This window comes from Streptomyces sp. NPDC013157, from assembly GCF_042899865.1.
Taxonomy (GTDB): Bacteria; Actinomycetota; Actinomycetes; order Streptomycetales; family Streptomycetaceae; genus Streptomyces.
Genome location: NZ_JBIBAK010000006.1, coordinates 121,940 through 179,110, shown reverse-complemented (window position 1 = coordinate 179,110; position 57,171 = coordinate 121,940). Strand labels below are relative to the sequence as shown.

The following is a 57,171-nucleotide window of genomic DNA, read 5'->3' as shown; positions in this document are numbered from 1 at the left end:
TCTGGAGACGTCCAGCTCGCGGGCGAGGGCGTCGGCGGTCAGGCCGGGACTCGACTGGACGAGAAGCGCCATGCGGATCAGGCGGGCGGCACGCATGCCTCAAGGATCGTGGACCGGCGCCCCGAACGGTTTCCGGCCCCCGGCCGCCCGCCGCCGGGGACCGGTGCCGGGGCCGGGGGCCGGGGGCCGGGTCGTCGTCACGCCGTGGACGGGCCGTCCGTGTGCAGGGTGCGGAACAGCGCCCGTACCCGCTCCGAGGCCGTCAGCTCCTCCAGGGTCACGGGGCGGCCCTTCGTGTCGGCGATCGGGAGGCGCCAGTTCGGGTACTGGTCCCAGGTGCCGGGGAGGTTCTGGGGGCGGCGGTCGCCGACGGCGTCCGGGAGCCAGACGCCGATCATGCGGGCCGGGGTGCGGCGCAGGAAGCGGTGGACGGCCCGGATCTCGGCCTCCTCGTCGCCGGACTCGGACGCGGCGAGCAGGCCCAGGCGGGTCAGCAGGGCCAGCCACTCCGCGGTGTCGGCCGCCGCTTCGGCCCGTTCCTCCGCCAGCGGGCGGGTGAGCAGGCCGAGGCGGTCGCGGAGTTCGACGTGTTCGCCGGTGAGGCGGGCGGCGGTGGGCGGCAGGTCGTGGGTGGTGGCGGTGGCGAGGCAGTCGGCGCGCCAGCGTTCCGGGGGCAGCGGGCGGGCGTCGCCCGCCCAGTCCCGTTCGAACCAGAGCACGGACGTGCCGAGCACCCCGTGGCGCTGGAGCGTCTCGCGCACCCCCGGCTCCACCGTGCCCAGGTCCTCCCCGATCACCACCGCTCCGGCGCGGGTCGCCTCCAGGGCCAGCAGGGCGAGCATGGCCTCGGCGTCGTAGCGGACGTACGTGCCCTCCGTCGGCGGCCGGCCCTCGGGCACCCACCACAGCCGGAACAGGCCCATCACGTGGTCGATGCGCAGGGCGCCGGCGTAGCGGAAGAGGGCGCGCAGGAGTTCGCGGAAGGGGGCGTGGCCGGAGGCGGCGAGGCGGTCGGGGCGCCAGGGCGGCAGGCCCCAGTCCTGGCCGCGGGCGTTGAAGGCGTCGGGCGGGGCGCCGACGGACATCCCGGCGGCGAAGTGGTCTTGCTGGGCCCATGCGTCGGCGCCCGCGGGGTGCACGCCGACGGCGAGGTCGTGCACGATCCCGACGGGCATCCCGGCCTCGCGGGCGGCGCGCTGGGCGGCGGTGAGCTGGGTGACGGTGAGCCAGGCGAGGCGGGCGTGGAAGCCGACGCGGCCGGCCAGGTCGGCGCGGGCGCGGGCGGTCTCCGGCGAGCGGGGGTCGCGCAGGGCCTCGGGCCAGAGGTGCCAGTCGGAGCCGTGCCGCTCGGCGAGCGCGTACCAGGTGGCGTGGTCCTCCAGGGCCTGCCCCTCCTCGGCGCGGAAGGCGTCGTAGGCGGCCTGCCGGCCGGGGGTGAGCGGTGCGGCGGCCGCAGTCTCCAGCGCCTCCCGCTTCAGCTCCCACACGGCGTCCCGGTCGATGAGGGCGCCCTGGTCGAGGACGGCGGAGCGCAGGTGCCCGGCGCGGTCCGCGGCGGAAGGGCCGGCGGCGTACTCGGGGACGGCCTCCGGCCGCAGGTGCACCGGGTCGGGGAACCGGCGGGAGGAGGGCCGGTAGGGCGACGGGTCGGTAGGGGCTCCGGGTACGGCCGCGTGCAGGGGGTTGACCTGGACGAACCCCGCGCCGGCCGTGCGCCCGGCCCAGTCGGCCAGCTCGGCGAGGTCGCCGAGGTCGCCCATGCCCCAGGAGCGGCGGGACAGGAGCGAGTAGAGCTGGACGAGGATCCCGTACGAGCGGCCGGCCGGGGTGGGCAGCCGCACGGGGGCGACGACCAGGTGGGCGCGGGCGGTACGGCCGTCGGGGGCGGCGGCGGTCAGCAGGTGCACCCCGGGCGGCAGGCCCCGCACGTCGTCCCGGCTCTCCCCGTCCTCCGTCCGCACCTGAAGGCGGGTGCCGGCGGGCAGGCCGAGGGCGATCTCGCCGGTGCCCGACCAGTGGACGACCGTCGGCGGCAGCAGCCGCCCGGCGAGTTCCCGTTCCCGGTCGGCGAGGGCGGCGCGGACGGCCTCCGGGCCGCTCGCGTCGACGCCCAGGGCGCCCAGCGCGGCGGTCACGGCACCGGCGGAGGCGGCGACCGTGCGGTCCGGGGCGGGGCTGTAGGAGGTGGCGACGCCGTGCAGCTCCGCGAGCCGGCACAGCCCCGGGTCCAGGGCTTCGTTCATCTACAACCCCGGCTCGCTGGTCAGGGGCACCGCGTCGGCCAGCGGCGGCTCACTGGTGAGGGGCTCGGCGTCGGGCAGCGGCGGCTCACTGGTGAGCGGGGCCTCGGCGCAGGCGCTCTCGGCGCTGAACACGCACAGGTGGGGTTCCTCCTCGGTCCGCACCGGGGGTTTGAACTGGGCCGGGATCGGATGATGAACCGTTGCGGCCACGGCGGCCTCCTCGTCTGACGTCGGGTACGGCGGCGAATGCCGGGTCAGAGGAGCCCTACCCCGTCGTCGCGAGGGCACGCGTGACGGCCGGACCGCGCGCCGCGAACCGACCGCGTCCGGGTGATCGACAGGAGACGGTGTGGGGCCCCTCCGCCCCACGGGGGCCGCCGGGAGGACGACGCGCGGACGGCGACGCGACGCTGCGGCGGGCCGCCCCCGGTGAAACCTCCGGCGGCACTGAACGCCGTCCGCCGCACCGGCCTGCCCGCCGAGCCGGATCCCGACGGGCAGATCACGACTCGCGCGCCGCGCCCGGTGGGAGCGATCCCCGGCCGGTACGGGTCAGCTCCTGGAGGTCGGGCGGGACAGGCGGACCGCCGAGACAAGGAAGAAGATGCCGCCGAAAGCGGCGTAGCCGGCGAGGACGGTCAGCGACGGGTCGTCCTGTGCGGCGCTCCGGATGAAGGACGCGCCGGCGAGGACGGAGATGCCACCGCTGAGGATCATGGCCCACTGGCCCCCCAGCGGCCGGCGCGCGACGCCCACGAGGAGCTGGACGAGGCCGGAGACGACCGCCCACGCACCCCAGACACGCAGCACGTCGGCGACGCCCGAGGTGCCGGCGACCGCGAGGCCGACGGCGGCGAGCACGCTGACGGCGATGTTGGCATACAGGCCCTTGAGCGGCCCGGCGGCGCGCGCCGACCTCGCGTCGACGACGGCCGCGGCCACGTCGAAGGCGGGATAGACGACCAGCAGCAGCTTGGCCCCGGCGGTGAGCCCTGAGCCGGACACCAGCAGGAGCGCGGCCCACGCGGCGGCGAAGACGAAGCGGACGACGTACAGCCGGCGCAGGGCGGACGTGGCGGCGAGGGGCTCGGCGGAGGCGGTGGATGCCATGGGTTCTCCAGTGACTACAAGGCAGGTAGAACGCTCTTTCTCGTTTGACCCTGGCACAGGCTCTCCACGAAAACAAGAGAGAGCGTTCTATCCGCTACCATGGACGGCATGACGAAGACGGAAGCCGGCCCAGGCACCGGCAGGCGAGTCTCCGCGGCCCGGGAACGGCTCCTGAGGACCGCCGGGCAGCTCTTCTACGCGGAGGGCATCCACACGGTGGGCGTCGACCGCCTGGTCGCCGAGTCGAAGGTCACCAACGCCACCTTCTATCGCCACTTCCGCAGCAAAGAAGACCTCGCCGTCGCCTACCTCGACAGCGTCGACCAGGCGATCCGCACCCAGATCGGCACCCTGACGGCCGCGGACATGCCGCCCGACGGCATCCTGCGGGGCATAGGCGCGTCCCTGGTCGAGCAGATCCGCTCACCCGGTTACCGCGGATGCGCCTTCCTCAACGCGGCAGCGGAGTTCCCCGACCCCGACCACCCGGTCCACCGTGCCGTCGTGCGGCACCGGGCATGGTTCCTGCAGACGGTCACCGGACTGTTCGCCGGGATCACGGCCGCACAGGCCGAGCACGCCGGGCGGCACTTCGTCATGCTCCGCGACGGCGCGATGAGCGCCGGCTACCTCGGCGACCCCGTCCTGGCCGGCGAGACCCTGCTGCGCGGTATCGAAGGACTGCTGCGGGTCCACACCGCCCGCGGGCTCGACGAGCACGCTTCCCCCGCACCCGGCCAGGCCGCCCCGGCGGCCACGACGGCCTCCCGCATCGAGTGCTCGCCGCCCGGCGCGTGACGTACGAGGCGTGCGCGTCGCGATCGTCCAGGTGAGCCGGCCCGGTCGCGGGGCGCCCCGTGCACGACGAAGGGCCCCGTGGCCGAACGGGCAGCCACGGGGTGTGCGAAGGCCCGGATCGTCAGGCGGAGATGCCGTCGATCCGGGCCAGGGCGTCGTCCGCGCCGTACGGCTGCAAATAGGGCAGCCAGCGCGGATCCCTATGGCCGGTCCCGATGATGCGCCAGGCCAGGCCGGTGGGTGGGGCCGGTTTGTGACGCAGCCGCCAGCCGATCTCGAAGAGATGGCGGTCGGCCTTGACGTGGTTGCAGCGGCGGCAGGACGCCACCACGTTGTCCCAGACGTGCTGACCCCCGCGACTGCGCGGGATGACGTGGTCGACGCTGGTTGCGACGCCACCGCAGTACATGCACCGGCCCCCGTCGCGCGCGAAGAGCGCCCTTCGGGTGAGAGGAACGGGCCCCCGGTAGGGAACCCGCACGAATCGCTTGAGCCGGACCACGCTGGGTGCGGGGACTGTGACGGTTGCGCTGTGCATATAGGCGCCCGATTCCTCCAAGGCGACAGCCTTGTTCTCCAGGACGAGGACGAGCGCGCGGCGGAGCGGTACGACGCCGAGCGGCTCGTACGACGCGTTGAGGACCAGGACATGCGGCACGGGGGCCTCCTTGGGCGTCGGCGGCGCGTGGCTCGCGCCGGGACGATCTGTGGCCAGTCTCCCCTCCTGCCAGGTGGACGCGCCACCATCTCCCGGTAACGGGCTGGGAGTGTTTTCGACCACACCGCATTCATCCCCCGCTCGCACCCCGTTTCAAGCGGGCCTGTTCAAGCGGTGGCGAGAAGCGGGCGTGAGCGCGGTCTCTCCTTCTCGTTTCGGCAGGGCCCACACACAATGCCCCGTTAGTGTGGTGTTCCTGTCCGTCCGGTGACCTTTCCGTGACCTTGAACGCCGTACCCGACCCTGATCGCCGTACCGGAGGGCAGCACCGCACCGCCTGGAGGTACCCGCCGTGTCCTTGCCCGCCGTCCTACTGGCCGCCGGTTCGTCGCCGTCGCCGACCCCCTCGGGTTCGTCGACCCCGGCGGTGCCCACGCTCCAGGACGCCCAGGAGAGCGCCACCAACGCCGCGAGCTGGGTCGAGCAGAACTGGTCGACCTGGCTGGCGATAGGTCTGAAGGTGCTGCTGATCCTGGTGATCGCGGTGGTGCTCAGAAGGGTCGTGCTCCGGGCCATAACCAAGCTCATCGACCGGATGAACCGGACCGCCGAGTCCGCGGAGGGCACGACCCTCGGGGGGCTGCTGGTCAACGCCGAGCGGCGGCGGCAGCGGTCACAGGCGATCGGGTCCGTGCTGCGCTCGGTGGCGAGCTTCGTGATCCTGGGCACGGCCGCGCTGACGGTGCTGTCCGCGTTCCAGATCAACCTCGCCCCGCTGCTGGCCTCCGCCGGTGTCGCCGGTGTCGCGATCGGCTTCGGCGCCCGGAACCTGGTCACGGACTTCCTGTCCGGCGTGTTCATGATCCTGGAGGACCAGTACGGCGTCGGCGACTCGATCGACTCGGGCGTCGCCTCCGGCGAGGTGGTCGAGGTCGGCCTGCGCGTGACCAAGCTGCGCGGGGCCAGCGGCGAGATCTGGTACGTCCGCAACGGCGAGATCAAGCGCATCGGGAACCTCTCGCAGGGCTGGGCCACGGCGGGCGTCGACGTCACCGTCCGGGCCAACGAGGACCTGGACAGGGTCCGCGCCACCCTGGACGAGGTCGCCGAGAAGATGTCCAAGGAAGAGCCCTGGAACGAGGTCCTGTGGAGCCCGATCGAGGTGCTCGGCCTGGACTCCGTGCTCATCGACTCGATGGTGGTCCGCGTCTCCGCGAAGACCATGCCGGGCAAGGCGCTGACCGTCGAGCGCGAGCTGCGCTGGCGGATCAAGCGGGCGTTCGACGCGGCGCACATCCGCATCGTGGGCGGCGAGACGGCCGTACTCCTGGACGAGGAGACCCCCGACCGCGCGGCGGGGGTGGCGGCGCCGTCGGTGTTCGCCGACTCGGACTCGCCGCAGGTGGCGGCGACGACCCCGATCGCTTCACCGCGGTCGGCGTCTGCGGGGAGGTAGAGGGAGCGGAACGGTTCAGCACGCTCGTTCGAGTGAACGGTGGGGCATTCCGGCGTCTTACGACGCCCGGGGTGCCCCATCGTTCTGCCGGGGCGCCCGGCGCGGGCTCAGCCTGGCACCGGCGCGACAAGGAGAACCAGGGATGAGCGCCGAACCGATCATGGAGAAGGTCATGACGGAGCAGGACCCCATCGATCTGTTGATCGCGATCGAGGAGGCGTCGGTAGCGCCGATTCGACCCGAGTACGTCGAGGGGACGGTCATCGTGCCGCCGCGACCGAACGACCAGCACAACGCCGGCGCCTTCAAGCTCGCCGTCCAGTTCTTCACGGCAGGGCTCGACCTGGCGGGCATGGGCAATGGCCATCGAAGCGCGTACCAGGACGGCAGCACCATGGCCCTCGTGATCCCGGACTTCTATGTCCTGCGACGCTCTCCGACGGAACTCGACGAGGCCTACCGCAAAGCCCACAGAGGCTGGTATCCCATCGACATGATCGCCTTGGTCGGCGAGGTCACGTCGACCGATCACGCGGTCGGCACCGGCGCCAGGCCGGCCACCTATGCCGCGGTCGGCATCCCCGTCTACGTCCTCACCGACCGCCACGCCAGGACCGCCCACTGCCACACCGACCCCGTCCTCCCCGGCGACGACCCCACCGAGGCGTACTACAAGACCGACGAGAAGGTGAACCTCGGCGACCCGCTCCCCCTCCCGGCGCCCTACCCCACCCTCGACACGGCCCCCTTCCGCGGCGACTGAGCAGCCCTCCTCGGCTCAACGGCCTTCCAGCGTGCGCACTATCTGGCAGAGCACGGTGAACCCCGCGCCCCGGAAGAAGCCGTTCTCCAGGTTTCCGGAGGTGCGGACCTCCACGTGGGCCTCGCCCGCGGTGGCGTCGTAGGCGACCGAGCCCTGGACGGACACCCGGGTGCGGTACGGGTGCCAGCGGAAGCGGAGCGGGTTGCCGCCGGTGAGGTCCGTGGCCCGCCGGGCCGCCTCCAGCCGGGCGCGGACGCGGTCGAACGGGACGCCGGTGACGGTGTGGGTCTGGGTGTCGTCCAGGACCTTCTCGGTGACCTCGATACCCAGGCCGTGCGCGCGCCGCGCCAGCGAACGGATCCGCCAGACCGCCCAGAGCAGGGAGGCCAGGGTCCACACCACCGCGACCCCGGTGGCCTCGCGCACGGCCGACCAGGCGAGGCCGTGGTGGATGAAGGCGATGACGTACATCCCCAGCATCAGGGGCACGAAGTCGGCGAGGCTGCGCCGCAGCAGGCGGGCGAACAGCCGTCTCCGGTGGGCCATGCGCGTCTTCCTCCACTGGTCGGTGCCCGGACCACAAGGCAGGAAACTGCGAGGAGGGCCGTCCCCACCAGCGCGGACGAAGATCGTGACGCAGCCGTGATCACGAAGCGTCCCACGGACGGATTCAGACGATCTTCACAGGTCCCCCGGATTCTCCCCGCAACCGCGATGATCTATGGTCAGCCCACTACGGGCCCTTGTTCTGGAGCGCGACGTCGCCCGGGGGCCCGTCTCGAATGTGGGGAAACATGAGAAAGCTCGCCATAGGCACCGCCCTGTCCGGCGCCCTGGCCCTGGCCGGCATCGCGGCCCCCGCCGCCTCCGCGGCCACTCCGAACCTGGTCTTCTCCGACGTGACCGTGAACAAGGGCAAGGCGATCGTCGTCGGCACCACCAAGACGGTGAACGTGCCGGTGACGTACACCCTGACCCGGCCCGCCGACCTGGTCATCGACAACAAGAAGACGTTCGCGGCGGTGATGCTCTACCGCGGCACGCTGAAGTCGCTCGCCAACGAGCTGGACCCGGAGGTCATGCCCGTCTGCACGACGACCGCCACCACGGACACCACGGTCACCGAGAGCTGCACCGAGACCATCCCGGTCGACCCGGGCGACTACCTGTACGAGGCCGCGGACGCCACCACGTGGAAGGCCGGGGGCCTGTACGCCCACTTCGACGCCACCGCCTCGGACGACTTCCTCAGCACCGAGTCCGACGTGGCCATCTGGGGCAACCTGACCACGGCCAAGGTGCAGCGCGCCGCCAGGCTGACCGCCGACGCCTCGCCGGAGCCGGTGGCCAAGGGGAAGACGGTCACCGTCAAGGGCAAGCTGACGCGGGCCGACTGGGACGCCATGGCGTACAAGGGTTACTCGGGGCAGAAGGCGGTCCTGCAGTTCCGTGCCGAGGGCAGCAGGACCTACACGAACGTCAAGGGCATCACCTCCGGCACCGGCGGCGCCCTGTCCACCACGGTGAAGGCGTCGAAGAGCGGCTACTACCGGTACGTCTTCGCGGGTACGACGACCACCGCGGCGGCGAAGGCCACCGGGGACTACATCAAGGTGAAGTGACGCTCCTGCTCCTGGGACGTATACACAGCAGGGCCCGTCCGGATCACTCCGGGCGGGCCCTTCGCATGTCCAAGCCCAGGTAACGACTGGGTTGCCGCCCCGGCGGACTATTGACGCCCCCCTTCCGGCGGCCTACGTTTTCCAGCCAACAGGAAACTTTCCTAACAGTGATCAACGGATGGACGGCCGAAGCCGGTCACCCGGCTGGACCGAAGGTCCGGGTCACTGGGAAACTGAGCGGCTGGAAAGGCAGGTGTCGAACCCCATGGCAGGAACCGCCGGTACGCCGGGCACCCCGCGCGTTCTGCGCGCCATGAACGACCGCGCCGCACTGGACCTGCTGCTGGAGCACGGCCCGCTCTCGCGCACCCGGATCGGCAAGCTCACCGGCCTCTCCAAGCCGACCGCCTCCCAGCTGCTGGCCCGCCTGGAGGCGGCCGGGCTGGTGCTGGCGACCGGCACCAGCGAGGGCCGGCCGGGCCCCAACGCCCAGCTGTACTCGGTGAACCCGGGCGCGGCCCACGCCGCCGGACTGGACGTCAACCCGGGCCGGATCCGGGCGGCCGTCGCCGACGTCACCGGCCGTACCGTCGGCGAGTACGAGCTGCCGACCCCCGGCCGGCGCTCCGCGCAGTCCGTCGTACGGCAGGTCACCGACGCCCTCGACGGCGCCGTGAAGGCGGCCGGGCTGGCCCGGGACGACGTCCACCGGGTCGTCGTCGGCACCCCGGGCGCCTTCGACCCCAACACCGGCCGGCTGCGGTACGCCTCGCACCTGCCCGGCTGGCACTCCCCCGCGCTGCTCGACGAGCTCGCCGCCGCGCTGCCGATGCCGGTCGAGTACGAGAACGACGTCAACCTCGCCGCCATCGCCGAGCAGCGGCTCGGCGCGGCCCGCGGCCATGGCGACTTCGTGCTGCTGTGGAACCAGGAGGGCCTCGGCGCCGCCCTGGTCCTCGGCGGCCGGCTGCATCGCGGCTGGACCGGCGGCGCCGGCGAGGTCGGCTTCCTGCCGGTGCCGGGCACCCCGCTGGTCCGCCAGGTCACCAAGGCCAACAGCGGTGGCTACCAGGAACTCGCCGGTTCGCAGGCCGTGCCCCGGCTGGCGCGCGAGCTGGGCATCGAGGACCTGCCGGCCGGGCCGTACGACGAGGTGGCCGCCGAGCTCGTCGCGCGCGCCGCCGACCACGCCACCGGGCCCTACCACCAGCTGCTGCGGACCTACGCGACCCGGCTCGCCACCGGTCTCGCCTCCCTCGTCTCCGTCCTCGACCCCGAACTCGTCGTCCTCAGCGGCACCGCCCTGACCGCCGGCGGCGAGGTGCTGCGCGCCCTCGTCCAGGCCGAACTGGAGGAGCTGGCGGCCGCCCGGCCACGGCTCGTCGTCGGCGACGTCCGTCAACACCCCGTGCTGCGCGGCGCGCTGGAGAGCGCGCTCGCGACCACCCGCGACGAGGTCTTCGACACCTCGCGCTGAGCCCCCTCAGACCCCCGCACAGCCAGTCCTTCCCACGCTCACCGCCCGCCCCGGGAGATCTCGCCATGCCCATACCCTCCGCTGCCCGAAAGACGGCTTTTGCCCTGACCGCGGCGGCCAGTTCACTGGCCCTGCTCACCGCCTGTACCGGCCAGTCCTCCTCCGGAGCCGACGACGACGCCTCCGCGAACACCACCATCAACTTCTGGCACGCCTGGAGCGCCCCGAACGAAGTGAAGGCGGTCAACGCGCTGATCGCCGGCTTCGAGAAGGCGCACCCCAACATCCACGTCAACGTCGTCAGCAACATGACCGACGACAAGATCAACCAGGCGCTGCGCAGCGGCGGCGACAAGGCCCCGGACGTCATCTCGTCGTTCACCACCAACAACGTGGGCAAGTTCTGCTCCTCGGGCGCACTGGTCGACCTGAACCCGTTCTTCAAGAAGTCCGGGATCGACCCGACGACGACGTTCCCGAAGGCGATGAACGAGTACACCCAGTACGACGGCAACCGCTGCTCGGCGCCGCTGCTCGGTGACGCGTACGGCCTCTACTACAACAAGACGGCGTTCAAGAAGGCCGGCATCACCAGCCCGCCGAAGACCTGGACCGAATTCCAGTCGGACGCCAAGAAACTGACGATCAACCAGGGTGACAGCTACAAGCAGCTCGGTTTCATGCCGGACTACCACGGCTGGGAGACCACGACCGAGCACTACGCGGCGCAGTTCTCGCCGGCGTACTTCACCTCCGACGGCAAGTCGAACATCGCCAAGGACCCCGCCTTCACCGAGGCGTTCACGCTGCAGAAGAACCTGGTCGACGAACTCGGCGGATTCCAGAAGCTGGAGAAGTACCGGGCGACGCTCGGCGACGAGTGGGGCGACAAGCACCCCTTCCAGACCGGTCAGGTCGCCATGCAGCTCGACGGCGAGTGGCGGCTCGGCATGGCGCTCGCGACCAAGCCGAAGTTCGACATCGGCGTCGCCCCGCTGCCCGTACCGGACGACCAGGTCGCGCAGTACGGCAAGGGCTACATCACCGGCACGATCGCCGGTATCGCCGCGAACAGCAAGAAGCAGAACGCGGCCTGGGAGTTCGTCAAGTACATCACCACGGACACGGACGCGGTGGTGAACTTCTCCAACGCCATCCACAACGTGCCGTCCACGCTGGCGGCACTGAAGTCCCCGAAGCTGAAGTACGACCCGCGCTTCAAGACCTTCCTGGACATCGCCGCCAACCCGAACTCCACGACATCTCCCGCCTCCATCAACGGCGGTGTGTACCTGGCGACGATCCAGAACTTCGGATACGACTACGAGAGCGGCAAGGTCAAGGACCTGAAGTCCGGTCTGGCGGCCACGGCCAAGCAGATCGACACGGACATCGCGCAGGCCAAGTAGCGATGAGCACCATCACGTTGGCGTCGAAGCGCCGCCGGTCGGCGCTTCGCACGGTCGCTTTCATGTCGCCCTGGCTGATCGGGTTCGCGGTCTTCTTCGCGTACCCGCTGATCTCCACGGTCTATTTCTCCTTCATGCACTACGACGGCTTCAAGGCGCCGACGTGGACCGGCACGAAGAACTGGACGTACGTCTTCGAGCACTACCCGTACTTCTGGCCCGCGCTGCGCAACACCCTGTGGCTGGTCATCGTGATGGTGTCGCTCCGGGTCGTCTTCGGACTCGGCGTCGGCATGCTCATCACGAAGATCAAGACGGGCACGGGGGTCTTCCGGACCCTCTTCTACCTGCCCTACCTGGCCCCGCCGGTCGCGGCGACCATGGCGTTCGCGTTCCTGCTCAACCCCGGTACCGGACCGGTCAACTCGATCCTGGAGAAGGTCGGCATCCCGGCCCCGGGCTGGTTCAACGACCCGTCCTGGTCCAAGCCGGCCCTGACCCTGCTCGCGCTCTGGGGCGTCGGCGACCTGATGGTCATCTTCATGGCCGCACTGCTCGACGTGCCGAAGGAGCAGTACGAGGCGGCGGAACTGGACGGCGCGTCGGCCTGGCAGCGCTTCCGCTTCGTCACGCTGCCCAACATCTCGCCGATCGTGATGTTCGCGGTCGTGACGGGTGTCATCCAGACGATGCAGTACTACACACAGCCGCTCATCGCCGGAAAGGTCGCCTCGGGTGTCATCCAGGGCGCGGGCACGCAGTTCGAGCCCGGCTATCCCGAGAAGTCGACGCTGACGCTCCCGCAACTGGTCTACAACCTCGGCTTCCAGCGCTTCGACTACGGCTCCGCGTGTGTCGTCGCCCTCGTGCTCTTCGCCCTGTCCATGGTGTTCACCGCGTTCCTGATGCGGCGCCGGGGCGGTCTCATCCAGGCAGGTGACTGACGATGACCCAAGTGCTGGACCGGCCGACGGAACTGAAGGCCCCGGTGTCCGAGGCCGAACGCACCGCCCGCCGCAAGGCGTTGCTGAACTGGGTGGCGGTCCACTCCCTCGGCGTCGCCGCCGCCCTGTTCTTCACCCTCCCCTTCGTGTTCGTGTTCCTGACCTCGCTGATGAGCGACAGCCAGGCACTGAGCCGGGACCTGATCCCGCACACCTGGGAGTGGGGCAACTACAAGAAGGTGTTCGACACCCCGGGCTTCCTGACCTGGTGGAAGAACACCCTGATCTACGCGGGCCTCGGCACCGTCCTGACCGTCGTGTCCTCGCTCCCGGTGGCGTACGCGCTCGCCAAGTTCCGCTTCCGGGGCCGCAATCTGTCGCTCATGCTGGTGATCTCGATGATGATGCTGCCGCCGCAGGTCGTCATCATCCCGATGTACCTGTTCTGGGCGAAGCAGCTGGACCTCTCCGGCACCCTGTGGCCGCTGATCGTGCCGATGGCGTTCGGCGACGCGTTCTCCATCTTCCTGCTGCGCCAGTTCCTGATGACGATCCCGAACGAGTACCTGGACGCGGCGAAGGTGGACGGCTGCGGCGACCTCAGGACGCTGCTCAGGGTGGTCATCCCGATGGCGAAGCCGGGCATCGCCGCCGTCGCTCTCTTCCAGTTCTTCTACGCATGGAACGACTACTTCGGCCCCCAGATCTACGCCTCGGAGAACCCGGGCGCCTGGACCCTCTCCTACGGCCTGGAGTCGTTCAAGGGCATGCACCACACCGACTGGAACCTGACCATGGCCGCGACCGTGCTGGTCATGGCCCCCGTGATCCTCGTCTTCTTCTTCGCCCAGAAGGCGTTCGTCGAGGGCGTCACGCTCACCGGAGTGAAGGGTTAACCAAGCATGAAACTCACTGTGGTCGGCGGAGGCTCGACCTACACCCCCGAACTCATCGACGGCTTCGCGCGGCTGCGGGACACCCTGCCCATCGAGGAACTGGTGCTGGTCGACCCGGCTGCCGAACGCCTGGAACTGGTGGGCGGACTGGCCCGCCGGATCTTCGCCAAGCAGGGCCACGACGGCCGTATCGTCACCACCTCGGACCTGGACGCGGGCGTCGAGGGCGCCGACGCGGTGCTGCTCCAGCTGCGCGTCGGCGGCCAGGCCGCCAGGCAGCAGGACGAGACCTGGCCGCTGGAGTGCGGCTGCATCGGTCAGGAGACCACCGGCGCCGGCGGTCTCGCCAAGGCCCTGCGCACGGTGCCCGTGGTCCTGGACATCGCCGAACGCGTCCGCCGTGCCAACCCGAACGCCTGGATCATCGACTTCACCAACCCGGTGGGGATCGTGACCCGTGCCCTGCTCCAGGCCGGTCACAAGGCGGTCGGGCTGTGCAACGTGGCGATCGGCTTCCAGCGGAAGTTCGCGAACCTGCTCGGTGTCACGCCGTCCGAGATCCACCTGGACCACCTCGGCCTCAACCACCTCACCTGGGAGACGGCGGTCCGCCTCGGCGGCCCCGAGGGCGAGAACGTCCTGCCCAAGCTGCTCGGGGAACACGGCGACACCATCGCCGCCGACCTCAAGCTGCCGACGTCCCTCCTCGACCGCCTGGGCGGCGTCATCCCGTCCTACTACCTGCGCTACTACTACGCGCACGACGAGGTGGTGCGGGAGCTGCGCACCAAGCCGTCCCGGGCCGCCGAAGTCGCGGCGATGGAGAAGCAGTTGCTGGAGATGTACGGCGACCCGGCCCTGGACGAGAAGCCGGAGCTGCTCGCCAGACGGGGCGGCGCCTACTACTCGGAGGCGGCGGTCGACCTGGCCGCGGCACTGCTCGGCGGCGCCGGGAACCCCTACCAGGTGGTCAACACCTACAACGGCGGCACACTGCCGTTCCTCCCCGACGACGCGGTGATCGAGGTCCAGGCGGCGGTGGGCCCGGCCGGCCCGAGGCCGCTGCCCGTCCCGGACGTCGACCCGCTGTTCGCCGGGCTCGTCGCGAACGTGACGGCCTACGAGGAGCTGGCCCTGGAGGCGGCCCTGCGCGGCGGCCGGGACCGCGTCTTCCGGACGCTGCTCGCCCACCCCCTGGTCGGCCAGTACGAGTACGCCGACGCCCTGACCGACCGACTGATCGCGCACAACCGGGAGCACCTGGCGTGGGCCTGACCGCAAGTGTCCTCGCCATCGACGCGGGCAACAGCAAGACCGACGTCGCGGTGGTGGCGGCGGACGGCGAGGTCCTCGCCACGGCCCGGGCCGGCGGCTTCCGGCCGCCGGTGGTGGGAGTGGAGCAGGCCGTGGACGAGGTGGCCGGGGCGGTCGCCGAGGCGTACGCCGCCGCCGGGGTCACCTCGGCCGCCCACGTCTCGGCGTGCCTGGCCAACGCCGACTTCCCCTTCGAGGAGGAGCAGTTGGCCGCCGCGCTGGCCACGCGCGCGTGGGGGGCGACGGTGGAGGTCCGCAACGACACCTTCGCGATCCTCCGGGCCGGTGTCACCGAGCCGCGCGGGGTCGCCGTCGTCTGCGGCGCCGGCATCAACTGCGTCGGCATGCGCCCCGACGGCCGCACCGCCCGCTTCCCCGCGCTGGGCCGCATCTCCGGTGACTGGGGTGGCGGTTGGGGGCTGGCGGAGGAGGCCCTGTGGCACGCGGCCCGCGCGGAGGACGGCCGCGGGGAGGGTACGGCCCTGGCCCGCGCGCTCCCGGCGTACTTCGGGTACGACAGCATGCTCGCGCTGATCGAGGCGCTGCACCGGGAGGAGGTCGAGCCCGCCCGGCGCCACGAGCTGACGCCGGTGCTGTTCGCGACGGCGGCCGACGGCGACCCGGTGGCCCGGGCGGTCGTGGACCGGCTGGCGCAGGAGGTGGTGGCCATGGCGGTGGTCGCGCTGACGCGCCTGGATCTGCTGGACGAGGAGACGCCGGTGCTGCTGGGAGGCGGTGTGCTCGCGGGCGGGCATCCGCAACTCGACGACGGAGTGCGGGAGTCGCTGGCGGCGCGGGCACCGAAGGCGGTACCGAGGGTGGTGACGGCACGGCCGGTGCTGGGCGCTGCGCTGCTGGGGCTGGACGTGGTCGGGGCGGGGGTGGCTGTGCAGGAGAGGGTGCGGGCGTACTTCGAGGGGTGACCCGGGGCGGGGGCCGGGGGGACGCTTACCGGCTCTTGCAGGGTGCCCCCCCCCCAGCCGAAGGCTGGGGGAGGAACTGCGCGAGCAACCCCCACCCGCCCGCACCCCGCGACGATCCAACACCACCCCCTAGGAACCGAACCGATGCCCCCGGCGTATTCATGGGCAGGGGTTCCGCTGCGATCCGATCAAGATCCAGTGAAGGCCGGTGCCGAATGTCAGTCCGGGCGGCGATACTGGGCGGCGACCGGATGACCATGGGGGAGGTCACGTGACACACCCGCCGACGAAGAGCGCGGCACCGCCAGGCGCGGGCGCAGCCCTGCCCGCGCAGCGGACCGGCTCCCCCACGCCCGAGGCGGCGCCCCCACGCCGCCGCTCCGCGTTCGCGGAGGGCGCCGAGCAGCTGCGCGCCGCCGCCACCACCGAGCCCGGCCGGCTCCGTGTCATCGGCGCCGTCCTCGCCGTGCTGATCGTCGCCTTCGGGGCCGTCACCGCCTGGCAGATGACCGACCGCGCGGCCGCCGCCGACGACGTGCTGCACCGCAGCCAGCCGCTGAGTTCGGGCGCCGCCGACATCTACCGTTCGCTGGCGGACGCCAACACCACGGCTTCCAGCGGCTTCCTGGCGGGTGGTCAGGAGACGACCGCCTCCCGCGCGCGGTACGAGAAGGACATCCGGACCGCCGCCGCCAAGCTGGTCACCGCCGCCGCCAACTCCGAGCCCGGCTCGCCCTCCGAGGCGGCCATCGCGAAGCTGAACACGCTGCTGCCGGAGTACAAGGGGCTGGTCGAGCGGGCCCGGGTGTACAACCGGCAGGGCTACCCGGTCGGCGGCGCGTACCTGCGGTACGCGAACGAGAAGATGCAGCAGGAGATGCTCCCGGCGGCGCAGGACCTCTACACGAAGGAGAACGCGCGCCTCGCCTCCGACTACTCGGACGCGACCCCGTACCCCTGGGCGGCGATCGTCCTCGGCCTCCTCGCGCTCGCCGCGCTCGCCTGGGCCCAGCTGCGCCACTACCGCCGGACCAACCGCCTGCTGAACCACGGCCTGGTCGCGGCCTCGGCGGCCACGGTCGTCACGCTGCTGTGGCTGGTCGTCGGCCACACCCTCGCCCGCGCCGGCCTGGACGGCTCCTACGACCACGGCGTCCGCTCGCTGAACGTGCTGCACGACGCCCGGATCGCCTCCCTGAAGGCGCGCGGGAACGAGAACCTGAGCCTGGTGGCACGCGGCGCCGAGACGGTCATGGTCGGCGGGCAGACGTACGACGCGTACTACTACGACTTCGACAAGGACATGACCGCGCTCGGCAAGGGCCTCACCGAGGCCGCGGCGCTCGCGGACGACAAGGCCGGCAGCAAGCCCGTCGTGGCGGCCGAGGGGAACATGAAGGTGTGGAAGGAGCGGCACGCCGACGCCCGCACCGAGGACGAGAACGGCGACTACCAGGCGGCGCTGGACAAGGTGATAGGCACGAAGGACGCGACCGCCGAGTGCTTCGACAGCGTCGACACGAACCTGAAGAACGCGCTGGCGTACGAGGAGACCCAGTTCAGGGAGCGGGCCACCGACGGGCGGGACGCGATGTCCGGACTGCCCATCGGAGCCGCCATGCTGGGGGTCGCGGCGGCGGCCGGCGCGCTGTTCGGCATCGGGCGCAGGCTTTCGGAGTACCGGTGAGAGGGGGCGTGACGATGTTCGTGCGGCGGATGAGGGCCTCCCTGCGCGGCTGGGGCGGAGTGGGCGCGATGGCGGTCGGCTGCGTCCTGGCGCTGGCGTTCGTCCTGCTGCTGCCGCTCACCCAGTCCCGCGGTGCGGGCGGCCAGGGCGAGGGGCTCGGCGGTCCGGGACTGGCGACCGGCAGCCCGGCGAAGGCCGACGACTGCGTGGACTCCGAGGCACAGAACGAGACCTGGTCGCCGTCGGGCGCGGACGGGTCCACCATCGACGCCATCAAGGCCCGTACCGGCGCCAAGCGGAAGCTGATCGTCGGCGTCGACCAGAACAGCTACCGCTGGGGCTACCGCAACCCGAACAACTCGGACGCGGAGCTGGAGGGTTTCGACATCGACCTGGTGCACCGGATCGCCCAGGACATCCTCGGCGACCCGAACGCCGTGCAGTTCAAGGCGATTCCGACGAGCCAGCGGATACCGGCGATCCAGGACGGCCGCGTCGACATGGTGGTGCGCACGATGACCATCAACTGCGACCGCCTGAAGGACGTCGCGTTCTCCGCGCCGTACTTCAAGACCGGTCAGCAGGTCCTCGCCCCCAAGTCGTCGCCGATCACGGGGTACAACGACACGCTGGCGCACAAGAGGATCTGCACGGCGGCCGGTTCGACGGCGTACACCAAGCTGGCCGCCGACCGGAAGTCCGGCAAGCTGGTCTCCTCGGCGGACATCTCCACCACCGTCCCCAACCAGCTCGACTGCCTGGTGCGGCTGCAGCTCGGTGAGGTCGACGCGGTGGTCACCGACGGCGCGCTGGCCGCCAGCCAGGCCGCCCAGGACCCGACGGTCGAGCTCAAGGGTGCCGCCTTCACGACCGAGTACTACGGGGTGGCGATGAAGAAGGACGCGACCGATCTGGTCCGCCGGGTCAACCAGATCCTGGTGGAGTACCGGTCCGACGGCTGGCAGGCGTCGTACGACAAGTGGTTGTCGGCGACACTGGGAGCGGACTCGGCGGCGTCGAAGCCACCCGCGCCGCAGTACCTGCGCACCAGCTGACCCGCATCCGCGAGGCCCAGCCCCGACGAGCAAGCGAGAGGTGATCGATGGGCGTCACGGACCCCGCCGGGCCGGTGATGGACCGGGACGAGGTGGACCGTGCGCTGGCGCGGCTCGGCGCGGAGCACGAGGCGATCGAGACCTCACTGCTCGCCCTGCAGGACCACGCGGGCCGCAGGCTCCTCGAAGGCGCCGAACTGACCGGGACGACCCGGGAGCGGTGGACGGCCGCCGACGCCTCGATCACCCTGCTGTGGGCCTATTTCGACGCCTACACGGACGCGTTGCGCTCCGCCCGGGAGATCAGGGCCCGGCGCCGCTGGTCCAGCCGCGAGGACCTGGTGGAGCTGACCGAGCTGCTGCGCGGCGAGTCCGTGACGGTGGCGGGCAGCGCGACCGCGACGGCGAACGCGCCCACCCTGCTGTCCGCGGCCGGCCGGCTCAGCGAGCGCTTCTCGCTGACCGGTCTGGTCGACCGGATGAACGAGCTGTACGCGACCTCGCTGGACATGGTCGTCACCGCCGACGCGGTGTGGTCGGCGCTGCCCGCGCGGATCGATTTACTCGCCGCCGAGCTGCAGCGCACCCGCAAGCTGGCGCACTCCGTCGGCGTGCGCCCCGGCGAGCACCCGGCGGGCGACGACCTGGAGCGGATCACCCGCACGCTGACGAAGCTCCGCGAGGACGTGGTCTCCGATCCGCTGGCGTTCTGGGTGCCGGCGCCGGGGAGTTCGGCGCCCGGCGGCGGCCGGCCCGACACCACGGTGTACGACCGGGAGGCGCGGGCACTGGAGGAGGTGCGGCGGGAGATCGACGCCGTGCTGACGGTACGGCAGGACGCCGAGGCCCGGCTGATCAAGCTGCGGGACGTGCTCTCCCGCGCGGACCGCACCCTCGCCGAGGCGCGCACCGCGCGCGGTGAGGTGCTGGCGAAGATCGCGGCGACCGAGGTGCCGGTGGTCAGCGGCCCGCCGACCGCGCTGCAGGAGCAGCTGGCGACGGCCGCCGAGTACCGCAGAGGGGCCCAGTGGCACCGCCTGTCACCGCTGCTCGAATCGCTGGAGCAGAAGGCGGAGGACGAACTGCTGCGCGCCCGCGAGTCATTGACGGCGGTCACCGCCCCGCTCGCAGTGCGCGCGGAGCTGCGCGGTCGGCTGGACGCGTACAAGGCGAAGGTGGCCCGGCACGGGCTGGCGGAGGACCCGTTCCTGATCGAGCGGTACGACGCGGCCCGGCGGATGCTGTGGAGCGCGCCCTGCGACCTGCGGGTCGCGGAGCAGGCGGTGCTGCGCTACCAGCACGCGGCCGCCGAGGCGCTGGGGGCGCCGCGGGTGCCGCAGCAGAGCGGACCCGAGGACCGGAGGGGGGAGTAGCCGTGAGTCAGGCGGGAGACACCTGCCAGCGGCCGGACTGCGAGGGGTCGTACGAGGACGTCGGCGGCGGTGAGCTGTACTGCGACACCTGCGGTCTGGCCCCGGTCGTCTCGGTTGGGGGTCCCCCCTCTGGGGGAGGGATGGTCGGCTCGCCGCCCACCGGGATCACCGCGGGCGGCAGGGGCTCGACAGGCAGCGGGAGTTCACGCTCCAGCAGCCGCACCTCGCGTACGTCGTCGCAGTCGTCGAAGTCGCGGCGCTCGGTCTCCGGGCGGCTCTCGCGGTCCCTGTCGGGCAAGTCGACGGGCCGTTCGGTGTCGGTGCGCAGCTCCGGTTCGTCGAGCAGTGCGTCGGCGCGCAGCCGGCTGGGCGCGGGCCTGGTCACGGTGCCGCAGGTGCCGAAGCCCGACCCGCGCGAGATGGTCCTGGAGAACCCCGAGGTACCCGAGCGGAAGCGGTTCTGCTCGCGGTCGGACTGCGGGGCGCCGGTCGGGCGCGGGCGCGGCGACCATCCGGGACGGACCGAGGGGTTCTGCACCAAGTGCGGCAACCCGTATTCGTTCGTGCCCAAGCTCAAGGGCGGCGACGTGGTGCACGGCCAGTACGAGGTCGCGGGCTGCATCGCGCACGGCGGCCTGGGCTGGATCTACCTCGCCGTGGACCGGGCCGTCGCCGACCGCTGGGTGGTCCTCAAGGGCCTCCTGGACACCGGCGACCAGGACGCGATGGCCGCGGCGATCTCCGAGCGGCGGTTCCTCGCGGAGATCGAGCACGCCAACATCGTGCGGATCTACAACTTCGTCGAGCACCTCGACCAGCGCACCGGCTCCCTCGACGGCTACATCGTCATGGAGTACGTCGGCGGCAAGTCCCTCAAGGAGATCGCCAACGCCCGCCGCACCCCGGAGGGCCGCCGCGACCCGCTGCCGGTGGAGCAGGCCTGTGCTTATGGCATCGAGGCCCTTGAGGCCCTCGGCCACCTGCACAGCCGCAACCTCCTCTACTGCGACTTCAAGGTCGACAACGCCATCCAGACCGAGGACCAGCTCAAGCTGATCGACATGGGCGCGGTGCGCCGGATGGACGACGAGGAGTCGGCCATCTACGGCACGGTCGGCTACCAGGCACCCGAGGTCGCCGAGGTCGGCCCGTCCGTCGCCTCCGACCTGTACACGGTGGGCCGGACCCTCGCGGTCCTCACCTTCGACTTCCAGGGCTACACGACCGTCTTCGTGGACTCGCTGCCCGACCCGGACAACATCGAGGTGTTCCGGCAGTACGAGTCGTTCTACCGGCTGCTGGTCCGGGCCACCGACCCCGACCCGGCGCGCCGGTTCGCCTCCGCGCAGGAGATGGCGGAGCAGCTGACCGGTGTGCTGCGCGAGGTCGTCTCGGTGCAGACCGGCACGGCCCGGCCCGCGCTGTCGACGCTGTTCGGGCCCGAGGTGAAGGTCACGGACACCGAGCTGTTCCCGAAGCTGGACGGGGACGTGTCCCGGCTGGGCGCGCGGACAGTGGCCTCCCGGACGCTCGCCCTGGAGCCGTCGGGAGGGGCCGCGGCCCCCGCCGACCCCGCCCTCGTCAGGCCCATCGCCACCCCGGCCGCCGCGCTCGCCCTGCCGGTCCCGCTGGTCGACCAGAGCGACCCGAACGCCGGTTTCCTGGCCGGCCTGTCGACCTCGCTGGTGGGCGAGGTCAGTCTGCTCAGCGCGCTGGCCGCGGCCCCGACGCAGACGGTGGAGACCGAGCTGCGGCAGGTCCGCGCGCGGCTGGAGAACGGCGACTTCGAGGCCGCGCAGGTGAGCCTCGGCCGGCTGGAGGACGAGCGGCCCGACGACTGGCGGGTGGTCTGGTGCCGGGGCGTGGCCGGCCTGGTCACCGGCGACTTCGAGGGCGCGGCGCTCGCCTTCGACGCGATCTACGACGCCTTCCCCGGCGAGACCGCGCCCAAGCTGGCGCTCGGCCTGTGCGCGGAGGTGCTCGGCCAGCTGGACAACGCGGCCGAGTACTACCGGCTGGTGTGGGCGACCGACCCGGGCTTCGTCAGCGCCGCGTTCGGCCTGGGCCGGGTGCAGCTGGCGGCCGGGGACCGGCGGGGTGCCGTACGGACGCTGGAGTCGGTGCCGGAGGCCTCGATCCACTACACGGCGGCCCGGGTGGCGGCCGTACGGGCGCGGCTGCGGCACCGGACCGCGGCGGCCGACGACACACCGTTCCTGGACGACCTGACGGCCGCCGCCGGGCAGATCGAGGCGCTGGACGCGTACGGTCTGGATCCGGCCCGGCGCGAGCAGTTGTCGGCGGAAGTCCTCGGCTGCGCGCTGGACTGGATACTCTCCGGGGGCCAGGACTCCCAGCCCACTGTCGGCGGCCGGGTGCTGCTGGGCAGCGGTCTGGACGAGCGGGGCCTCCGCTTCGGCCTGGAACGCTCGTACCGCACGCTGGCCAGACTGGCGACCGGCGGTGAGGAGAGGATCGACCTGGTGGAACGGGCCAACCGTTACCGCCCCCGGACGTGGGTGTAGTTGATGTCGCAGATGCCCCAGCAGGTAGCACCGGCGAAGTGCCCGAGCTGCGCGGAGCCGCTCGAATCGGGTGACCTGTTCTGCGGTGCGTGCGGGTACGACCTGTCGGCCGTGCTCGCCGCGCCGCAGGACCACCCGACCCTCACCATGGGCGCCGCCGGTGTGGGATCCTCGGGCGTGGACTGGCCCCCGCCCGAGCCGGAGAGCTCCGGTACGCCCGCGGCACCGCATCTGCCGACCGACCTGCCCGGCACCGACTCGGGCGGCACGTCGCTGCCGGTGTCGCCGGCCCCGCACGGCTCGCCGGCCTCCCCGCCGCCGCACGGCTCGCCCCCGCACGGCTCGCCGGTTTCACCGGCCTCCGGGGTGCGGTTCGACCGGCCGCCGGAGCCGGACGAGTACCCGCTGCAGGCGCCGGACCCGCGGGTGGCCGCCTCCGCCGCCGAGACGGCCGAATCGGCCGGGACGGCCGACACCACCGAGCTGTCGAAGGTCTGCGTGGCCTGCCGCGCGGGCCGGGTCGACGACGACGGCTACTGCGAGAACTGCGGGCACGCCCAGCCGCGCGAGCGCGACCACATGGAGCAGGAGTCGGGGCCGGTGGCCGCGGTCAGCGACCGCGGCCTGCGCCACCACCGCAACGAGGACGCGTTCGCCGTCGGCCACACCGCGCTGCCCGACGGCACCCCGGCCGCGCTGGCGGTCGTCTGCGACGGCGTCTCCTCGGCGACCCGTCCCGACGAGGCCTCGATGGCCGCCTCCCGGGCCGCCATCGAGGCGCTGCTGGCCGCGCTGCCGCAGGGCACCCATCCGCAGGCCGCGCTGCACGACGCGATCGTCGCGGCCTCCCAGGCCGTCAACGCCCTCGCGGAGGAGCCCCCCTCGGCCCGTGAGCACGCCCCGCACCAGAACGCTCCGGCGTGCACGATCGTCGCCTCGATCGTGGCCTCGGGCCTGCTGGTGGTCGGCTGGGTCGGCGACAGCCGCGTCTACTGGGTGCCGGTGGACCGCGGCGCCCCGGCCGCCCGGCTCACCGAGGACGACTCCTGGGCCGCCCAGATGGTCGCCGCGGGCCTGATGAGCGAGGCGGAGGCGTACGCCGACGAGCGCGCCCACGCGATCACCGGCTGGCTCGGCGCGGATGCCTACGAGGTGGAGCCGCACACCGCTTCCTTCAAGCCGGACCGGCCCGGTGTGGTGGTGGTGTGCACCGACGGCCTGTGGAACTACGCGGAGACGGCCGAGGAGATGGCCGAGATCGTCCCCGCCGACGCGGACGTACGGCCGCTGCACGCGGCCCGGGTGCTGGTCGGCCACGCCCTGGACGGCGGGGGCCACGACAACGTAACAGTGGCGCTGCTCCCGTTCCCGGAACCGCCGCAGGGGGCAGGATCCGCCTGAGGCCGCCGCAAACGGCCGCAAACGGGAGCGAGACGCACGGGGAAAGAGGCGTACGGCGGAAGACGTACGGGGAAGCAGCGGCGGACCGGAGGGGACCGGTCCGCACACCGTCAGCACCCACGCGTGGGGTGGAGGGGGACCAGAGCAGTCATGGCCAATTTCTCGAAATCGAGCGTGCCGCAGTTCTCGGTGGACGTGTACCAGAACGAGTACCTGCCGGAGGGCGGCCGCGAGGTCAACGCGATCGTCACGGTGACGGCGACCGGCGGCGGCACCGTCGGGACCGCGGTCGGGGCGTCGTACGCCGCTGGGCAGGGGCCCGCCGCCGGGGTCGCGATCATGGTCGACTGCTCGGGGTCGATGGACTACCCGCCCACCAAGATGCGCAACGCCCGGGACGCCACCGCGGCCGCGATCGACACCCTGCGCGACGGCACCCACTTCGCGGTGATCGGCGGCACGCACGTGGCCAAGGAGGTCTACCCGGGCGGCGGCCGGCTCGCGGTGGCCGACCGTACCTCGCGCGAGCAGGCCAAGCAGGCGCTGCGCAGGCTCAGCGCGGGCGGCGGGACGGCGATCGGCACCTGGCTCCGGCTCGCCGACCGGCTGCTGTCCTCCGCGGACGTCACCATCCGGCACGGCATCCTGCTCACCGACGGCCGCAACGAGCACGAGTCGCCGGAGGACCTCAAGGCCGCCCTGGACTCCTGCGCCGGGCGGTTCACCTGTGACGCGCGCGGTGTCGGTACCGACTGGGAAGTGAAAGAAGTCACAGGGATCGCCTCCGCGCTCCTCGGCACCGCCGACATAGTCGCCGACCCCACGGGCCTGGCCGCCGACTTCACGCAGATGATGGAGACGGCGATGGGCAAGGAGGTCGCCGACGTCGCGCTGCGGCTGTGGACCCCGGTCGGCACGACCATCAGGTTCGTCAAGCAAGTGGCGCCCACGGTGGAGCAGTTGACCGACCGCCGCACCGAGGCCGGGCCGCGGGCCGGGGACTACCCCACCGGCTCGTGGGGCGACGAGTCCCGTGACTACCACGTCTGCGTGGAGGTCCCGACAGCCGGCCTCGGCCAGGAAATGCTCGCCGCGCGCGTGTCGTTGGTCGTCCCGCAGCCCGACGGCAGCGTCCAGAACCTGGGCGCACAGGGCCTGATCAGGGCGGTATGGACGGACGACATGGTCGCCTCGACCTCCATCAACCCCCAAGTCGCCCACTACACCGGCCAGGCCGAACTGGCACAAGCCATCCAACAGGGGCTGGATCTCCGCAAAGCGGGCGATATGGACGGGGCAACGGCCAAACTGGGTCGGGCCGTTCAGTTGGCAAGCGCTTCCGGGAACGCGGATACTGCGAAACTGCTTGCGAAGGTGGTGGACGTGGTCGATGCCACGACAGGTACTGTGCGATTGAAGGCGAAGGTCGAGGAGGCCGACGAGATGACTCTCGAGACAAGGTCCACAAAGACTGTTCGTGTAAAGAAGTGACCTGACAGTCCACACGCAGGACCACCCAGACAGGCTCAGGACGATCCTGACAGAGAGGGAAGCCCGCCATGCCGACCTGCCCGAACGGACACCAGTCGGGTTCCGACGACTGGTGCGAGGTGTGCGGTCACCGCATGGCCGGTGCCGTACCTCCGCCGCCCCCGCCGACCGCCGGCGGCTACGGCTTCCCGCCGCCGTCGCCCGGCGCCCCGGCCGGTGGTCCCATGGGCGGCGGCCGCCATCTGTCCGCCGTGCCGAACAACTCGCCCGAGCCCGAGCTCTGCCCGCAGTGCCGTACGCCCCGTGAGGGCGGTGCGCCGTTCTGCGAGGAGTGCCGCTGGAACTTCCTGACCAACACGGCCACCTCGTACACCCCGGCCGCCCCGCGCCCGCCTGCGGGCGGCGGTCCGGCCGCGCCGAACTTCCGGCCGCCGGCCCCGCCGTCGTACGGCGGCGGCGACTCGTTCGAGTACCAGGGCTCGCGCCCCTCACAGGTGAACCGTCCGGCCGAGCCGATCCCGTCCTTCGGCAGCGAGCCCTCGGGCCCGACGCCGTTCGCGGGCGAGCGCGGCGGCCCGTCCGCCTTCGGCGCCGACCGCGGCCCCTCGGCACCGCCGTCGGGTCCCCCGGCGTTCGGCGGCGGCGACCGCGGTCAGTCCGGCCCGTCGGGTTTCGGTGGTGACGACCGAGGCCAGTCCGGCCCCCCGGCGTTCGGCGGCGGCGACCGAGGCCAGTCCGGCCCGCCCGCGTTCGGCGGCGGCGACCGAGGCCAGTCCGGCCCGCCCGCGTTCGGCGGCGGCGACCGAGGCCAGTCCGCTCCCCCGCCCTACGGCGGCGGCGACCGAGGCCAGTCCGCTCCCCCGCCCTACGGCGGCGAACGCGGTCCCTCTTCTCCGCCGCCCCCGCAGTTCGGCGGCGGCCCGGGCCAGAACGCCGGCGGCGCGTCCGCCTTCGGTGCTCCTCCCGGCGCCGGTCAGGCCTCCGGCCCGTACACCCGCGATCCCGCCGGCGGACCCTTCGGTGGCTCGGACCCGTCCCGGCCGCCGGGCGGCCCCGGTGCCACCACCGGCGGCGCTCCCGGCGCCTTCCAGCAGTCGGCCCCGCCCGCCCCGCCCGGCTTCCCGCAGGAGACCAGGCAGCCGGCCGGCGGCCCGTCCTTCGGCGGCGGTGACGACGACTGGGTGATCTCCCCGCCCGGACCGGCCGGCGGTCCTGCCGGCCCCGGCGCGCCCGCCCGTCCCGGCGGCTACGGCTACCCGCAGCCCGGCGCCACCCAGGCCCCACCCGGCCCCGGCTTCCCGCAGGCCCCGCAGGCTCCGGCGACCTGGACGGCGACGATCGGTCCGGACCGCGAGTACTTCATGGCGATGATGCAGCGCTCGGGCCCGGAGGCGGCCGGTCTCAACCTGCCCGCGTACTCCCCCGAGCAGCAGCGCACGCTCACCGGCAACCAGGTCACCATCGGCCGCCGTCGGCACTCCACCGGCGACACCCCCGACATCGACCTGTCGGTACCGCCGGAGGACCCGGGCGTCTCGCACCAGCACGCGGTCCTGGTCCAGCAGCCGGACGGCAGCTGGGCGGTCGTCGACCAGAACTCGACGAACGGCACCACGGTGAACGGCGGCGAGGAGCCCATCCAGCCCTTCGTCCCGGTACCGCTGCAGGACGGGGACCGGGTACACGTGGGGGCGTGGACAACGATCACTGTCAGGCGGGGCTAGGGAACCCTGCCCAGGGGCGCTGGGGGTACCCCCGGCCGAAGGCTGGGGGAGGAACTGCGCGACCAGCCCCCACCGGCCCGCAGCCGGAGTACTGCACTCAGACCGGGAGCGGCCAGACGAACGGCCCCTCCCGGTCGTCCAGCCACGCCCACTCCCTGTCCTTCTCGACACACACCCCGTACCGCTCGCGCCCGGGCCTTCCCTCCCCCACCCACACCTCATACGCCTCCCGCGGACTGAGCACCCCCTGGGTCAGCTCGACCAGGAACTGGAACAGCTCGTCCTCGAGAGCCTGGGACGGCACCCCGGCCGTATCCCCCACCCCCGCCCTCGCCACGCCCCGCAACGGCACGAAGAACGCCGCCGACGGCAGAAACCTCCCCTCCGCACCCCCTCCCCGCACGGTCAGCGCCAGCAACCCGGTGGCCACCGGCGTGAGGATCCGCGCCCCCTCCGCGCACTGTTCGACCCACGCCCGCGGCACACCCGGCAGCGCACAGGTCCCGATGATCCGGTCGTACGGCGCCCGCTCCGGCACCCCCCGTGCCCCGTCCCCCGTGACGACGGCCGGCCGGTACCCGGCCGCGGCCAGATGACGCCGCGCGGACTCGGTGATCTCCGGATCCACGTCGACGGTCGTGACGAGACCGTCGTCGCCCAGCCGGTGCGCCAGCAGCGCCGCGTTGTACCCGGTCCCCGCGCCGATCTCCAGGACCCGGTCGCCGTCCGTGACCTCCAGCGCGACCAGCATCCGCGCCATCAGCGAGGGCTGGCTGCTGGAGGAGAGCAGTTCGCCGTCGCGCAGCCGGGTGGCCAGCGGTACGTCCTCGTAGGCGCCGCGCACCCACCGCTCCCGGGCCGCCGGATCCGGGCTCTCGCCCCACCGGCGCTCGTAGCCGCGCGTCCCGGCGACGTAGTAGTAGGGCACGAACAGATGCCGGGGCACCGCCGCGAAGGCCTCCCGCCACACCGGGTCCCCGGCCCAGACCCCCTCCGCGTCGATCTCCCGCACCAGCCCGGCCCTCGCCACGGCGGCCGGCCCCTCGGTCTGCGAGTCGTAGGCGCCCATGCGTCCACCCTAGATCCGCGCCCCCGCTCCCGGTCCTAAGCCTTGAGTCCTCGGTCACCCCGTCTGAGACCATGTACGGGTGAGAGAGATTCGGCGCGGCACGCTTCAGGAGAAGACCTTCTACGAGCAGGTCGGCGGGGAGGAGACGTTCCGCCGGCTGGTCCACCGTTTCTACGAGGGCGTCGCCGAGGACGAGCTCCTGCGGCCGATGTACCCGGAGGAGGACCTGGGCCCGGCCGAGGAGCGGCTCACGCTGTTCCTGATCCAGTACTGGGGCGGCCCGACGACGTACAGCGACAACCGCGGCCATCCGCGGCTGCGGATGCGGCACGCCCCGTTCACCGTGGACCGGGCGGCGCACGACGCCTGGCTGCGGCACATGCGGGTGGCGGTGGACGAGCTCGGCCTCTCCGAGGAGCACCGGGAACAGCTCTGGAACTACCTCACCTACGCGGCCGCCTCGATGGTCAACACCCCCGACTGAGCGGCCGCGCGGCCTTCAGCGGACGCTGACGCCCAGCGCCCCGAGCCCGGCCCGCCGTACGGCGATCGACCCGTACGGCGTCCGCAGTCGCAGCCACGCTCCCGAGGACAGCAGCACGACCTCGTCGGCCGTGTCGGTCGCGGCGGCCGGCCGCAGGAAGCCGAGCGACTGGGCGGCGTGCACGGCCCGTACCGGGAGCGGGGTACCGCCCACGGTCCGGGACCAGATGTCCCGCCCGATCCGGTCGAGTTCGGCCCGGGTACGGCCGTCCGGTGCCAACTCCTGCGTACGGGACCGGAATTCACGTACCGCGGCGGCCACCGTGGCGCGCAGCGCCTGCGGCGCGGGGAGCCCGGGCTCCGGCTGCCAGCCGCCCCTCGGCGGCAGCACCCCGGCCCACGGCGGGCCGGTGACCGCCCCCGGCACGGTGGCGGTGGCGGCCGGCTCGTCGACCGACTCCAGCAGCTCCCCCGCCGACACGGTCACGTCGAGGGTGACGTCGAGTCCGTCCTCGTACGGCTTGGCGAGCCGCACCGCGCGGATCGCCAGCACCTCGAAGGACGGCGGGCGCCCGAAGACGGCGAGCGCGGTGCCGGCCGCCTGCAGGCGCACCGCGGCCGAGCGGTCGTAGTGGAGCAGCCGGGAGAGGAAGGCGGCGAGATCCGCCGTCTCCCCGTCGTCGGCCAGGTGGAGCACCGTCATGCGGCGACGGCCTCCTCCTTGTCGTCGTCGCGGTACTCCTCCAGGAAGTCCCGCTCCTCGGCGGTGATCCGGCGCGGCCGTCCGGCGTCGAAGTCGAACGGCACGACGACCGTCGAGGCCCGTACGTAGACCAGGTCGTCGTCCTTCACCTCGTAGGTGATGGTGAAGGACGCGGCCCTGATCTCGGTGATCCACAGCTCGATGTCGACCGGGTGGTGCCGGTGGACGAGCTGCCGCTTGTAGTCGATCTCGTGGCGCGCCACCACCGACCCCTGCTTGAACTCCTTGTCCGGGCGGAACAGGAAGTCGATCCGGGCCTCCTCCAGGTAGCGGATGAAGACCGCGTTGTTGACATGGCCGTACGCGTCCATGTCGGACCAGCGCAGGGGGCAGCGGTAGAGATGACGCAAGTTCGATCAGCCCCGGGTCAGCTTCTTGTAGGTGGCACGGTGCGGACGCGCGGCGTCCGGTCCCAACCGCTCGATCTTGTTCTTCTCGTACGACTCGAAGTTGCCCTCGAACCAGAACCACTTGGACTCGCCCTCGTAGGCGAGGATGTGCGTCGCGACCCGGTCCAGGAACCAGCGGTCGTGGGAGACGACGACGGCGCAGCCGGGGAACTCCAGCAGCGCGTTCTCCAGGCTGGAGAGGGTCTCGACGTCCAGGTCGTTGGTGGGCTCGTCGAGGAGCAGCAGGTTGCCGCCCTGCTTGAGGGTGAGCGCGAGGTTGAGGCGGTTGCGCTCACCGCCGGAGAGGATGCCGGCGGGCTTCTGCTGGTCCGGCCCCTTGAACCCGAAGGCGGACACGTACGCGCGGCTCGGCATCTCGACCTGACCGACGTTGATGTAGTCGAGCCCGTCGGACACGACCTCCCACAGCGTCTTCTTGGGGTCGATGTTGGCGCGGCCCTGGTCGACGTACGAGATCTTGACGGTCTCGCCGACCTTGATGTCACCGGAGTCCGGGGCCTCCAGGCCCTGGATCATCTTGAAGAGGGTGGTCTTGCCGGCACCGTTCGGACCGATGACGCCGACGATCCCGTTGCGCGGCAGCGTGAAGCTGAGCCCGTCGACGAGGACCTTCTCGCCGAAGGCCTTGTTCAGCTTGTCGACCTCGACGACGACGTTGCCGAGCCGCGGGCCCGGCGGGATCTGGATCTCCTCGAAGTCCAGCTTCCGCATCTTGTCGGCCTCGGCGGCCATCTCCTCGTACCGCGCGAGACGGGCCTTGGACTTGGCCTGCCGCCCCTTCGCGTTCGACCGCACCCACTCCAGCTCTTCCTTGAGCCGCTTCTGCCGCTTGGCGTCCTTCTGGCCCTCGACCTTGAGACGGGTGGCCTTGGTCTCCAGGTAGGTGGAGTAGTTGCCCTCGTAGGGGTAGGCACGCCCGCGGTCGAGCTCGAGGATCCACTCGGCGACGTTGTCGAGGAAGTACCGGTCGTGGGTGATGGCCACCACGGTGCCGGCGTACTTGGCGAGGTGCTGCTCCAGCCAGTTCACCGACTCGGCGTCGAGGTGGTTGGTGGGCTCGTCGAGGAGCAGCAGGTCGGGGGCCTCCAGCAGCAGCTTGCAGAGCGCGACGCGCCGCTTCTCACCACCGGAGAGCGTGGTGACGGGCCAGTCGCCCGGGGGGCACCCGAGCGCATCCATGGCCTGCTCCAGCTGGGCGTCCAGGTCCCAGGCGTTGGAGTGGTCCAGGTCCTCCTGCAGCTTGCCCATCTCGTCGAGCAGCGCGTCCGAGTAGTCGGTGGCCATCAGCTCGGCGATCTCGTTGAACCGGTCGAGCTTGCCCTTGATCTCGGCGACGCCCTCCTGGACGTTCTCCAGGACGGTCTTGTCCTCGGTGAGCGTGGGCTCCTGCATGAGGATGCCGACGCTGTAACCGGGCGAGATGAAGGCGTCACCGTTGGACGGCTGCTCCAGTCCCGCCATGATCTTCAGCACGGTCGACTTACCGGCACCGTTCGGACCGACGACGCCGATCTTGGCCCCCGGCAGGAAGTTCAGGGTGACGTCATCGAGAATCACCTTGTCGCCGTGCGCCTTGCGCGTCTTGCGCATGGTGTAAATGAACTCAGCCAAGAGAAACCGTCCGGCAGCTTGAAATCTGGCAGTGGGCAGATACACCCCATCTTGCCGTACGGCCAGCCCTGTGCGGAAACTCGTTGGGTCGGGGGGCTGTGACCTGGGGGTTCGTGGTTGGTGCGGTGGGCTTGTTCGGGGGCGGGGCGGGGATCGTAGATTGGGGCCGTGATCGAAGATGCATCGCCTGACCGGTTAGACCGGTCGGCCACCAGACGGAGGCATGCCGCGCCGAAGAAGGCCGGGGGCGGCGGTCTGCTGCGTTCGTCGGCGTTGATGGCGGCGGGGACGGTGGTCTCGCGGGCCACCGGGTTGATACGGCAGGTGCTGCAGGCCGCCGCGCTGGGCACCGGGCTGCTGGCCACCACCTACAACCAGGCCAACACGGTGCCGACCAGCCTGTACTTCCTGCTGATCGGCGGCGCGCTGAACTCCGTCCTGGTCCCCCAACTGGTCCGGGCCCGCGCGGAGGACCCCGACGGCGGCGCCGCCTTCGAACAGCGCCTGGTCACCCTGGTGCTGTGCGTCCTCGGTGCGGGGACCGCGCTGGCCACGTGGGCCGCCCCCGAGATCATCGGCGTCTACCAGCGGGACACGCCCGCCACGCACGCCGCGTTCGAGCTGACCGTGGTCTTCGCCCGTTTCCTGCTTCCGCAGATCTTCTTCTACGGCGTGTTCAGCATCTTCGGCCAGGTCCTCAATGCCCGGGACCGCTTCGGGGCGATGATGTGGACGCCGGTCCTGAACAATCTCGTTCTGATCGTCATGTTCGGCCTCTACCTCGGTCTGATGACCGCCCCCGACCAGGTCTCGGACATCACCGATGCGCAGGTCAGGCTGCTCGGGACAGGGACCACGCTCGCCCTGGCCCTCCAGGCGCTCGCCCTGGTCCCCTACGCTCTGGCGGCCGGTTTCCGCTTCCGCCCGCGCTTCGACTGGCGCGGCACCGGCCTGCGCAAGAGCGTGAGCGCGGCCCGGTGGACCCTGTTGTTCGTGCTGGCCAACCTCGTGGCGAGCACGGTCGTCACCCGCCTGGCCTCCTCCGCGGACGCCGCGCTGCCGCACGACGGCGTCGGCTACACCGCCTACAGCTATGCCCAGCAGATCTGGATGCTGCCGCAGTCGATCGTCACCGTGTCCCTCGTGACCGCCCTGCTGCCGCGCATGAGCCGGGCCGTGGCCGAACGCCGCGTCGGCGATCTGCGCACGGACCTGTCCCGGGCGCTGCGGGTCAGCGGCGTGGTCGTCGTCCCGGCCGCCTTCTTCTTCCTCGTCTTCGGACCGCAGATCGCGCAGCTGCTGTTCGCCCACGGCGCGGCGGACGCCGCGGCCACCCGCCCGCTGGGCCACATGCTGCAGGCCTTCGGCCTGGGGCTGGTCCCGTTCTCCGCCCAGTACCTCCTGCTGCGCGGCTTCTACGCCTTCGAGGACACCCGTACACCGTTCCGGATGGCGGTGTGGATCAGCGGCATCGACATCGCTCTCGCTGTGGCCTGTCACCTCCTGTTGCCGCCGCGCTGGGCGGTCACCGGGATGGCCGCCGCCTATGCCGTGGCCTACGCGATCGGCCTGCTGCTGACGGCCGTACGGCTGCGGCGGCGCGTCGAGGGTCTGCTGGACGGCCGGCGGATCTGCCGCACCTACACACGGCTGACGGCCGCCGCCACCGCCGCCGGGGCCGCCGGGTGGCTCATCGCCCGAGCCTGCGGTCAGGGCCTGGCGTCGGCCTCCTGGACACCGGCGCTCTCGCTGGCCGCGGGCGGCATCACGATGGTCCTGCTGTTCGTCCTCATGGCGCGGCTCCTGCGGGTCGGGGAACTGCGCAGCCTCCCCGGGCTGGGTTGAACCCGGCACGCAGGGGCACGGTCGCTCACGACATGACAGCGCTCGCGAGGCAGCGCAAGCTGGGAGGGCCGGGAGAGACGAAAGGCCGCTCATGCCGCGATCCATGCGTGCGCTCGTAGCCGGCGAGGTCGGCGAGCCGGACGATGTCCTGCGGCTGGAATCCCGGCCTGTTCCCCTGGCGGAGGCCGGCCAGGCGTTGGTCCGCGTGACGGCGACTCCGGTGCACGCCAGCGATCTGCACGTGCTGCGCGGTCGTTACGGTTTCTCCCCGGAGTTCCCCACGGTCGGGGGATACATGGAGTGCGTGGGCCGGATCGAGGCCCTCGGTCCGGGCACCGAGGGGCTGAGGATCGGCGAGCGCGTGGTGGACGCCGCGATCCCGGCGGTACCGGGGCCGCGGGTCGACGGCACCTGGCAGGAATACCTCGTGGCCGATGCGCACAGGCTGCTGCCGGTCCCCGATCGGCTGAGCGACTCCGAAGCCTGCCAACTCGCCGTCAATCCCTTGACCGCGCTGCTCCTGGTGACCCGCGAGCTCGACGTGCAGCCGGGCGAATGGCTGTTGCAGACGGCGGCGGGCTCCACCGTCGGCCGGCTCGTCGTCCAGCTGGCCGGGCATCTGGGGATTCGCACGATCAACGTGGTGCGGCGGCGCGATGCCGTCGAGGAGATCAGGGCGCTGGGCGGCGACGAGGTCATCTGCACGGAGGACGAGGATCTGGTGCAGCGGGTGGCCGAGATCGCAGGGCCGGCCGGCGTGCGCAAGGCCACCGACTGCGTCGCGGGGCAGCTGGGTGCCCAGGTGTCCCAGGCATTGGCTCCGGGTGGCGAGGTCGTGGTCTACGGCGCGCTCTCCACCCATCGTCAGACCGATCCGGCGGCGCTGACCATTCCCGTGTCGGCGCGCTCGCTCATCTACGAGACCAAAGTGGTCCGCGGGTTCTGGCTGAACCGCTGGTTCGGTGCCGCCTCACCTGCGGACGTCCTGGACGCGCTGTGCGAGGTGCGCAGTCTCGTCGTCAATGGAGTGCTGACCATCCCCGAGGGCCGGCCGTTCCCGCTCGAACGCTTCGCCGAAGCCGTCTCGTTCGCCGAAGCGCCCGCCCATGGCGCCAAACCGCTCCTCGTCTTCGACGTCGGCCGGCCCGAGGACGACAGGCAGGTATGAAGCGGTGTGAAGCGCCACGGCGTGGTGTGACACAGTATTCGGACAGCGGAGACACGCGTCGTCGTTGTCCTTGCTCGGTGGTGCCTATCGCCAGACCCGGTCGCCGCCCGGCACACCCCTGGCGACGCAGCGCCTTCTACTCACCCTCTCCCTGCCCCGGCACAACTCGCTTGTATCCGGCCTCCACTGCGCGGCGGTACCAGTCCTGAGCCTCGTCCTCTTCACCCCGTAGGCTCAGGCAGTACGCCAGATTGGCCATGGCCGGCGGAAATCCGCGGTCTGCCGCGTGCCGGTAGACCGTGCAGGCGTCGTCCTGATCGCCCGCGCGATCGAGGGCGAGGGCCAGGTTGAACAACTGGAGCCCGGCCTTGTAAGGGGCCAAGACGGACAGATACTGCCGTTCGACGGCCTCCAGTCCCTCCCGGCGATAGGCCTTGAGCAGGAGGTTCGTCGCGCTTCTGGTACCTGACGGTGTGGAGAACCAGGCGAGCGGCACACCGATGCAGATCGCCAGAGCCGCGAGCATCCACGCCACCCAGGCCGGTGTGCCGATCACCGAACGGCTCCACCCCGTGGCGGCTCCGAGGACGAGTGCCGCCGGAACCCCCGTCGAGGCCACGAAGAGGAGCACGAGAGAACGTCTCTTCCAGCCGTAAGTCACTGCACAAGGTGAGCACGCCGGCCAGTGGCTTTCAAGGGCCGGTCACCGGGTCGGAGAGCCTTGCAGGGTCCTGTGGAGGAGGAGGGCCGTTGCCGCCGCCGCTCCCACTACGCCCGCCGTGCGGAAGGAGCGGGTGGAGCGCCAGGACAGGACGGACCAGCGGGAGTTGGCCGAGAGGACGGAGCCCGTGCTCAGCCAGGAGCCGGCCGAGACGAGGGACAGGGCCGAGCCGATCGAGCCCGCCGAGAGGGCGCTGCCGATCGAGCCGACGGAGAGGGCCGAGCCGACCGATCCGATGGAGAGCACCGAGCCCACCGAACCGATCGACAGCACCGAGTCGTGCGACCAGAGGGACAGGACGGAGTCGGAGGACGACGACCTGTCGGGTGCGGGTGAGTTGGTCATGACGTCATAGTGCCCGTCCGGGAGTCAGTCGGTCTGCTGGTTCTCCCGCTGGCGGAGGATCACCAGGACCGCCCCGCCGATCACCACCAGCCCGATGGCCACGCCCGTGATCACGCCGGTCGCGGAGTCACCGCCGGTCGCGGCCAGGTTGACGTCGGAGGCGGTGCCGCCGACCGAGGCCGGGCTGGGCTCGCTGAGGGTCTGGGTGGCGAGGCCGGCGTCGGTGCCCTGGGTCCTGCAGTCGAGGACACCGGTGAAGCGGCGTTCGAGGCCGTTCGCGCCGGTGATCGTGAAGTCGTAGGCCTGGTCCTCCTGGAGCGGCACGGTCACCGTCCGGGAGGCGCCGGCGGGGATGGCGTACTCCGTGCTCACCAGCTTGAAGGTGAACGGCTTGTCCCCGGTGTTGGACGCGGTGATGTCCACGCCGCTCCGGGCGCAGTTCTTCTCGGCCGACAGTGCCGGTATCGCGCCCCGGTCCGCCCACGTCGCGTTCGCGGTCGCGGCGACCGTGGACTCGCTGGAGCCGGCCAGGATCTGCGTCTGGCTGCGGCTCCCGGAGGTGAAGGCCCGGCCGACGGGGACGGTCGTCGACGCCTGGACGGTCAGTTCGGCGGAGGAGTCCGCGGCGTCGTCGGGGACCTTGAAGTACAGCTCGCTGCCGTCCTGCGCGGTGGTGACCGGCTTGCCGGCCTTGTCGGTGATCCGTACGCCGCTGAGGGCCGCGTCGGACGGCGGGACCACGGTGACCGTGCGGGCGTTGGTGTGGACCGTCACCGGGCCGAGCAGGCCGCCCGGTCGGCCGGACACGGCCGGCGGGGAGAGGGTCAGCGAGGCCTGCGGCTCGTTCTGGCCGCGGGCGTTCTTCTCCAGATAGTCGGCGAGCTTCTCGGCCTGCGGATCGACGGCGTCGACGTCCGCGCCGTCCGAGAAGCGCCAGATCGCCACCTGGGTGCCGGCCGCCGCGTCCTGCTCGGTGAGGCTGCCGGCACCGGCCTTGCGGGCCAGCGCGGCGAGGTCGTTGACCTGCGGGTAGGAGTTCTGCAGGATCCAGCGGATGTCGCCGGCGTTCTTGTTGGCGCCGAGCGAGGTGCCGCTCCACGCCGTCTCCTGGTACTTGGCGTCCCGCTGGGCGGGGTTGTGGAGGTCGACGCAGTACGTCTGGAGCGTGCCGCCGCCGTCCACGGACATCTCGAACAGGCCCGCGGCCACCTGCTCGTCGCCGCTGTCGCCGTGGACCACGGCCTCGCCGTAGGTCTTCAGGCCGTTCATGGTCGCCGTGGCCCCGCTCTGGCTCTGGGCGGTCCCGTCGTCGGCCGCGGCCCGGCCGGCGCCGGTCAGCGCGGCGGCGGCCACCAGCCCGGACACCAGGGCCGCAGCGGCGAGGCGGACCACGCCTCTCGCGGCCACGGCAGTGCCGTAGTGCCTGGTGGACGCGCGGGGCGCCGAGAGACCAGAGAACGCAGCGAGCACAGAATTCCCCTTCGAGCAGGACCCGTTGGACGCGGGGGGGCGGTCCCACCAGCAGAATCAGCGGCCCCAGGGGCCATGCCCGGCATCCTATGGATCAGCCGCACCGCCCTTTCCCGGTGAGATGGTCCGATGAGCGATCCGATCCGTAATCGTTATCGCGGAGGCGCGAACGAGCGGGTCCTATCGACAAATCCACCTGGTCGTGGTGACGGGCGCTTCGGAGCGCATTCGCCGACAAGCCGTCAAGGACCGCCAAGGGCCGACAAGGGATCGCCAAAGGTCGTCAAGGGCCGTCGAGCCCGGTCAGGGGCCGTCGGCGGCCGTCGATGACGGTCGACAGACATCGGCGGGCGTCAACGGGCGGTCGCTCTGCTGCCGTTCGGACGAGTAGGCGCCAACAGGCCTTGACGCCGACCCACTTCACGTCCCGTCACGGCGCGGCCACCGCCACCGCCACCGGTTCCGGTTGCGCCTGGGCGGGCGGGTCGGGGGATTCCGCCGGTGTCTCCCAGTCGGGTTCCGGGCGCGGTGGTGCCGGTGCCGTCGAGTCCGGCCTGCCGGTTCGCCGGAAGGCCGCCGTGCCGCGGGCGAGGTCGTGGCCGATCGCCACCGCGTCGATGTCGGCGGAGGCCCACTGCTGGCCCTCCCGGGTCTCGGTGCGCACCTTCAGCCGCCCCTGTACGACGACCGGGTCGCCGACCGTCAGCGAGGTCGCCGCATTGGTGGCGAGCTGCCGGTTGGCCCACACCGTGAAGAAGTTGGTGTGGCCGTCCGTCCAGGCGTTCTTCTCGCGGTCCCAGTAGCGCGCGGTCACCGCCAGCCGGAACCGGGCCGACGGACCTGCCGCCAGCTCCCGGAACACCGGTTGCGTCGCCACGTTGCCCACCGCGCAGACCATCGTCTCGTTCATCACGAACCCCTCCCTCGCCCGGCCGCCGCGGCCGGGCGGATCCGCGTACGGGTCCGTCCCGTACGGCTGTGTCCACCGCGGCGACCGGGTGCGTGTATGCATCGGTATGCGCCCGTGTGCGTCCCTGTGGGTCGCGATCGCCGTGGCCCCAGACTGCCGCCGTCGGCCCGGGCCCGCCGAGCGCTGTGGATCACCGCCGGGCGGTGGAGAACTCCACCACCCGGGCGGGTGACGCCGTCCCCCCGGACGGAGTCTCACCCCACTCCGGCGCCCGTCCGCCTCACCCGCGCGTACTGCTCCCGCACCTCCTGGTACCGCAGCAGCTCCGCCGCCACCGGATCCAGCACCCGGGCCCGCCCGCAGCCGGCCGCCGCCTCGCGGAGCCGGCGTTCCGCCTCCAGGCCGTACCGGCGGGCCGGGCCCCGGGCCGCCATCCGGCAGCCCCACTCGACCAGCGGGCCGCCGATGATCCCGGAGACCATCAGCAGCACCGGAACGCCCAGGTTGGGCGCCGTCACCCCGGCGATCTGCCCCATCAGCCACAGTCCGCCGAGCACCTGGAGGAGCGTCATGGCGGCCTGGGCGAGCACCGCCACCGGCCACCAGCCCGGCCGCGGCGGCCGCCCCGGCGGCAGCCCGGCCCGTGCGGCCAGGTCGTCGAGCGCCTCCGGAAGGCCCTGCGAGCCGCGTACGGCCGCCTCGCGCACCGCCTGCGCCCAGGGCACGGGCAGCCCGGCCGAGGCCCGCTCGGAGACCGTGCGCACCGCCTGCTCGACGCGCTGCCGCGCGGTGGCCTCCTCCTCCGGCTGGGCCTTCTGCAGGCGTCCGGTGGGCGGCTCGGCGCGCTTCTGGTACCAGCGCCACAGCCGGAGCCAGGGCGTGCCGCAGGCCCGGTTGGCGTTGCGCCGCCAGGCGCGTTCGGCGGCCTCGCCGGCGGCGGTGGCACCGACCGCGTCCGCGAGCCGCCCGGCGAACTCGTCGCGCGCCTCCTCGCTGAGCCCGGCGCGCCTGCCGGTGGCGTAGACGGGCCGCAGCCGGGCCGCGGCGGCGTCCACGTCGGCGGCGACGCGGCGGGCCGCCGCGCCCCGCTCGGACACGAACTGGCCGAGCACCTCGCGCAGTTCGCCGACGCCGTCGCCGGTGAGCGCGGACAGCGCGAGCACGGTCGCGCCGGGGTCGCCGTACTCGCCGAGGGCGATGCCGTCGTCGTCGAGCAGCCGGCGCAGATCGTCCAGGACCAGGTCGGTGGCCTCGCCGGGCAGCCGGTCGGTCTGGTTGAGGACGATGAACATGACCTCGGCGTGGCCGGCCATGGGCCGCAGATAACGCTCGTGGAGGACGGCGTCGGCGTACTTCTCGGGGTCGACGACCCAGATCACCGCGTCGACGAGTTTCAGGATCCGGTCGACCTGTGCGCGGTGCTGGACCGCGGCCGAGTCGTGGTCGGGCAGGTCGATCAGGACCAGCCCGCGCAGCTGCGCGTCCGCCTCCGGGTTGTGCACGGGGCGGCGGCGCAGCCGGCCCGGGATGCCGAGCCGGTCGATGAGGGCGGCGCTGCCGTCGCTCCAGGTGCACGCGATGGGCGCGGCGGTGGTGGGCCGGCGTACCCCGGTCTCCGAGATCGCGACTCCGGCCAGCGCGTTGAAGAGCTGGGACTTGCCGCTGCCGGTCGCACCGGCGAGGGCGACGACGGTGTGCTGGCCGGAGAGCCGGCGGCGGGTGGCCGCCTCGTCCAGGACCCGGCCGGCCTCGGCGAGGGTGTTGCTGTCGAGGCGGGTGCGGGAGAGGCCGACGAGTTCGCGCAGGGCGTCGAGACGGGAGCGCAGCGGTCCGTCGTACGCGAGCGGGGCGGGGGTCGGGGCGCCCGGGCCGCGGGTCTCCACGACGGGGACGGCGGCTTTGGCGGTCTCGGTGACCCGGCGGGCGATGAGACCGTCGTCCCAGACGTCGTCGCCGGTGGCCGGATCGTCGTCGGCGGGCGGGCGGTCGTCGGTGGTGGCGGTAGCGGGCGGGCGGTCGTCGGCCGGCTCCCGTTGCTCCCGCACGCGTGCGTGCGGGACGCTCTCGGTCCCGGCGGCCGGTTCGGCAGCTTCGGCCGCCTCGGAGGCCTGCTTGACCGCGGGAGATCCGGGCGGAGATCCAGGGGCTCCTGCCGTGCCCGCGCGCTCCTTGGACTCCTTGGACTCCTCGAGGTCCTTGAACTCCTCGAGGCCTTTGGACTCCTTGAGGTCCTTGCCACTGTCGTCCCGGTGCTGGGCGCCGTCCGGGGCACGGTCTCGTGCGGGCTCCCGTGCGGCGTCCGGTGTGGGGTCCGTCGTGGTCGGTCCGCTCTCGAAGTCGCTGGCGTAGTCACCGGTGAAGTCACTGGTGTGATCCATGCGTTCCATGTGATCCGTGTGGTCGTGGTCAGTGACGGCGGTCACCGGTCACCTCTCCTTCTGCAGGACGGACAGGGCGGCGATGAGTTCGGCCTGGGGTTCGGGGTGCACGTCGAGGGCGTCGAGCGGGGCGAGGCGGCGCTCGCGTTCGGCGTACAGGACGCGGTCGACGTGCTCGGTGAGCAGCCGTCCCGCACGGTCGCGCAGCCGCAGCGCGCCGTGGGCGCCGATGCGCTCGGCGAGCCGCTCCCCCGCGATCTTGGTGCGCCGGCCGCCGAGCAGCGCGGTGGCCACCAGGGCGGCGACGACCTCGGAGTCCGGGGCGACGCTGCGGTCGAGCTCGCGCACCTCGTCCTCGGCGTACTCCTCCAGCTCGCGCCGCCAGCGCCGGACGGCGAGGCCGATGCGGTGCTCGGCGCTTTCCATGGACGGGTCGCGGTCGGTGAGTCCGGGGGCGGCGGAGGCCGGCTCGCGGCGCCAGGCGTCGTCGACGCGTTCGTCGGCGGCGGTGACGGAGCAGAGCAGCAGGGCGGCGAGGCTCTCCACCAGGGCGTCCAGCAGTTCGTCGGCGGAGCAGTCGAGGGGGTAGGCGCGCCAGCGCTTGAGGGCGTCGCCGGCGAGGACGGCTCCGCTCTGCAGGCGTCCCCGTACGCGCGCGTGCTCGCTGTCGTACGCCGTGTCGACGGCGGAGGTCAGGCGCAGCGCGGCGGCGTACTGGGCGGCGGCGGCGCCGGCCAGTTCGGGCATGCGGGCCTTGAGGGAGTCGAGAAGGCCGTGAGCGGTGCGGGCCAGGGTGTGGCTGCGGGCGCCGGGGTCCTGGGCCTGGTGGAGGAGCCAGGCGCGCAGCGGGGCGACCGCGGTGGCCGGGAGCAGGCCGCCGCCCCAGGCCGACTCGGGCAGCTCGGGCACCGTGAACCGGGGTACGTCGCCTAGTCCGGCCTTGGTGAGGAGGGCGCCGTACTGTCGCGAGACCTCGGACACGACCGTGTGCGGGACCCGGTCGAGGACGGTCACCAGGGTGGCGTCGTACTCCTTGGCGGCGCGCAGCAGGTGCCAGGGGACGGCGTCGGCGTAGCGGGCGGCCGTGGTCACCATCACCCAGACGTCGGCGGCGCAGATGAGCTCTGCGGCGAGGACGCGGTTGTCGACGACCAGGGAGTCGATGTCGGGGGCGTCGAGCAGCGCGAGGCCGCGCGGGATGCTGTCGGCGGTCTCGACGCGCAGCACGCGCGCGGCGTTCTCGCCGGGCAGGAAGGGGTCGTCGCTGGGCTCCTGGTGCGGTACCCACTCTCGGGTGAGGTCGGGCAGCACGCGCATGCCGCTGAACCAGTGATGGTCCTCCGGATGACAGACCAGGACCGGCGTGCGGGTGGTCGGCCGCAGCACGCCCGCCTCGCTGACCCGGCGGCCCACCAGTGAGTTGACGAGGGTCGACTTCCCGGCGCCCGTGGATCCGCCCACCACGGCCAGAAGTGGCGCTTCGGGCTCTTTGAGGCGGGGCACCAGATAGTCGTCGAGCTGTGCGAGCAGTTCGTCGCGGTTGGCACGCGCGCGTGGAGCCCCCGCCAGGGGCAGCGGGAAGCGTGCGGCAGCGACACGGTCGCGCAGGGCGGAAAGTGTGTCGAGCAGCTGAGGCCGTACGTCCAAGGTCACCACATGCGAAGAATGCCCAATTTTAGGGGAATTCTGAAGCATATAGACATGTCTGCGTGCCGACAGGACACAACGGGCGGAAGGGGCGACTGGGACGGGGGCACAGTCCAGGCATAACGAGTGCACAACACCCGGTGCGTCGGGCGGCAAAAGCGATGCACGATTCGTACCTGCCTGCGATTATCAGGACCGCTTCACCGAACCTCCACATTGAGCCACGGAGGCGAAGCAACAGGGACACGGATCGGGGAGTTCTATCCTTGTCCCCGGCAACGTCACGGACCCGCCCCCACCAGGGCAGTGCGTACGAGGCCAGCACAGCCGGCCCCCGTAGCTCAGTGGATAGAGCAGGCGCCTTCTAAGCGCTTGGCCGCAGGTTCGAGTCCTGCCGGGGGCGCCACGTCTCCGCCCTCCTCCGGGAGGGCGTTTTTGCTGTTCAGGTGGGTGGCCACGGTGAATCCGCGGGGAAGTTCCGCAAGCGGACGGTGGCTCATTCCGTACCCACACCGATCATCGCGCCCTCTCACCCGACGAGATCACCCGGAGGGCCGACAGCCCGGCGGTCGGTCATCTCGCTTCCCCGTCCCGGTGGAGCCCCCGACGGACTCCTCGCACGACCGAGTCGGTCAGCTCCACGGCGCGGACCCCCAACCAGCCTCGCGGGGTTCTGAAGTGAGCCCATGTCATGTGCGGTCACAGGTCGGCGGTCAGGTCCGGAAATCCGGCCGGGCCGGCCTCGGTCAGTTCGGCCCAGACCGTCTTGCCCTGCCGGGCATGGCGGGTTCCCCAGCGTGCGGCGAGCTGGGCGACCAGCAGCAGGCCGCGGCCGCCCTCGTCGAAGGTGCGGGCCCTGCGCAGGTGCGGAACGGTGCCGCCGGCGTCGGAGACCTCGCACAGGACGGCGCGGGCGGGATCGTCGCCGGGCCGGTCGGGAAGCCGGGGGAGGATCAGGCGCAGCCGGACGGGCGGCCTGCCGTAGCGGATGGCGTTGGTGACGAGTTCGCTGACCACCAGTTCGGCGGCGAAGGCGAGTTCGTCCAGTCCCCAGGCGGCGAGCTGCCGTGCGACGCCGGAGCGGGCCGGGGCGACGGCCGCCGGGTCCGGTTCCAGGTCCCAGACGGCGACCCGGTCCGCGCCCAGGGTGCGGGGACGGACCAGCAGCAGCGCGACGTCGTCGTACGGCCGGTCGGTGGACAGCAGTGCCTGGAGCACCGTGTCGCAGGCCGCCTCCAGGGAGGCGGCGGGCCGGGCGAGGACCGCCCGCAGGGCGGCGAGGCCCTCCTCCACGTCGTGGTGGCGGCCTTCGAGCAGGCCGTCGGTGTACAGGGCGAGCAGACTGCCCTCCGGCAGGTCCGCCTCCACCGCCTCGAACGGCAGCCCGCCCAGGCCCAGCGGCGGTCCCGGCGGCAGGTCGAGGAGACCGGCGGTGCCGTCGCGGTGCACCACGGTGGGCAGCACATGGCCGGCGCGGGCCAGGCTGCAGCGGCCGGCGACGGGGTCGTAGACGGCGTACAGGCAGGTGGCGCCGATGTCCCCGGCCGACGCCCCGTCGGGACCCAGAACAGGACCGGGGCCGAGGTCGGAGCCGAGGCCGGGGCCGGAGCCGAGGCCGGGGCCAGGGTCGGGGCCGGAGCCGAAACCGGGGTCCGGGCCGGAGCCGAAACCGGGGCCAGGGCCGGGGCCGGAGCCGAAACCGGGGTCCGGGCCGGAGCCGAGGCCGGGGTCCGGATCCGGGTCGACGGCGGCCTCCGCGGAGAGCCGGATGACGACGTCGTCCAGGTGGGTCAGCAGTTCGTCGGGCGGCAGGTCGATGTCCGCGAGGGTACGGACGGCGGTGCGCAGCCGGCCCATCGTCGCGGCCGCGTGGATGCCGTGGCCGACGACGTCGCCGACCACCAGGGCGACCCGGGCGCCGGACAGCGGGATCACGTCGTACCAGTCACCGCCCACCCCGGCCCGGCCGCCGGCCGGCAGGTAGCGGCAGGCGACCTCCACGGCGGACTGCTCGGCGGTGCGCCGCGGCAGCAGGCTGCGCTGGAGGGTGAGGGCGGTGGCCCGGGCGTGGGTGTAGCGGCAGGCGTTGTCGACGGCGACGGCGGCCCGGGCCGCGATATCCTGCGCGAGGAGCAGGTCCTCGTCATCGAAGCGGGCGGGGTGGCGGTGCCGGGAGAACCGGGCGACACCGAGGGTGCTGCCGCGGGCGGTCAGCGGCACCACCAGCGTGGCGCGGTCCGCCTCGGTGTGCCGGGCGGGCCGTCCGGTGGCCAGGGCGCGGGCCGCCGGTGACCCGTCAGGGCAGCTGTGCAGCTCCTGCACCTTGACCGCCGGTTCCGGGCCGCCGCCCGCCGCGTACGTTCCCTGGGCGACCCGGCGCAGCAGGAACCGCTCCGCCGCCGGGGGATCGTGGCCGCGCACCACGGAGTCGAGCAGGTCGACGGTGACGAGGTCGGCGAAGTCCTCGGTGCCGAGGTCGGCCAGCTCCTGGGTGGTGCGGGCGATGTCCAGGGCGGTCCCGACCCGCAAGCCGGCCTCGTTGACCAGGGACATCCGCCACTGCAGGCGCCGGTCCCGTTCCTCCTGGAAGGCGAGGACGCCCTGCTCGGCGATGCGGTCGACGTACCGGGTGGACAGGGCGAGCAGCCGGCGCGCGGCCGCGTCGACCAGTTCGGGGTCGTCCGTCAGCCGGGGCAGTTCGGCGAGGAGGACGTCGAGGAAGACGCCCTCGCCGAGCCGGTGCGCCCGCAGCATCGCGGTGACGGGGATGCCGCGCCGGGCCAGCCTGCGGACACGGTCCACGTCGACCGGGGGCGGCTCCAGGGCCCGCAGGTCGAGTCCCGCCTCCAGGCCGGTCAGCACGCCGGCGACGTGGTCGGCGATGTTCTCGGAGGTCATCCGGGCGAGCTCCCGGTCCTCCCACAGCTCGGGGACCTCGGCGCGCAGGCACCGGACGACGTCCGCGACCAGCTCGTCCACCCGCGGGGCGAGTTCATGTGCGGCCCGGGAGACGAGCCCGTCGGCGGTGCCGTCCACACAGTCGACGGTACGCCCCGGGGGTGGCCGCTTCGCGACGACGCAGAGGCAGGCGTACACCACCGCCGCCAGGGACAGCACGGCGGCGGGCAGCGCCCGGGCGGCGGATCTCCGGGCGCAGGCGGAGCACCGCGGCCGCGGCCGTCGGCAGCGCATCACCCGAGGTGAATGGTGGATTCATCAGAACTGTGGCCGACATCGCCCCAGCGCTGGACTCTGCGCATGCCTACGTCAGCCCCGGTCGGCAACCGGTTCGAACGGCGCCGCGCCGAGACCCGTCAGGCGCTCGTGCGCGCGGCCCGGCGCATCCTCGTCGAGACCGGCGACACCAGCGCCGGCATCCAGGCGAACGCCGAACAGGCCGACGTCGGGTTCGGCTCCTTCCACAACCACTTCGGCTCCAAGGCGGAGCTGTTCGAGACGGCCGTGGTGGACGCCCTGGAGGAGTTCGGCCAGGCCTTCGACGAGCGGCTGACCGGGATCGACGACCCGGCGGAGCTGGTCGCCGCGGGTTTCCGGCTCAGCGCCCGGATGGCGCATTCGCACCCGGAGCTGATGCAGGTCCTGCGCCGCCGCGGCCTCGGGCACATCCACGCCGAGAACGGCCTGACCCAGGAGGGCGCTCCGGGACGTCCAGGTGGGCACGGCCTCCGGCCGCTTCACCGCCGTCGACCCGACCGTGGCCCTGTGCGCCCTCGGCGGCAGCCTGCTGTCCCTGGTGGAGCTGCGGTTCGCCCGCCCCGAGGCGGACGGCGACGAGGCCGCGGCGAACCTCGCCGAGATGGTCCTGCGCATGCTGGGCGTACCGCCGGACGACGCCCACGAGGTGGCCCGGCGCCCGCTGCCCGGACTCGGCTGACCGCCAGGGCCTGCCCTAGGACAGGCTGCCCTGGTCGCAGACCCGGCGGGCGACCTCGCGGAGCTTGACGTTGTTCTCCTGCGAGTAGCGGCGCAGCACGTCGAAGGCCTGTTCCTCGGTGAGGCGGTGACTGCCCATGAGGATGCCCATGGCCTCGCCGATCAGGTGGCGGGTGGCGACGGCCTGCTCCAGCTGGGCCTGGGTGCGGGCGCTGGAGAAGGCGACCGCCGCGTGCGAGGCCAGCAGCCAGCCGGCCAGCTCACCGGCCTCGGTGAAGGCGCCGGGCCGGTGGGAGTAGATGTTCAGCGCGCCGAGTTCCTCGTCCTCGGTGTACAGCAGGAAGCCCATCATGCTGCCGACGCCGAGCCGGTGGATCTCGGGGGCGAAGGCGGGCCAGCGCGGCTGCTCCCGGGTGAGGTCCCGGATCCGGAACACCCGCTCCCCCGCCCTGGTACGGGCGGCGTCGAAGCAGGGCCCCTCACCCAGCCGCTCCTGCAACCGGTCGCTGTCGACGACCAGTTGCCCGGTGGGCGCGAGCGTCCGCACCTTCCCGCCGTGCAGCACCAGGATGCCGGCCGCCTCGCAGCCCTCCACGAGCTCCACGGCCGAGCCGGTGATCCGGGCCAGGGTGGCGTCGACCGACTCCTGCGCCAGGAGATCCCGCGCCATCGCCGCGAGCTGCTGCGCGAACCGGGCCCAGTCCACCACGCCCGCCACCTCCCGGTCGGTTGCGCCGAAGCCGCGCCCTCAGCATGCCACGCCCACCGGACCGTACCCACGAGGCGCCCGCCGCGCGGGGGCGCGTGGTTCAGGCCCCGACGGGCCCCTCCGGCCCGGCCCCGGCGGCGATCTCGGCGGCGATCTCGTCGACCACCGTGCGGGCCTGCTTCTCGGGGACCCCGGCCGCGATGAGGCCGGCGACGGCCGTGCGGGTGCCGTCGTCCTCGAACGTTCCGCTGTTGACCTCTTCCAGCAGGGCGATCGTCATGCCCTCCAGGGCGGCGCCGAGCACAGCGGGCGGGAGGTGGGGGTGGAAGACGCCGTCCCGCTGGCCGCGCTCCACGACGGCCGTGGCCCGGACCCGGGCGGGCCGGAGGACCTCGGCGACGCGTTCCGCGCCCAGGTCCCGGTGGGCGAGGGCCACCAGCATCCGGTAGCGGTCGCCCACCGGCCACATCGACAGGGAGAAACGCGCGAGGGCCCGGTCGGCCGGCTCCGCCGGCTCCGCGCCCCGCGCCACGGCGGCCTGGAGCGTCTCGGCGGCCTCCTCGGCCAGCGCCTCCAGGAGCGCGGCCCGGCCCGGGAAGTGCCCGAAGAGGGTGCGCCGTACGACACCGGAGGCGCGGGCCAGTTCCTCCAGGGTGATGTCGGGGTTCCGGCCGAGCTCCTGGCGGGCGGTGGCCAGGATGCGCGCCCGGTTGGACCGTGCGTTGCGACGCTGCGGCACGCGGCCGACGGGCTGGGACACGGACAACCTCGATGAAGACCGGACGGACGACGGGCGCCCTCATTCTGACATGGGCGGCCCATGGCGATGGACAACGTTGTCAGGAGCCGGGCACCCGATGCCACCGGTGGCCGCGTGCGGGTGCGCCCGATGCCACCGGTGGGCGTCCCGACGTCGTCCCACCGGTGACGTCGCCATGGGGCTCAGGTCCGGTCGACCAGCTCGCTCAGGGTCGCGGCCAGTTCGCCCACCGACTGCTCGCGCAGCAGGTGGTGGGCCGGTACCGGGATGTTCAGGGCCGACTCCAGGGTGCGCTGGAGGGTCAGCGCGGTGAGGGAGTCGATGCCCTGGGTGTAGAGGGGGCGGTTGCGGGCGATGCGGTGGGCCGGGGGGATGTCCAGGTGCTGGGCCAGGTTGCGGCAGAGGAACGTCTCGAACGCCTGCCTGCGGTCGTCGCCGGAGGTGTCGCGCAGGGCGCCCAGGTTCAGCGCGGTCGTCGGTGTGCCTGACACGGTCTCATCGTCCTTTCGGGTGGCGTGGTCGGGGCTGGGAACTGCGCAGTTCGCGGGGGTCGGGGCCGGGACGCGGGCCGGCGCCGTCGGACCACACCAGCCGGAACCGCCAGCGGTGCAGCCGCCAGCCGTCCGGGGTGCGGACCGCCTCGCCCTCGCTGCAGCCGCCGATGTCGAAGCGGCCGTCCGGGTCCGGGCCGTCCTCGTGGTGCACGTGGGACGCGACGAGGTGGACGCGGATCCGGGCGGTGTCCCCCGACACCCGGATGCCGTAGTTGGCGGCCAGGTGGTGGGTGCGGGCGAAGCGGGACTTGCGGTCGTGGTGGAAGGCGGCGGCCCGGTCGCGGCCCTCGACGGTGCCGACCGGGAACTCCAGGCGGCAGTCCGGGGTGAAGACCGTGGCCGGCCAGGTGGGGTCGAAGCCGTGGTCGTCCTGGGTGTCGAGCAGCGTGATGTAGCGGTCGACCAGCTCGGCGACCGCCGCGCGGTCGGCGAGGGCTCCGAACTCGGTGCGCAGGGCGTCGAGTTCGGAGCGGAGTTCGGCGACCGTGTCGGTGCGGTCGGGGGACGGGGAGGTCATGGGGTCCGGGACTCCGATTCGGTCGGGGATGCGGGCGAGGGGGCCGGCCGACTGGCAGTGCCGCGACAGGCCGTCGGCCGGCTGCGGCGCCGTCGTGGCTGGTCGCGCGGTTCCTCCCCCAGCCTTCGGCCGGGGGTACCCCCAGCGCCCCTGCCGGGGCGCTGCCCAGGCGGGCCCGCTCATGCCGCCCGGCCGCCGGTGACGCGCCAGCCGCGGGGGTCGCGGTGCGTCGCGAGGCGTTCCGGACGGCGCCAGGCGGCCACCGGGCGGGGCTCCAGGGGGCAGGGGGCCACCGCGGCCAGGGCGGCGGCGCGGGCGAGCAGGACGGTGGTGAGGGCGGCGAGCTCGGCGGGGCTCGCCTGCCCCTTGACGACCCTGATGACCAGGGCGCCCTCCGCACCGTCCGTGCTCTCCGGCGCGCTCACTGCGGCGGGTTGCCGTGCTTGCGGCACGGCAGGTCGGCCTGCTTGCTGCGGAGCATCGCGAGGGCGCGGATCAGGGTGGAGCGGGTCTCGCGCGGATCGATCACGTCGTCGATCAGACCGCGCTCGGCCGCGTAGTAGGGATGCATCAGCTCCGCCTGGTACTCCTTGATCTTCTGCGCGCGGGTCGACTCGGGGTCGTCCGCGGCCGCGATCTCCCGGCGGAAGATGACGTTCGCCGCGCCCTCGGCGCCCATCACGGCGATCTCGTTGGACGGCCAGGCGAGGGCGAGGTCGGTGCCGATGGACCGGGAGTCCATGACGATGTACGCGCCGCCGTACGCCTTGCGCAGCACCAGGGAGATCCGCGGCACGGTGGCGTTGCAGTACGCGTAGAGCAGCTTGGCTCCGCGCCGGATGATGCCGTTGTGCTCCTGGTCCACGCCCGGCAGGAAGCCCGGCACGTCGATCAGGGTGACCAGCGGGATGTTGAAGGCGTCGCAGAACTGCACGAACCGCGCCGCCTTTTCGCTCGCGTCGATGTCCAGGACCCCGGCGGAGGAGGCCGGCTGGCTGGCGACGAGGCCGACGACCTCGCCGTCGAGCCGGGACAGCGCGCACACCACGTTGGTCGCCCAGCCGGGCTGGATCTCGAAGTAGTCGCCGTCGTCGACGATCTCCTCGATGACGGTCCGGATGTCGTAGACCCGCCCGGGGTCGTCCGGGACCAGTTCCACCACCCGGTCGGTACGGCGGTCGGCCGGGTCGGTGGTCGCCGAGCGGGGCGGCAGGTCACGGTTGTTGGACGGCAGCAGCGACAGCAGGTGCCGTACGTCCTCCATGCAGCTGCGCACGTCGTCGTAGGCGAAGTGGGCCACGCCGGAGGCACCGGCGTGGACATCGGCGCCGCCGAGGTCGTTCTGGGTGATCTCCTCGCCGGTCACCGCCTTCACCACGTCCGGTCCCGTGATGAACATCTGGGAGATGTCCCGGACCATGAAGACGAAGTCGGTCAGGGCGGGCGAGTAGGCGGCGCCGCCCGCGCACGGCCCGAGCATCACGCTGATCTGCGGGATCACTCCGGAGGCGCGGGTGTTGCGCTGGAAGATGCCGCCGTACCCGGCGAGCGCGGAGACGCCCTCCTGGATCCGGGCGCCGGCGCCGTCGTTCAGCGACACCAGCGGGGCCCCGGCCGCCATGGCCATGTCCATGATCTTGTGGATCTTCTGGGCATGGGCCTCGCCGAGGGCGCCGCCGAAGATGCGGAAGTCGTGCGCGTAGACGAAGACGGTACGGCCGTGGACGGTGCCCCAGCCGGTGATGACGCCGTCGGTGTACGGCCGCTTCTTCTCCAGGCCGAAGCCGGTGGCACGGTGCCGGCGGAGCATCTCGACCTCGTTGAACGAACCCTCGTCGAGCAGGAGTTCGATACGTTCGTACGCGGTGAGCTTGCCCTTGGCGTGCTGGCGCTCGGTGGCGAGGGGGTCGCCGTGCCGGGCGGCCTCCTTCATCAGGCCGAGCTCCTCGATGCGCTCGGCGGCGGTCCACTGGCCGCGGTGCTCACGGTCGTGCAGGCTCGGGCGGCCGGCCACCGGACCGGCTTTCTGTTCGAGTGACATTGGCGGGTCACGCTCCCCAGTCGGATACTCGGGTGGTCACGCCCACGGCCACGGCTACGGGCACGCCCACCGTCCCGTCGGCGTCCAGGTCGACCGTCCCGCCCGCGTACAGCGCGGCCGGCGGCACCCAGCGGACGGTGACCTGTTCCGGTGCCGTGCCGCGCACCGCGACGGCCGCGTTGTGCCGGGGTCCGGACGGCAGGTCGAGCAGCGTCCAGCCGACCGGCCTGCGGCGCGGGTCGGCGCCCAGGTAGTCGTGGCCGGGGTCGCGGGAGAGCCCGGTGCCGAGCGCCTTGAGATAGGCCTCCTTGCGCGTCCACAGCCGCCCGAAGGCAGCGCGCCGCTCCCCGGCGTCGCCGAGCGCGGCCAGCTCGGCCTGCTCCCCCGGGTGCAGGGCTGGGGTGCAGACCTCGACGGTCTCGGCCCGCGGCAGCCGCTCCACGTCGGCGCCGACGACCGTACGGGAGACGGCGACCACGGCCATGCCGTGGCTGTGCGCGAGGGAGAAGTGCAGCGGCGGGTCGGGGTGGGCGACCGCCGGCCGGCCGTGCGGCTCGGCGCAGCCCGGGCAGGGCTCCCGCACGAACGGCACGTCCTGCGGGGGCCGCCCCAGGTAGCCGCCGAGCAGCCGACGCAGGGCGACGTGCGCGGAGGCGTACGTCACCCCGTCCGTGGGCCGTACGAAGGACGCGGTCCGCCGGCGCTCCGCCTCGCTCAGCTCGGACAGGTCGAGCAGCTCGGCCGCGGTTTCCAGGGCGGCCCGGCGGACCAGCCAGACGTCCAGCTGCCCGGCGGCGGGCAGTCTCGGCTCGACGGCGAGGGTGGCCGTGCCGAACTCCAGGACCGGCATCTCCCCGATCACCTCGGGCTCGGCACGTCGTGCGCGACCAGGTGGTGCCGGCCCCGGCCTGCGTGCTTGTGCGGGCTGTCCTCCGGGCCGAGCTGGCCGGCCAGGCAGTCGACCAGCTCGGCGGCGCTGTTGGCGCGCAGCAGCCGGTTGAGGTTGACGTCGACACGCAGCGCGGCCTCCATGCGGCGCTGGAGTTCCAGGCCGTTGATGGAGCCGATGCCGAGGCTGTTCATCGGGCGGCCCACGGTGTCGATGCTGTCCGGTGCCACGCGCAGCACCCGGGCGAGTTCGCCGCGCACGTACGCGTCGATGAGCCGGGTGCGCTCGGCGAGGCCGACGGAGGCGAGGTGCGCGAGGCTGGGCGGCACCACCTCGACGATCTTGTCGCGCTCGAACTCGTAGTCCAGATCGTCGAGTTCGTCGTCCAGGTCGTCGAAGACCCAGGTCTGCGTTGTCTGGTCCATGGTCATTCCCCGTGGTGGAGTGAGGAGGGTGGGGTGCGGATCAGGCCGGTGAGGCCGACGAGCAGGCCCAGGAAGCCGAGGGCGGCGACCAGGGTCAGTGCCGGCCGGCAGGCCGCCGCCGCGGCGGCCGGACCCGCGCCGGGGGCCGGCGCGTGGGCGGCGAGCAGGGCGGCGACGAGCGCGACCGCGAGGACCGCGGCGAGCTGGACGGCCGTCTGGTACAGGCCGCTGCCGGTGAGCCGGTCGGCGGGGGCGAGGCGGGACATCGCCTGCATGTTGAGTGCGGCGAAGGAGAGTACGAAGGCGGCGCCGACGAAGAGGAGGGTCGGCAGCATCCGGCCCTGGTAGTCCAACGGCCATGCGTGCGGCCGGAGTTGGAGCAGTCCGCCCGCGAAGGCGCAGGCGGCGCCGGCCACGATGAGGCGGGGGGCGCCGAACGTGGCGACCAGGCGGCCGGAGGCCAGCGCGGTGAGCGCCGGGGGCGCGGCGGCCGGGAGCAGGGCGAACGCCGTGTGGAGGGGGGACCAGCCGGCGAGGGTCTGGGTCTGGTACGTCAGGACGAACAGGAGTCCCAGGTAGGAGCCGTTGAGGCAGGCTGCGCCGAGGGCGGAGCGGATGAGAGTGGGGTTGCCGCGCAGGGGGGCGGTGTTCAGGAGGGGAGCCGGGGCGTGCCGCTCTACTCGCCAGAGCAGCAGGAGGAGGAGGGCGGCCGCGGTGAGCGGTCCGACGGCTCTCGGGTCGCTCCAGCCGTGGTCAGGGAGTTGGGTGATGCCCTGGACCAGGGCCAGGAGGGCCGCCAGCAAGGTGAGGGCACCGGGGATGTCGTAGCGCTGTGCCGTCGCGGTCATGGTGCGGCGCCGGGGAGGCTGGTCGCGCAGTTCCCCGCGCCCCTGTGGGGCGCTCTCGCCGTCCCTTCCTGGAGCGCTCAGGTCAGTCCCCTTCGGGGCGCTCTCCGCGGGCCTTCTTGGACCGCTCAGGTCAATCCCCTTCGGGGCGCTCTCCGCGGGCCTTCTTGGACCGCTCAGGTCAGCCCCCTTTGGGGTGCTCTCGTCGGCGCCTCTCGGTATCAGGCGCAGGCCGAACGCGAAGAGCAGCAGTACCACCGGGGCCGGGAAGGCGAAGGCCCAGCGCCAGGAGGTTTGTGTCAGCCAGCCGGAGAGGAGGAGGCCTGCTGTGAAGCCGCCTGCGCCGAAGAGGGTGTAGACGGAGACCGCCCGGGAGCGGGGGCGGCCCTCCGGGAAGGTGGCGGTGATGATGGCGAGGCCGGTGGGGGCGGTCAGGGCGGCGCAGAAGCCTTTGGTCAGTCGGGTGGCGAGGAGCAGCCAGGGGTCGTGGGCGAGGGCGCTGAGGGCGGAGGCGGCGGCGAAGGCGAGGAGGGCCGCCAGGTAGACGCGGCGGCGGCCGAGGAGGGTCACCACGCGGGCGCCGAAGAGGAGCAGGCCGCCGAAGCCGGCGGCGAAGCCGGTCATCGCCCACTGGGTGACGGTCGGCGGCTGCCCCAGGTCCGTGCCGATGGCGGGCAGCGCCACCACCGCCACGGACACTTCCAGCGCGTCGATGAGCATGTTGCCGGCGAGGACGAGCAGCAGCCCCCACAGCCGGGGGCCGAACCGCTCGTCCGTGCCGGCGGCGACCGGTGCCGGAAGGGTCCTGGTCACCGCGTCACCCGAGGAGTGTGCCGCCGCTCGCGTCGACGAAGGAGCCGGTGACCCAGCGGGCGTCGTCGGAGACGAGGAAGGCGATGACGTCGGCGACGTCCTGCGGCTCGCCGACACGGTTGAAGGCGGACAGCGCGGACATGGCCTCTACGGCCTCGGGAATGTCGAACAGCGGGTTGCCGTTGCGGGTGATGCCCGGCGCGACGCTGTTCACGGTGATCCCGCGCGGACCGAGCAACTTGGCGTAATGGAGCGCTAGTTGCTCCACGGCGCCCTTGCTCATGGCGTAGGCGATCTCGTCCGGGTTGGCGAACCGGGTCAGCCCGGAGGAGATGTTCACGATCCGGCCGCCGTCGGGCATGTCGGCGAGCGCCCGCTGGATGACGAAGAACGGCGCCTTGGCGTTGACGGCGAAGATCCGGTCGAACTCCTCCGGGGTGGTGTCCTCGGCCTTGACCCCGCCCATCACTCCGGCGTTGTTGACCAGGATGTTCAGCTCGGTCTCGCCGGTGCGCTCCTTGAGTCCCGCCTCCAGGGCGAGGAACAGCTCGTGGACGTCGCCGGGCGTGCCCAGTTCGGCCCCGACGGCGAACGCCCGCCCGCCGTCCTTCTCTATCCCGGCGACCACCTCGGCGGCGGCCTCCGCGCTGCTGCCGTAGTGCACGGCGACCAGGGCGCCGTCGGCGGCCAGCCGTTCGGCGGTGGCCCGGCCCATGCCCCGGCTGGCGCCGGTGACGAGGGCGGTCTTTCCGGCCAGGTTGCCCATCTTCCTTCTCCTGACGGTTGGTTGTGGTGTGCGGGGGACGCGTGGGTCGGGTGCGAACCAGCGGCCGAGGGCCTCGTGCAGGCCGTCCTCCGCCGCGTCGCCGGCCCAGGCGACGTAGCCGTCCGGCCGTACGAGCACGGCGGCCAGGCCGTCGAGGGGCCCTGCGGGACGGGTGACGACCGTGTCCACCGACGCGGACCGGTCCGCCGCCGCCCCGCCGAGCGCCGGGTCGGTCACGAGCAGCAACCCGCGGGCGGAGTGGAGCAGTTCGGCCGTGGTCGCCCCCGAGTCGAGCCGCGTGTCGGGCAGCCGCGCGCCGACCAGCACGTTCTCGTCGTCCCCGTACCGCACGTCGAGGCCGCTGATCGTCCCGGCGAGGTGCGCCCGGACCGGCTCGTACGAGGTGAGTTCGCCGACGACCGAACGCAGGGACTCCACCTCGGGCCCGCCGAGCAGCAGCCGGGCCTGGGCGCGGATGGTGGACAGGACACGGCGCCCGACGGCGTGCCGTTCGTCGTGGTAGCTGTCCAGCAGCCCCGCCGGGGCCCGGCCGAGGACGGTGGCCGCGAGCTTCCAGCCGAGGTTCACGGCGTCCTGGAGGCCGAGGTTGAGGGCCTGCCCGCCGATCGGCATCTGCTGGTGGGCCGCGTCGCCGGCGAGCAGCACCCGGCCCGCGCGGTAGTGCTCGGCCTGCCGGGAGGCGTCGCCGAAGGAGTTCACCCACAGCGGGGTGCCGTGGCCGATGTCCTCGCCGGTGACGTCCCGCCAGGCACTGACGATGTCGGCGAAGCGGGCCTCGCCCGCGCGCGGCGGGGTGCCGAAGCGGTGGACCATCACCCGGGTGACGCCGTCCCCGCGCCGGGCGGCGATGGCGAGCCCGTTCGGCAGCCGCTGGAACCGCCGGTTCGGGATGTCGATGCCGTCGACGTCGGCGCGGATCAGCTCCCGTTCGGCGTCGTTGCCGGGGAAACCGATGCCCGCGAGGCGCCGGACGGCCGACCCCTCGCCGTCGCAGCCGACGGCGTAGCGGGCCGTGAACTCACGGCGGGTGCCATGGTGTTCTGCGACGACCCGGACGCGGTCCTGCTCCTGCACGAGGTCCAGGACCTCATGGCCCCGTAGCACCCGCGCCCCGAGCCGCTCGGCCCACGCGCCGAGGAGTTCCTCGGTGCGGGTCTGCGGGACCTTCCACTGCCCGGGGTGGCTGCTGGGCAGGGTGAGGTCGAGGGGGAGGCCGCCGAAGTGGCCGCGGGGCTCGTTCGGCGGCGGCTCGGGGTCGGCGAGGCCGCCGGGACCGTCCAGCAGCCCGCGCTGCCGCAGCAGTTCCATCGTCCGTGCGTGCAGGGTGGACGCCCGGGACTCCGTCGTCGGGGCGGCCAGCCGTTCCAGGACGGTCACGTCGGCGCCGCCGAGGCGCAGTTCCCCGGCGAGCATCAGCCCGACGGGTCCGGCGCCGACCACCAGGACGTGCGTGTCGACCGCGTCGGCACCGGCCATCGGTCAGCGCCTCGCTTCGGCGTACGCCTTGGCGTGGTTCAGGGTGGCGCGGCTGTTGGTGCTGAGCGCGCCCTGCACGTACTCACGGGCCTCGGCGACGCCCGCCTCGGGACCGAGGATCTTCGCGATGTTCTCGGGGCGCAGCACGACGGTGTGCTGCGAGGAGGCGAAGGTGCCCTCGTCGGTCTCGCGGAAGGTCCAGTAGCCGGTGTGCAGGTTCATCAGGGCCGGCAGGGTGGTCTGCTTGTAGGCGATCTTCCGGCCGTCCAGGCAGACCCGGTACGACTTGGTGGTGTGCGTCGAGCCGTCCTTGGCGCGGGTGTCCATCTCCAGGGTCTGCAGGCCCGGGGTGTCCTCGGTGAGCCGGACGGTCGCCACGTGCGGCAGTCGCTCGGACCAGCGGTCGGCCTCGTTCACGAAGTCGTAGAGGTCCTTGGCGGCCCCCTCGACCCGGACGGTGTCCTCGAAGGAGAACGTCAGCTCCTGCGAGGCGGTGGCGAGTTCGACATTGGTCTTCAGCGCGGCGAGCTCGGAGCGGGAGTTGCGGTCGACGGCCTCGTCGATCCAGGCCAGCCCCGCCGGGTCGTCGCCGACGGCGGTGTAGTCGTGCAGCAGCCGCACCCGGGAGGTGGCCGCGTCGAGGGGCTCGATGATCCAGGTGCCGCCCATGCTCGCGACGGGCGGGGTGGAGACGGTCTGGCGGAAGGTGATCCGCAGGCCCTCGGGGTCCAGGACGCGGCGCGAGGTCCAGTTCTTGGCCTCGCCGTTGGCGGTGGCCCAGATCCCGATCAGCTCCTCGTTCCCGGAGCGCTCCAGGTGGTCGACGTAGATGGTCGGCGGGAAGATCCGCGGCCAGTTGGCCACGTCGGCGATCAGCCGGTAGACCTCGGCGGCCGGCGCCGAGATCGTGACCTCGTGCTCGACTTCCTTCGGCTCGGACATGGGTGAACTCCTAGAAGATGCCGGGGTTTTCAGAAGTTGCCGAGGCCGCCGCAGACGTTGAGGGCCTGTGCGGTGATGGAGGCGGCGGTGTCGGAGGCGAGGTAGCCGACAAGCCCGGCGACCTCCTCGGGGGTCGAGTAGCGGCCGAGCGGGATCTTCGCCGTGAACTTGTCGAGGATGGCGTCCTCGCTGGTGTCGTAGGCGGCGGCGTAACCGGCGCGCACGCGCTGCGCCATGGGCGTCTCGACGTACCCCGGGCAGACGGCGTTGACGGTGATGCCGGTGGGGGCCAGCTCGTTGCCGAGGGCCTTGGTGAACCCGACCACCCCGTGCTTGGAGGCGGAGTACGGCGCCCCGAGCACGACGCCCTGCTTGCCGGCCGTGGACGCGATGTTGATGATCCGCCCCCGGCTCTTCTCCCGCATGCCGCCGGTGGTGAGGGCGGCGCGGGTGAGGCGGAAGACGCTGTTGAGGTTGGTCTCGACGACGTCGTACCAGAGCTCGTCGTCGATGTCGGCGGTCACGCCGCCGCCGGACCGCCCGGCGTTGTTGACCAGCACGTCGACGGTGCCGTACCGCTCGACGGCGGCCCGCACGAAGTTCTCGATGGACAGCGCGGACCGCACGTCGAGGGTGGTCCCGTCGACGTCGAGGTCCTCCGCGCGCAGTTCCTTGACGGTCCGCTCGACGTTCCCGGCGTCGCGGGAGCCGATGAAGACGCGGTGGCCCTGCCGGGCCAGCAGCCGCGCCGAGGCGAGACCGATTCCGCTGGTGGCCCCGGAGACCAGGGCGACCCTCTGCTGCTGTTCGGACATGTCTGCAGCTCCCTT

Annotated in this window: 49 protein-coding genes, 1 tRNA gene and 1 pseudogene (1 of these 51 running past the window's edge); 22 read left to right on the top strand and 29 right to left on the bottom strand. The window is 72.5% G+C overall.

What is annotated here, in order from left to right; translation table 11 throughout:
* The 4 genes from ACFY6U_RS20185 to ACFY6U_RS20170 form a co-directional block, all read right to left on the bottom strand.
* Positions 1-96, bottom strand: partial view of a helix-turn-helix transcriptional regulator gene (locus ACFY6U_RS20185; RefSeq protein WP_390040000.1) — the 5' end (the start) only. The gene continues 948 nt to the left of window position 1, outside the view; the window shows 96 of its 1,044 coding nt (coding positions 1-96); it begins with the start codon at positions 94-96; its stop codon lies beyond the left edge, outside the window.
* Positions 97-197: 101 nt separating this feature from the next.
* Positions 198-2,243 carry a 4-alpha-glucanotransferase gene (gene malQ, locus ACFY6U_RS20180; protein ID WP_390039998.1) on the bottom strand — a complete coding sequence of 682 codons (2,046 nt, stop codon included), beginning with the start codon at positions 2,241-2,243 and terminating at the stop codon, positions 198-200.
* Positions 2,244-2,453 carry a hypothetical protein gene (locus ACFY6U_RS20175; protein ID WP_366364196.1) on the bottom strand — a complete coding sequence of 70 codons (210 nt, stop codon included), beginning with the start codon at positions 2,451-2,453 and terminating at the stop codon, positions 2,244-2,246.
* Positions 2,454-2,795: 342 nt separating this feature from the next.
* Positions 2,796-3,353 carry a hypothetical protein gene (locus tag ACFY6U_RS20170; RefSeq protein WP_390039996.1) on the bottom strand — a complete coding sequence of 186 codons (558 nt, stop codon included), beginning with the start codon at positions 3,351-3,353 and terminating at the stop codon, positions 2,796-2,798.
* 99 nt (positions 3,354-3,452) lie between these two features.
* On the opposite strand from ACFY6U_RS20170, the gene ACFY6U_RS20165 reads away from it, so the two are divergent.
* The gene (locus ACFY6U_RS20165) at positions 3,453-4,151 is read left to right on the top strand and encodes a TetR/AcrR family transcriptional regulator (RefSeq protein WP_390039994.1); all 699 of its coding nucleotides are present in this window, start codon (positions 3,453-3,455) and stop codon (positions 4,149-4,151) included.
* Between the two features lie 121 nt (positions 4,152-4,272).
* Here the strand turns inward: ACFY6U_RS20165 and ACFY6U_RS20160 are convergent, their stop codons facing one another.
* Positions 4,273-4,809, bottom strand: coding sequence for an HNH endonuclease (locus ACFY6U_RS20160; RefSeq protein WP_181805740.1), 537 nt, complete (start codon positions 4,807-4,809; stop codon positions 4,273-4,275).
* A gap of 352 nt (positions 4,810-5,161) precedes the next feature.
* On the opposite strand from ACFY6U_RS20160, the gene ACFY6U_RS20155 reads away from it, so the two are divergent.
* Positions 5,162-6,265, top strand: coding sequence for a mechanosensitive ion channel family protein (locus ACFY6U_RS20155; protein ID WP_390039992.1), 1,104 nt, complete (start codon positions 5,162-5,164; stop codon positions 6,263-6,265).
* Between the two features lie 142 nt (positions 6,266-6,407).
* Positions 6,408-7,028, top strand: a complete 621-nt coding sequence (locus ACFY6U_RS20150; RefSeq protein WP_390039990.1) for a Uma2 family endonuclease — start codon at positions 6,408-6,410, stop codon at positions 7,026-7,028.
* A gap of 15 nt (positions 7,029-7,043) precedes the next feature.
* Here ACFY6U_RS20150 and ACFY6U_RS20145 read toward each other — a convergent pair whose 3' ends face one another.
* Positions 7,044-7,574: a hypothetical protein gene (locus ACFY6U_RS20145; protein WP_390039988.1), complete on the bottom strand. Its 531-nt coding sequence runs from the start codon at positions 7,572-7,574 to the stop codon at positions 7,044-7,046.
* 248 nt (positions 7,575-7,822) lie between these two features.
* On the opposite strand from ACFY6U_RS20145, the gene ACFY6U_RS20140 reads away from it, so the two are divergent.
* The 14 genes from ACFY6U_RS20140 to ACFY6U_RS20075 all read left to right on the top strand — a co-directional run bounded on the left by ACFY6U_RS20140 (position 7,823) and on the right by ACFY6U_RS20075 (position 26,869).
* Positions 7,823-8,650, top strand: a complete 828-nt coding sequence (locus tag ACFY6U_RS20140) for a hypothetical protein (protein ID WP_390039986.1) — start codon at positions 7,823-7,825, stop codon at positions 8,648-8,650.
* Between the two features lie 265 nt (positions 8,651-8,915).
* Entirely contained in the window at positions 8,916-10,127 is a 1,212-nt protein-coding gene (locus ACFY6U_RS20135; RefSeq protein WP_390039984.1) for an ROK family protein, read from the top strand.
* Between the two features lie 65 nt (positions 10,128-10,192).
* Positions 10,193-11,536, top strand: coding sequence for an ABC transporter substrate-binding protein (locus ACFY6U_RS20130; protein WP_390039982.1), 1,344 nt, complete (start codon positions 10,193-10,195; stop codon positions 11,534-11,536).
* Positions 11,537-11,538: 2 nt separating this feature from the next.
* The gene (locus ACFY6U_RS20125) at positions 11,539-12,480 is read left to right on the top strand and encodes a sugar ABC transporter permease (protein ID WP_351495410.1); all 942 of its coding nucleotides are present in this window, start codon (positions 11,539-11,541) and stop codon (positions 12,478-12,480) included.
* A gap of 2 nt (positions 12,481-12,482) precedes the next feature.
* The gene (locus tag ACFY6U_RS20120) at positions 12,483-13,376 is read left to right on the top strand and encodes a carbohydrate ABC transporter permease (protein WP_390039980.1); all 894 of its coding nucleotides are present in this window, start codon (positions 12,483-12,485) and stop codon (positions 13,374-13,376) included.
* Positions 13,377-13,382: 6 nt separating this feature from the next.
* Complete coding sequence (locus ACFY6U_RS20115; protein WP_390039978.1) at positions 13,383-14,651, top strand: 6-phospho-beta-glucosidase; 1,269 nt, start codon at positions 13,383-13,385, stop codon at positions 14,649-14,651.
* Complete coding sequence (locus tag ACFY6U_RS20110) at positions 14,642-15,613, top strand: N-acetylglucosamine kinase (protein ID WP_390039976.1); 972 nt, start codon at positions 14,642-14,644, stop codon at positions 15,611-15,613. The genes ACFY6U_RS20115 and ACFY6U_RS20110 overlap by 10 nt, the downstream gene beginning before the upstream one ends.
* Before the next feature lie 271 nt (positions 15,614-15,884).
* The gene (locus ACFY6U_RS20105; protein WP_390039974.1) at positions 15,885-17,300 is read left to right on the top strand and encodes a hypothetical protein; all 1,416 of its coding nucleotides are present in this window, start codon (positions 15,885-15,887) and stop codon (positions 17,298-17,300) included.
* Positions 17,301-17,314: 14 nt separating this feature from the next.
* Positions 17,315-18,355: a glutamate ABC transporter substrate-binding protein gene (locus ACFY6U_RS20100; protein WP_390040438.1), complete on the top strand. Its 1,041-nt coding sequence runs from the start codon at positions 17,315-17,317 to the stop codon at positions 18,353-18,355.
* A gap of 47 nt (positions 18,356-18,402) precedes the next feature.
* Complete coding sequence (locus ACFY6U_RS20095) at positions 18,403-19,728, top strand: hypothetical protein (protein WP_390039972.1); 1,326 nt, start codon at positions 18,403-18,405, stop codon at positions 19,726-19,728.
* A 2-nt stretch (positions 19,729-19,730) separates the two neighbouring features.
* Positions 19,731-22,253 (top strand): tetratricopeptide repeat protein, encoded by a 2,523-nt coding sequence (locus ACFY6U_RS20090; protein WP_390039970.1) that lies wholly within the window; start codon positions 19,731-19,733, stop codon positions 22,251-22,253.
* 3 nt (positions 22,254-22,256) lie between these two features.
* Positions 22,257-23,654 carry a PP2C family serine/threonine-protein phosphatase gene (locus ACFY6U_RS20085; RefSeq protein WP_390039968.1) on the top strand — a complete coding sequence of 466 codons (1,398 nt, stop codon included), beginning with the start codon at positions 22,257-22,259 and terminating at the stop codon, positions 23,652-23,654.
* 150 nt (positions 23,655-23,804) lie between these two features.
* Complete coding sequence (locus ACFY6U_RS20080) at positions 23,805-25,145, top strand: VWA domain-containing protein (RefSeq protein WP_390039966.1); 1,341 nt, start codon at positions 23,805-23,807, stop codon at positions 25,143-25,145.
* A 68-nt stretch (positions 25,146-25,213) separates the two neighbouring features.
* A complete protein-coding gene (locus ACFY6U_RS20075) occupies positions 25,214-26,869 on the top strand; it encodes an FHA domain-containing protein (RefSeq protein WP_390039964.1) in 1,656 nt (551 codons plus the stop codon).
* A gap of 97 nt (positions 26,870-26,966) precedes the next feature.
* On the opposite strand, the gene ACFY6U_RS20070 is transcribed toward ACFY6U_RS20075, so the two are convergent.
* Positions 26,967-27,938, bottom strand: a complete 972-nt coding sequence (locus ACFY6U_RS20070) for a methyltransferase domain-containing protein (protein ID WP_390039962.1) — start codon at positions 27,936-27,938, stop codon at positions 26,967-26,969.
* A gap of 79 nt (positions 27,939-28,017) precedes the next feature.
* Here ACFY6U_RS20070 and ACFY6U_RS20065 point away from each other — a divergent pair, with 79 nt between their 5' ends.
* On the top strand, positions 28,018-28,422 hold the full coding sequence (locus ACFY6U_RS20065) for a globin (protein WP_355711757.1): 405 nt from the start codon (positions 28,018-28,020) through the stop codon (positions 28,420-28,422).
* Positions 28,423-28,437: 15 nt separating this feature from the next.
* On the opposite strand, the gene ACFY6U_RS20060 is transcribed toward ACFY6U_RS20065, so the two are convergent.
* The 3 genes from ACFY6U_RS20060 to ettA are packed head-to-tail and all read right to left on the bottom strand — an operon-like array spanning position 28,438 to position 31,205.
* Positions 28,438-29,124: a hypothetical protein gene (locus ACFY6U_RS20060; protein WP_390039960.1), complete on the bottom strand. Its 687-nt coding sequence runs from the start codon at positions 29,122-29,124 to the stop codon at positions 28,438-28,440.
* A complete protein-coding gene (locus ACFY6U_RS20055; protein WP_351700066.1) occupies positions 29,121-29,534 on the bottom strand; it encodes a thioesterase family protein in 414 nt (137 codons plus the stop codon). Before ACFY6U_RS20055 ends, ACFY6U_RS20060 begins: the two co-directional genes overlap by 4 nt.
* Positions 29,535-29,540: 6 nt before the next feature.
* Entirely contained in the window at positions 29,541-31,205 is a 1,665-nt protein-coding gene (ettA, locus tag ACFY6U_RS20050; RefSeq protein WP_390039958.1) for an energy-dependent translational throttle protein EttA, read from the bottom strand.
* A 276-nt stretch (positions 31,206-31,481) separates the two neighbouring features.
* On the opposite strand from ettA, the gene murJ reads away from it, so the two are divergent.
* Both murJ and ACFY6U_RS20040 read left to right on the top strand, forming a co-directional pair.
* Positions 31,482-33,050 (top strand): murein biosynthesis integral membrane protein MurJ, encoded by a 1,569-nt coding sequence (gene murJ, locus ACFY6U_RS20045; RefSeq protein ID WP_390040436.1) that lies wholly within the window; start codon positions 31,482-31,484, stop codon positions 33,048-33,050.
* Positions 33,051-33,141: 91 nt separating this feature from the next.
* The gene (locus ACFY6U_RS20040) at positions 33,142-34,218 is read left to right on the top strand and encodes a zinc-dependent alcohol dehydrogenase family protein (protein WP_390039957.1); all 1,077 of its coding nucleotides are present in this window, start codon (positions 33,142-33,144) and stop codon (positions 34,216-34,218) included.
* A 136-nt stretch (positions 34,219-34,354) separates the two neighbouring features.
* Here the strand turns inward: ACFY6U_RS20040 and ACFY6U_RS20035 are convergent, their stop codons facing one another.
* The 6 genes from ACFY6U_RS20035 to ACFY6U_RS20010 form a co-directional block, all read right to left on the bottom strand.
* A complete protein-coding gene (locus ACFY6U_RS20035; RefSeq protein WP_390039955.1) occupies positions 34,355-34,774 on the bottom strand; it encodes a hypothetical protein in 420 nt (139 codons plus the stop codon).
* 147 nt (positions 34,775-34,921) lie between these two features.
* The gene (locus tag ACFY6U_RS20030; protein WP_390039953.1) at positions 34,922-35,284 is read right to left on the bottom strand and encodes a hypothetical protein; all 363 of its coding nucleotides are present in this window, start codon (positions 35,282-35,284) and stop codon (positions 34,922-34,924) included.
* A 24-nt stretch (positions 35,285-35,308) separates the two neighbouring features.
* Positions 35,309-36,691 carry a Cys-Gln thioester bond-forming surface protein gene (locus ACFY6U_RS20025; protein ID WP_390039951.1) on the bottom strand — a complete coding sequence of 461 codons (1,383 nt, stop codon included), beginning with the start codon at positions 36,689-36,691 and terminating at the stop codon, positions 35,309-35,311.
* Between the two features lie 493 nt (positions 36,692-37,184).
* Entirely contained in the window at positions 37,185-37,664 is a 480-nt protein-coding gene (locus tag ACFY6U_RS20020; RefSeq protein ID WP_390039949.1) for a single-stranded DNA-binding protein, read from the bottom strand.
* A 254-nt stretch (positions 37,665-37,918) separates the two neighbouring features.
* Positions 37,919-40,087 (bottom strand): GTPase, encoded by a 2,169-nt coding sequence (locus ACFY6U_RS20015; RefSeq protein WP_390039947.1) that lies wholly within the window; start codon positions 40,085-40,087, stop codon positions 37,919-37,921.
* Positions 40,088-40,090: 3 nt separating this feature from the next.
* A complete protein-coding gene (locus tag ACFY6U_RS20010; protein ID WP_390039945.1) occupies positions 40,091-41,698 on the bottom strand; it encodes a dynamin family protein in 1,608 nt (535 codons plus the stop codon).
* 321 nt (positions 41,699-42,019) lie between these two features.
* Here ACFY6U_RS20010 and ACFY6U_RS20005 point away from each other — a divergent pair.
* A tRNA-Arg gene (locus tag ACFY6U_RS20005) sits at positions 42,020-42,095 on the top strand.
* Between the two features lie 293 nt (positions 42,096-42,388).
* On the opposite strand, the gene ACFY6U_RS20000 is transcribed toward ACFY6U_RS20005, so the two are convergent.
* Positions 42,389-44,725 carry a SpoIIE family protein phosphatase gene (locus ACFY6U_RS20000; RefSeq protein ID WP_390039943.1) on the bottom strand — a complete coding sequence of 779 codons (2,337 nt, stop codon included), beginning with the start codon at positions 44,723-44,725 and terminating at the stop codon, positions 42,389-42,391.
* A 222-nt stretch (positions 44,726-44,947) separates the two neighbouring features.
* On the opposite strand from ACFY6U_RS20000, the pseudogene ACFY6U_RS19995 reads away from it, so the two are divergent.
* Positions 44,948-45,584, top strand: a pseudogene (locus tag ACFY6U_RS19995) (TetR/AcrR family transcriptional regulator).
* A 15-nt stretch (positions 45,585-45,599) separates the two neighbouring features.
* Here ACFY6U_RS19995 and ACFY6U_RS19990 read toward each other — a convergent pair.
* The 12 genes from ACFY6U_RS19990 to fabG all read right to left on the bottom strand — a co-directional run bounded on the left by ACFY6U_RS19990 (position 45,600) and on the right by fabG (position 57,156).
* Positions 45,600-46,289, bottom strand: coding sequence for a GAF and ANTAR domain-containing protein (locus tag ACFY6U_RS19990; protein ID WP_390040434.1), 690 nt, complete (start codon positions 46,287-46,289; stop codon positions 45,600-45,602).
* A gap of 103 nt (positions 46,290-46,392) precedes the next feature.
* A complete protein-coding gene (locus ACFY6U_RS19985; RefSeq protein WP_390039941.1) occupies positions 46,393-47,052 on the bottom strand; it encodes a TetR/AcrR family transcriptional regulator in 660 nt (219 codons plus the stop codon).
* 182 nt (positions 47,053-47,234) lie between these two features.
* Complete coding sequence (locus tag ACFY6U_RS19980; protein ID WP_351500880.1) at positions 47,235-47,543, bottom strand: acyl carrier protein; 309 nt, start codon at positions 47,541-47,543, stop codon at positions 47,235-47,237.
* 4 nt (positions 47,544-47,547) lie between these two features.
* Positions 47,548-48,123: a nuclear transport factor 2 family protein gene (locus ACFY6U_RS19975; protein ID WP_390039939.1), complete on the bottom strand. Its 576-nt coding sequence runs from the start codon at positions 48,121-48,123 to the stop codon at positions 47,548-47,550.
* Positions 48,124-48,302: 179 nt separating this feature from the next.
* Positions 48,303-48,548 (bottom strand): acyl-CoA carboxylase epsilon subunit, encoded by a 246-nt coding sequence (locus tag ACFY6U_RS19970; RefSeq protein WP_390039937.1) that lies wholly within the window; start codon positions 48,546-48,548, stop codon positions 48,303-48,305.
* The gene (locus ACFY6U_RS19965; RefSeq protein ID WP_390039935.1) at positions 48,545-50,164 is read right to left on the bottom strand and encodes an acyl-CoA carboxylase subunit beta; all 1,620 of its coding nucleotides are present in this window, start codon (positions 50,162-50,164) and stop codon (positions 48,545-48,547) included. The genes ACFY6U_RS19970 and ACFY6U_RS19965 overlap by 4 nt, the downstream gene beginning before the upstream one ends.
* A gap of 7 nt (positions 50,165-50,171) precedes the next feature.
* The gene (locus ACFY6U_RS19960; RefSeq protein ID WP_390039933.1) at positions 50,172-51,014 is read right to left on the bottom strand and encodes a 4'-phosphopantetheinyl transferase family protein; all 843 of its coding nucleotides are present in this window, start codon (positions 51,012-51,014) and stop codon (positions 50,172-50,174) included.
* An 8-nt stretch (positions 51,015-51,022) separates the two neighbouring features.
* A complete protein-coding gene (locus ACFY6U_RS19955; RefSeq protein ID WP_390039931.1) occupies positions 51,023-51,478 on the bottom strand; it encodes an acyl carrier protein in 456 nt (151 codons plus the stop codon).
* 2 nt (positions 51,479-51,480) lie between these two features.
* Entirely contained in the window at positions 51,481-53,136 is a 1,656-nt protein-coding gene (locus tag ACFY6U_RS19950; protein WP_390039929.1) for an MFS transporter, read from the bottom strand.
* A gap of 4 nt (positions 53,137-53,140) precedes the next feature.
* A complete protein-coding gene (locus ACFY6U_RS19945; protein ID WP_390039927.1) occupies positions 53,141-55,399 on the bottom strand; it encodes an SDR family oxidoreductase in 2,259 nt (752 codons plus the stop codon).
* 3 nt (positions 55,400-55,402) lie between these two features.
* Entirely contained in the window at positions 55,403-56,341 is a 939-nt protein-coding gene (locus tag ACFY6U_RS19940; RefSeq protein WP_390039925.1) for an aromatase/cyclase, read from the bottom strand.
* Between the two features lie 29 nt (positions 56,342-56,370).
* The gene (gene fabG / locus ACFY6U_RS19935; protein ID WP_390039923.1) at positions 56,371-57,156 is read right to left on the bottom strand and encodes a 3-oxoacyl-ACP reductase FabG; all 786 of its coding nucleotides are present in this window, start codon (positions 57,154-57,156) and stop codon (positions 56,371-56,373) included.
* Positions 57,157-57,171: the final 15 nt, after the last annotated feature.

Excerpts from the sequence above, each read along its gene's own strand:
- ACFY6U_RS19960 (WP_390039933.1), bottom strand. The coding sequence starts at position 51,014 with ATGCCGGTCCTGGAGTTCGGCACGGCCACCCTCGCCGTCGAGCCGAGA.
- ACFY6U_RS20125 (WP_351495410.1), top strand. The coding sequence starts at position 11,539 with ATGAGCACCATCACGTTGGCGTCGAAGCGCCGCCGGTCGGCGCTTCGC.
- ACFY6U_RS19975 (WP_390039939.1), bottom strand. The coding sequence starts at position 48,123 with ATGACCTCCCCGTCCCCCGACCGCACCGACACGGTCGCCGAACTCCGC.
- ACFY6U_RS19965 (WP_390039935.1), bottom strand. The coding sequence starts at position 50,164 with ATGTCACTCGAACAGAAAGCCGGTCCGGTGGCCGGCCGCCCGAGCCTG.
- ACFY6U_RS20080 (WP_390039966.1), top strand. The coding sequence starts at position 23,805 with ATGGCCAATTTCTCGAAATCGAGCGTGCCGCAGTTCTCGGTGGACGTG.
- fabG (WP_390039923.1), bottom strand. The coding sequence starts at position 57,156 with ATGTCCGAACAGCAGCAGAGGGTCGCCCTGGTCTCCGGGGCCACCAGC.
- ACFY6U_RS20140 (WP_390039986.1), top strand. The coding sequence starts at position 7,823 with ATGAGAAAGCTCGCCATAGGCACCGCCCTGTCCGGCGCCCTGGCCCTG.
- ACFY6U_RS20075 (WP_390039964.1), top strand. The coding sequence starts at position 25,214 with ATGCCGACCTGCCCGAACGGACACCAGTCGGGTTCCGACGACTGGTGC.
- ACFY6U_RS20040 (WP_390039957.1), top strand. The coding sequence starts at position 33,142 with ATGCCGCGATCCATGCGTGCGCTCGTAGCCGGCGAGGTCGGCGAGCCG.
- ACFY6U_RS20170 (WP_390039996.1), bottom strand. The coding sequence starts at position 3,353 with ATGGCATCCACCGCCTCCGCCGAGCCCCTCGCCGCCACGTCCGCCCTG.
- ACFY6U_RS19945 (WP_390039927.1), bottom strand. The coding sequence starts at position 55,399 with ATGGCCGGTGCCGACGCGGTCGACACGCACGTCCTGGTGGTCGGCGCC.
- malQ (WP_390039998.1), bottom strand. The coding sequence starts at position 2,243 with ATGAACGAAGCCCTGGACCCGGGGCTGTGCCGGCTCGCGGAGCTGCAC.
- ACFY6U_RS19955 (WP_390039931.1), bottom strand. The coding sequence starts at position 51,478 with ATGGACCAGACAACGCAGACCTGGGTCTTCGACGACCTGGACGACGAA.
- ACFY6U_RS20070 (WP_390039962.1), bottom strand. The coding sequence starts at position 27,938 with ATGGGCGCCTACGACTCGCAGACCGAGGGGCCGGCCGCCGTGGCGAGG.
- ACFY6U_RS19940 (WP_390039925.1), bottom strand. The coding sequence starts at position 56,341 with ATGTCCGAGCCGAAGGAAGTCGAGCACGAGGTCACGATCTCGGCGCCG.
- ACFY6U_RS20030 (WP_390039953.1), bottom strand. The coding sequence starts at position 35,284 with ATGACCAACTCACCCGCACCCGACAGGTCGTCGTCCTCCGACTCCGTC.
- ACFY6U_RS20100 (WP_390040438.1), top strand. The coding sequence starts at position 17,315 with ATGTTCGTGCGGCGGATGAGGGCCTCCCTGCGCGGCTGGGGCGGAGTG.
- ACFY6U_RS20165 (WP_390039994.1), top strand. The coding sequence starts at position 3,453 with ATGGACGGCATGACGAAGACGGAAGCCGGCCCAGGCACCGGCAGGCGA.
- ACFY6U_RS20020 (WP_390039949.1), bottom strand. The coding sequence starts at position 37,664 with ATGAACGAGACGATGGTCTGCGCGGTGGGCAACGTGGCGACGCAACCG.
- ACFY6U_RS20145 (WP_390039988.1), bottom strand. The coding sequence starts at position 7,574 with ATGGCCCACCGGAGACGGCTGTTCGCCCGCCTGCTGCGGCGCAGCCTC.
- ACFY6U_RS20130 (WP_390039982.1), top strand. The coding sequence starts at position 10,193 with ATGCCCATACCCTCCGCTGCCCGAAAGACGGCTTTTGCCCTGACCGCG.
- ACFY6U_RS20135 (WP_390039984.1), top strand. The coding sequence starts at position 8,916 with ATGGCAGGAACCGCCGGTACGCCGGGCACCCCGCGCGTTCTGCGCGCC.
- ACFY6U_RS20085 (WP_390039968.1), top strand. The coding sequence starts at position 22,257 with ATGTCGCAGATGCCCCAGCAGGTAGCACCGGCGAAGTGCCCGAGCTGC.
- ACFY6U_RS20060 (WP_390039960.1), bottom strand. The coding sequence starts at position 29,124 with ATGACGGTGCTCCACCTGGCCGACGACGGGGAGACGGCGGATCTCGCC.
- ACFY6U_RS20150 (WP_390039990.1), top strand. The coding sequence starts at position 6,408 with ATGAGCGCCGAACCGATCATGGAGAAGGTCATGACGGAGCAGGACCCC.
- ACFY6U_RS20115 (WP_390039978.1), top strand. The coding sequence starts at position 13,383 with ATGAAACTCACTGTGGTCGGCGGAGGCTCGACCTACACCCCCGAACTC.
- ACFY6U_RS20095 (WP_390039972.1), top strand. The coding sequence starts at position 18,403 with ATGGGCGTCACGGACCCCGCCGGGCCGGTGATGGACCGGGACGAGGTG.
- ACFY6U_RS20120 (WP_390039980.1), top strand. The coding sequence starts at position 12,483 with ATGACCCAAGTGCTGGACCGGCCGACGGAACTGAAGGCCCCGGTGTCC.
- murJ (WP_390040436.1), top strand. The coding sequence starts at position 31,482 with ATGGCGGCGGGGACGGTGGTCTCGCGGGCCACCGGGTTGATACGGCAG.